The sequence below is a fragment of the Nostoc sp. CCY 9925 genome, assembly GCF_963920935.1.
GTDB lineage: Bacteria > Cyanobacteriota > Cyanobacteriia > Cyanobacteriales > Nostocaceae > Nostoc.
Genome location: NZ_CAWUDO010000001.1, coordinates 171243 through 228913, shown reverse-complemented (window position 1 = coordinate 228913; position 57671 = coordinate 171243). Strand labels below are relative to the sequence as shown.

General features: G+C 42.6%; 49 protein-coding genes and 1 pseudogene (1 of these 50 only partly in view). 20 read left to right on the top strand and 30 right to left on the bottom strand.

The window, feature by feature from the left end; translation table 11 throughout:
• Positions 1 to 588 carry the end of a DUF3370 domain-containing protein gene (locus tag ACM0OY_RS00975; RefSeq protein WP_414567030.1) on the top strand. The gene continues 831 nt to the left of window position 1, outside the view, so 588 of the gene's 1419 nt are visible here — the last part of the coding sequence; its start codon lies beyond the left edge, outside the window; it ends in the stop codon at positions 586 to 588.
• Positions 589 to 625: 37 nt separating this feature from the next.
• On the opposite strand, the gene ACM0OY_RS00970 is transcribed toward ACM0OY_RS00975, so the two are convergent.
• The 4 genes from ACM0OY_RS00970 to ACM0OY_RS00955 all read right to left on the bottom strand — a co-directional run bounded on the left by ACM0OY_RS00970 (position 626) and on the right by ACM0OY_RS00955 (position 5064).
• On the bottom strand, positions 626 to 931 hold the full coding sequence (locus tag ACM0OY_RS00970) for a DUF4090 family protein (RefSeq protein WP_414567029.1): 306 nt from the start codon (positions 929 to 931) through the stop codon (positions 626 to 628).
• Between the two features lie 82 nt (positions 932 to 1013).
• Entirely contained in the window at positions 1014 to 1268 is a 255-nt protein-coding gene (locus tag ACM0OY_RS00965; RefSeq protein WP_414567028.1) for a hypothetical protein, read from the bottom strand.
• 352 nt (positions 1269 to 1620) lie between these two features.
• Positions 1621 to 4725 (bottom strand): phosphoenolpyruvate carboxylase, encoded by a 3105-nt coding sequence (locus ACM0OY_RS00960; protein WP_414567027.1) that lies wholly within the window; start codon positions 4723 to 4725, stop codon positions 1621 to 1623.
• Positions 4726 to 4827: 102 nt separating this feature from the next.
• Entirely contained in the window at positions 4828 to 5064 is a 237-nt protein-coding gene (locus ACM0OY_RS00955) for a hypothetical protein (RefSeq protein ID WP_414567026.1), read from the bottom strand.
• Between the two features lie 450 nt (positions 5065 to 5514).
• Between ACM0OY_RS00955 and ACM0OY_RS00950 the strand changes: the two genes are divergently transcribed.
• The 4 genes from ACM0OY_RS00950 (at position 5515) to ACM0OY_RS00935 (ending at position 12722) form a co-directional block, all read left to right on the top strand.
• The gene (locus ACM0OY_RS00950) at positions 5515 to 8496 is read left to right on the top strand and encodes a DUF1574 family protein (protein WP_414567025.1); all 2982 of its coding nucleotides are present in this window, start codon (positions 5515 to 5517) and stop codon (positions 8494 to 8496) included.
• Positions 8497 to 8607: 111 nt separating this feature from the next.
• Positions 8608 to 10107 (top strand): MBOAT family O-acyltransferase, encoded by a 1500-nt coding sequence (locus tag ACM0OY_RS00945; protein WP_414567024.1) that lies wholly within the window; start codon positions 8608 to 8610, stop codon positions 10105 to 10107.
• Between the two features lie 473 nt (positions 10108 to 10580).
• Positions 10581 to 11663, top strand: a complete 1083-nt coding sequence (psbA, locus tag ACM0OY_RS00940) for a photosystem II q(b) protein (protein WP_414567023.1) — start codon at positions 10581 to 10583, stop codon at positions 11661 to 11663.
• A gap of 78 nt (positions 11664 to 11741) precedes the next feature.
• A complete protein-coding gene (locus ACM0OY_RS00935; RefSeq protein WP_414567022.1) occupies positions 11742 to 12722 on the top strand; it encodes a magnesium transporter CorA family protein in 981 nt (326 codons plus the stop codon).
• A 17-nt stretch (positions 12723 to 12739) separates the two neighbouring features.
• On the opposite strand, the gene ureC is transcribed toward ACM0OY_RS00935, so the two are convergent.
• The 8 genes from ureC to ACM0OY_RS00895 are packed head-to-tail and all read right to left on the bottom strand — an operon-like array spanning position 12740 to position 19170.
• Positions 12740 to 14455 (bottom strand): urease subunit alpha, encoded by a 1716-nt coding sequence (gene ureC, locus ACM0OY_RS00930; RefSeq protein ID WP_414567021.1) that lies wholly within the window; start codon positions 14453 to 14455, stop codon positions 12740 to 12742.
• A 9-nt stretch (positions 14456 to 14464) separates the two neighbouring features.
• Positions 14465 to 15001 carry a DUF1349 domain-containing protein gene (locus tag ACM0OY_RS00925; RefSeq protein WP_414567020.1) on the bottom strand — a complete coding sequence of 179 codons (537 nt, stop codon included), beginning with the start codon at positions 14999 to 15001 and terminating at the stop codon, positions 14465 to 14467.
• Positions 15002 to 15009: 8 nt separating this feature from the next.
• Positions 15010 to 15315: an urease subunit beta gene (locus ACM0OY_RS00920; protein ID WP_414567019.1), complete on the bottom strand. Its 306-nt coding sequence runs from the start codon at positions 15313 to 15315 to the stop codon at positions 15010 to 15012.
• Positions 15316 to 15332: 17 nt separating this feature from the next.
• Positions 15333 to 15989 carry a DUF4276 family protein gene (locus ACM0OY_RS00915; protein ID WP_414567018.1) on the bottom strand — a complete coding sequence of 219 codons (657 nt, stop codon included), beginning with the start codon at positions 15987 to 15989 and terminating at the stop codon, positions 15333 to 15335.
• A complete protein-coding gene (locus tag ACM0OY_RS00910; RefSeq protein WP_414567017.1) occupies positions 15986 to 17167 on the bottom strand; it encodes an AAA family ATPase in 1182 nt (393 codons plus the stop codon). The genes ACM0OY_RS00915 and ACM0OY_RS00910 overlap by 4 nt, the downstream gene beginning before the upstream one ends.
• 56 nt (positions 17168 to 17223) lie before the next feature.
• Positions 17224 to 17526, bottom strand: a complete 303-nt coding sequence (gene ureA / locus ACM0OY_RS00905) for an urease subunit gamma (RefSeq protein WP_414567016.1) — start codon at positions 17524 to 17526, stop codon at positions 17224 to 17226.
• A gap of 21 nt (positions 17527 to 17547) precedes the next feature.
• The gene (locus ACM0OY_RS00900; protein ID WP_414567015.1) at positions 17548 to 18387 is read right to left on the bottom strand and encodes an urease accessory protein UreD; all 840 of its coding nucleotides are present in this window, start codon (positions 18385 to 18387) and stop codon (positions 17548 to 17550) included.
• On the bottom strand, positions 18388 to 19170 hold the full coding sequence (locus ACM0OY_RS00895; RefSeq protein WP_414567014.1) for a class I SAM-dependent methyltransferase: 783 nt from the start codon (positions 19168 to 19170) through the stop codon (positions 18388 to 18390).
• Positions 19171 to 19242: 72 nt separating this feature from the next.
• Between ACM0OY_RS00895 and ACM0OY_RS00890 the strand changes: the two genes are divergently transcribed.
• The gene (locus tag ACM0OY_RS00890; protein WP_414567013.1) at positions 19243 to 20127 is read left to right on the top strand and encodes a ParA family protein; all 885 of its coding nucleotides are present in this window, start codon (positions 19243 to 19245) and stop codon (positions 20125 to 20127) included.
• On the top strand, positions 20127 to 20546 hold the full coding sequence (locus ACM0OY_RS00885) for a hypothetical protein (RefSeq protein WP_414567012.1): 420 nt from the start codon (positions 20127 to 20129) through the stop codon (positions 20544 to 20546). The genes ACM0OY_RS00890 and ACM0OY_RS00885 overlap by 1 nt, the downstream gene beginning before the upstream one ends.
• Before the next feature lie 27 nt (positions 20547 to 20573).
• On the opposite strand, the gene ACM0OY_RS00880 is transcribed toward ACM0OY_RS00885, so the two are convergent.
• The 3 genes from ACM0OY_RS00880 to groES form a co-directional block, all read right to left on the bottom strand.
• Entirely contained in the window at positions 20574 to 21386 is an 813-nt protein-coding gene (locus ACM0OY_RS00880; protein ID WP_414567011.1) for an Rpn family recombination-promoting nuclease/putative transposase, read from the bottom strand.
• An 86-nt stretch (positions 21387 to 21472) separates the two neighbouring features.
• Positions 21473 to 23107: a chaperonin GroEL gene (groL, locus tag ACM0OY_RS00875; protein ID WP_414567010.1), complete on the bottom strand. Its 1635-nt coding sequence runs from the start codon at positions 23105 to 23107 to the stop codon at positions 21473 to 21475.
• A 117-nt stretch (positions 23108 to 23224) separates the two neighbouring features.
• The gene (gene groES, locus ACM0OY_RS00870) at positions 23225 to 23536 is read right to left on the bottom strand and encodes a co-chaperone GroES (protein WP_073640427.1); all 312 of its coding nucleotides are present in this window, start codon (positions 23534 to 23536) and stop codon (positions 23225 to 23227) included.
• Positions 23537 to 23915: 379 nt separating this feature from the next.
• Here groES and ACM0OY_RS00865 point away from each other — a divergent pair, with 379 nt between their 5' ends.
• Together ACM0OY_RS00865 and ACM0OY_RS00860 are read left to right on the top strand one after the other, a co-directional pair.
• On the top strand, positions 23916 to 24245 hold the full coding sequence (locus ACM0OY_RS00865) for a hypothetical protein (protein ID WP_414567009.1): 330 nt from the start codon (positions 23916 to 23918) through the stop codon (positions 24243 to 24245).
• A gap of 474 nt (positions 24246 to 24719) precedes the next feature.
• Complete coding sequence (locus ACM0OY_RS00860) at positions 24720 to 25397, top strand: response regulator transcription factor (protein WP_012407592.1); 678 nt, start codon at positions 24720 to 24722, stop codon at positions 25395 to 25397.
• A gap of 151 nt (positions 25398 to 25548) precedes the next feature.
• Here ACM0OY_RS00860 and asnS read toward each other — a convergent pair whose 3' ends face one another.
• Positions 25549 to 26940 carry an asparagine--tRNA ligase gene (gene asnS / locus ACM0OY_RS00855; protein WP_414567008.1) on the bottom strand — a complete coding sequence of 464 codons (1392 nt, stop codon included), beginning with the start codon at positions 26938 to 26940 and terminating at the stop codon, positions 25549 to 25551.
• Between the two features lie 81 nt (positions 26941 to 27021).
• Positions 27022 to 27384, bottom strand: a complete 363-nt coding sequence (locus tag ACM0OY_RS00850) for a hypothetical protein (protein WP_414567007.1) — start codon at positions 27382 to 27384, stop codon at positions 27022 to 27024.
• A gap of 312 nt (positions 27385 to 27696) precedes the next feature.
• On the opposite strand from ACM0OY_RS00850, the gene ACM0OY_RS00845 reads away from it, so the two are divergent.
• Complete coding sequence (locus ACM0OY_RS00845) at positions 27697 to 27993, top strand: DUF6439 family protein (protein ID WP_414567006.1); 297 nt, start codon at positions 27697 to 27699, stop codon at positions 27991 to 27993.
• A gap of 51 nt (positions 27994 to 28044) precedes the next feature.
• Here the strand turns inward: ACM0OY_RS00845 and ACM0OY_RS00840 are convergent, their stop codons facing one another.
• Positions 28045 to 28494, bottom strand: coding sequence for an ATP-binding protein (locus ACM0OY_RS00840; protein ID WP_414567005.1), 450 nt, complete (start codon positions 28492 to 28494; stop codon positions 28045 to 28047).
• Between the two features lie 380 nt (positions 28495 to 28874).
• Entirely contained in the window at positions 28875 to 30290 is a 1416-nt protein-coding gene (gene rlmD, locus ACM0OY_RS00835; protein ID WP_414567004.1) for a 23S rRNA (uracil(1939)-C(5))-methyltransferase RlmD, read from the bottom strand.
• A gap of 191 nt (positions 30291 to 30481) precedes the next feature.
• On the opposite strand from rlmD, the gene ACM0OY_RS00830 reads away from it, so the two are divergent.
• Positions 30482 to 30967: an allophycocyanin gene (locus tag ACM0OY_RS00830; protein ID WP_414567003.1), complete on the top strand. Its 486-nt coding sequence runs from the start codon at positions 30482 to 30484 to the stop codon at positions 30965 to 30967.
• 556 nt (positions 30968 to 31523) lie between these two features.
• Here ACM0OY_RS00830 and ACM0OY_RS00825 read toward each other — a convergent pair.
• Complete coding sequence (locus ACM0OY_RS00825) at positions 31524 to 33641, bottom strand: beta strand repeat-containing protein (protein WP_414567002.1); 2118 nt, start codon at positions 33639 to 33641, stop codon at positions 31524 to 31526.
• Between the two features lie 525 nt (positions 33642 to 34166).
• Between ACM0OY_RS00825 and purL the strand changes: the two genes are divergently transcribed.
• The 3 genes and pseudogenes from purL to ACM0OY_RS00810 all read left to right on the top strand — a co-directional run bounded on the left by purL (position 34167) and on the right by ACM0OY_RS00810 (position 39322).
• A complete protein-coding gene (gene purL, locus ACM0OY_RS00820) occupies positions 34167 to 36584 on the top strand; it encodes a phosphoribosylformylglycinamidine synthase subunit PurL (RefSeq protein WP_414567001.1) in 2418 nt (805 codons plus the stop codon).
• A gap of 395 nt (positions 36585 to 36979) precedes the next feature.
• Positions 36980 to 38485, top strand: a complete 1506-nt coding sequence (gene purF / locus ACM0OY_RS00815) for an amidophosphoribosyltransferase (protein WP_414567000.1) — start codon at positions 36980 to 36982, stop codon at positions 38483 to 38485.
• Between the two features lie 112 nt (positions 38486 to 38597).
• Positions 38598 to 39322: pseudogene (locus ACM0OY_RS00810) on the top strand (Uma2 family endonuclease).
• 77 nt (positions 39323 to 39399) lie between these two features.
• Here ACM0OY_RS00810 and ACM0OY_RS00805 read toward each other — a convergent pair.
• The 3 genes from ACM0OY_RS00805 to ACM0OY_RS00795 all read right to left on the bottom strand — a co-directional run bounded on the left by ACM0OY_RS00805 (position 39400) and on the right by ACM0OY_RS00795 (position 41453).
• Positions 39400 to 39681 (bottom strand): hypothetical protein, encoded by a 282-nt coding sequence (locus ACM0OY_RS00805; RefSeq protein ID WP_414566999.1) that lies wholly within the window; start codon positions 39679 to 39681, stop codon positions 39400 to 39402.
• Positions 39682 to 39742: 61 nt separating this feature from the next.
• A complete protein-coding gene (locus ACM0OY_RS00800; protein WP_414566998.1) occupies positions 39743 to 40792 on the bottom strand; it encodes an ABC transporter permease in 1050 nt (349 codons plus the stop codon).
• Between the two features lie 142 nt (positions 40793 to 40934).
• Complete coding sequence (locus ACM0OY_RS00795; protein ID WP_190955965.1) at positions 40935 to 41453, bottom strand: adenine phosphoribosyltransferase; 519 nt, start codon at positions 41451 to 41453, stop codon at positions 40935 to 40937.
• Between the two features lie 489 nt (positions 41454 to 41942).
• Here ACM0OY_RS00795 and ACM0OY_RS00790 point away from each other — a divergent pair, with 489 nt between their 5' ends.
• Together ACM0OY_RS00790 and ACM0OY_RS00785 are read left to right on the top strand one after the other, a co-directional pair.
• Positions 41943 to 42569, top strand: a complete 627-nt coding sequence (locus tag ACM0OY_RS00790; protein ID WP_414566997.1) for a DUF3038 domain-containing protein — start codon at positions 41943 to 41945, stop codon at positions 42567 to 42569.
• Complete coding sequence (locus tag ACM0OY_RS00785) at positions 42566 to 44017, top strand: DUF4335 domain-containing protein (protein ID WP_414566996.1); 1452 nt, start codon at positions 42566 to 42568, stop codon at positions 44015 to 44017. The genes ACM0OY_RS00790 and ACM0OY_RS00785 overlap by 4 nt, the downstream gene beginning before the upstream one ends.
• 63 nt (positions 44018 to 44080) lie before the next feature.
• Here the strand turns inward: ACM0OY_RS00785 and ACM0OY_RS00780 are convergent, their stop codons facing one another.
• From ACM0OY_RS00780 to ACM0OY_RS00765, 4 genes are all read right to left on the bottom strand, one after another.
• Positions 44081 to 46351 (bottom strand): transglycosylase domain-containing protein, encoded by a 2271-nt coding sequence (locus ACM0OY_RS00780; protein ID WP_414566995.1) that lies wholly within the window; start codon positions 46349 to 46351, stop codon positions 44081 to 44083.
• Positions 46352 to 46711: 360 nt separating this feature from the next.
• Positions 46712 to 47449 (bottom strand): hypothetical protein, encoded by a 738-nt coding sequence (locus tag ACM0OY_RS00775; RefSeq protein ID WP_414566994.1) that lies wholly within the window; start codon positions 47447 to 47449, stop codon positions 46712 to 46714.
• A gap of 198 nt (positions 47450 to 47647) precedes the next feature.
• On the bottom strand, positions 47648 to 48124 hold the full coding sequence (gene lspA / locus ACM0OY_RS00770; RefSeq protein WP_414566993.1) for a signal peptidase II: 477 nt from the start codon (positions 48122 to 48124) through the stop codon (positions 47648 to 47650).
• Between the two features lie 148 nt (positions 48125 to 48272).
• Positions 48273 to 48860 carry a biotin transporter BioY gene (locus ACM0OY_RS00765; RefSeq protein ID WP_414566992.1) on the bottom strand — a complete coding sequence of 196 codons (588 nt, stop codon included), beginning with the start codon at positions 48858 to 48860 and terminating at the stop codon, positions 48273 to 48275.
• A 461-nt stretch (positions 48861 to 49321) separates the two neighbouring features.
• On the opposite strand from ACM0OY_RS00765, the gene ACM0OY_RS00760 reads away from it, so the two are divergent.
• The 4 genes from ACM0OY_RS00760 (at position 49322) to pstB (ending at position 53332) form a co-directional block, all read left to right on the top strand.
• Complete coding sequence (locus ACM0OY_RS00760; RefSeq protein WP_414566991.1) at positions 49322 to 50398, top strand: PstS family phosphate ABC transporter substrate-binding protein; 1077 nt, start codon at positions 49322 to 49324, stop codon at positions 50396 to 50398.
• Between the two features lie 219 nt (positions 50399 to 50617).
• Positions 50618 to 51559 (top strand): phosphate ABC transporter permease subunit PstC, encoded by a 942-nt coding sequence (pstC, locus tag ACM0OY_RS00755; RefSeq protein ID WP_414566990.1) that lies wholly within the window; start codon positions 50618 to 50620, stop codon positions 51557 to 51559.
• Positions 51556 to 52488 (top strand): phosphate ABC transporter permease PstA, encoded by a 933-nt coding sequence (gene pstA / locus ACM0OY_RS00750; RefSeq protein WP_414566989.1) that lies wholly within the window; start codon positions 51556 to 51558, stop codon positions 52486 to 52488. Before pstC ends, pstA begins: the two co-directional genes overlap by 4 nt.
• A 40-nt stretch (positions 52489 to 52528) precedes the next feature.
• Positions 52529 to 53332, top strand: a complete 804-nt coding sequence (gene pstB, locus ACM0OY_RS00745) for a phosphate ABC transporter ATP-binding protein PstB (protein ID WP_414566988.1) — start codon at positions 52529 to 52531, stop codon at positions 53330 to 53332.
• 624 nt (positions 53333 to 53956) lie between these two features.
• On the opposite strand, the gene ACM0OY_RS00740 is transcribed toward pstB, so the two are convergent.
• The 3 genes from ACM0OY_RS00740 to ACM0OY_RS00730 form a co-directional block, all read right to left on the bottom strand.
• Positions 53957 to 54640, bottom strand: coding sequence for a Crp/Fnr family transcriptional regulator (locus ACM0OY_RS00740; RefSeq protein WP_414566987.1), 684 nt, complete (start codon positions 54638 to 54640; stop codon positions 53957 to 53959).
• Between the two features lie 201 nt (positions 54641 to 54841).
• Positions 54842 to 56065: a pilus assembly protein PilB gene (locus ACM0OY_RS00735; protein ID WP_414566986.1), complete on the bottom strand. Its 1224-nt coding sequence runs from the start codon at positions 56063 to 56065 to the stop codon at positions 54842 to 54844.
• Between the two features lie 269 nt (positions 56066 to 56334).
• The gene (locus tag ACM0OY_RS00730) at positions 56335 to 57522 is read right to left on the bottom strand and encodes a HetZ-related protein 2 (RefSeq protein WP_414566985.1); all 1188 of its coding nucleotides are present in this window, start codon (positions 57520 to 57522) and stop codon (positions 56335 to 56337) included.
• Positions 57523 to 57671: the final 149 nt, after the last annotated feature.

The window sequence follows — 57671 nt, the reverse complement described above, 5'->3', positions numbered from 1 at the left end:
GGCGCACTGATTTATGGGCGTGTAGCTGGTGTTTCCCAAGGTTCCCAATGGCAAGCAAAACTCGTGGATAATCCCCAAACCACAAATCTGACAATTCCCCAGCGTGGCAAAGCTATTTCTTATCCTATAGTTACACTGCGGGGTGGTCGATTGGGTACTGAACAAATCCAAACAGCCAAGATGCTGGTACGGTATCCCGATACAGCATACGAAGCACACGGTAATTACGGGGTGGAATACAAGCTTACTTTACCTTTAAGCAATAACACTGCTCAAAACCAAACTGTCGCTGTTACTTTAGAAACACCTTTAAAAGAAGATAAATTATCCCAAGGTGGTTTACGTTTCCGCAAACCATCCCTAGATTTTCCTTTTTTCCGTGGTACAGTGCGGGTACGTTATTTCGATGACCAAGGTCAACAAAAAATCCGCTACGTGCATTTGTGGCACAGAACTGGGCAGGTATTAGAACCATTACTGCAACTTACACTTCCACCCTCTACTAAACGGATAGTAAACGTAGATGTGATTTATCCGCCTGATTCAACGCCACCGCACGTGTTGAGTGTGAGAACTTTGGAAAAGTGAGGGAGATGAAGGGATAACTCCTAACTCCTAACTTTACTTATTTGCCGCCGTAATAAAAGGCAATTTCTTTTTCTTTCAGGGGTGCGAAATCGGCATCAACAAGCAACTGGTCAAGTTCAGCTTGGGGGATGTGTTTAGCACCGATGCGGACAATGCGCGATCGCATAGTATTAGATACACCACTACGCTGTCTATTGCCCTCTAGCCCCATGACTTTGCGATAAAGTTCTAATTTGGCAGGTGGAATCGGAGAACCGTCAAAATCAATTCCCCGTGCGATCGCTTCATCAACAGCATCCGCACCTGTAGTCGTTTGATTACCTGGGTTAGTTTCAGTAGTCATGGTGATTTGCTCTTCTTCGCTATGGGTAGATTTTACCAGTCTTGCTGACACCAACACTGCTTGAGAGAAATTTATCCATTACTTAATTATGAGTTTCCCGCGTTACTAAACCACCAACAAACGTACCTAAAACTGTACCTGTCCATAGTCCTGTTGTGCTACCTTGCCACATTCCTCCTAGTGTCGCCCCAGTGTTGCATATTATCTTCAAACCCCAATATTGGTTTTGGCACTTCTGGTTATGCAACATGGTGGTGATTTGTGCGCTACTATAAGCACCAAAAAAACCTGAGGACAATGCTAAAAATGTGCAAATTAAAATTTTGTTTTTAGTCATTAGGTATAGGGGATTGGGGATAAGTCTTTGATACTCGTTAATGAGCCAGTTTTTTTAATCTTTAATACGGATTTCGAGATCCAACACTACCAGCGAATTATAGTGGTATCACAACGAACAATCAAACTGATGAACAAAATTGACCAAGTAATTCCAGCCTTCTAGATACAATCAAAAGGGAACGATCAAAGGTAGAAAATGACTAGCAAAGAATTATTAATCCAGGAAAGGGAATAGGCAATAGGCAATAGGGTTGAAAGTGTTTTTTCTGTCAGGCTTTTACGGTCGGGATTATGTCGTAAACTATGCTTCAACTGTTATACTCCCTCATCCCCCAATGCCCAATGCCCAATCAACCTGTATTTCTCATACCCGCAGCAATACCATTAATGGTTAACAATGCCCCTCGCAGTAATTCACCTTTGCTATAACGAGAGTGAATTACTCCAGAAGTAGCAGTAGTATTCAAGGACTGGCGTAAACGCTTCAGCAAAGAAACTTGGATAAATCCCAAAGGTACAATTGTGCCATTGCGTAACTGTACAGACCTTTGCAATATCGGATCGCCATCTAAAAGTCGATTGTGATTGGTGATTTTTAACACCAAACTTCTTGTCAGATAAAACTCACTTGCAATTTGATCGAAAACCTTAACAAAGCGCTCTTTATCTTCTGGTTTTGACAATTCTTGAACGTAGTGCTGTGCCATTTGCATGTCTACTTTTGCCAAGGTCATTTCTGCTTTGGAAATCACCATTTTGAAGAAAGGCCACTTAATGTAAAAATAGCGCAGCAATTTTAAGTGTTCTTCTGGTTCTGCGTTCAAGAATTCTTGCAAAGCAGTGCCGACACCATACCAAGAAGGTAGTAAAAAGCGAGTTTGTGTCCAGCTAAATACCCAAGGAATAGCTCGCAAACTGCTTAAGTCTTTTTTGCCAGATGGACGCCGCGCTGGACGAGAACTAATTTGCAGTTGGCTGATTTCTTCAATTGGGGTTACTTGGTGGAAAAAGTCGATAAAATCAGGTTGCTCGTAAATTAGGGCACGATAATGTTGACGTGATCGCGCTGCTAGTTCTTCCATAATCTCATTCCAAGGTTCGATATCATCAAACCCTGTTCGCAGCAAACTAGCTTGAATCACAGCGGTGGTGATTGTTTCCATGTGATATAAAGCTAAGTCCAACAAGGAATATTTAGAAGCCAAAACTTCGCCTTGTTCGGTAATCTTAATCCGCCCATTGATGCTGTGACCCGGTTGAGCCAAAATTGCTTCGTAAGCCGGCCCGCCTCCTCGTCCCACAGAACCGCCGCGTCCGTGAAAAATCCGCAAATTCACGCCGTACTCTTCTGCTATTTTTTGCAGCGATTTTTGAGCTTTATGAATTTCCCAGTTGCTACTTAAAAAACCAGAGTCTTTGTTGCTGTCAGAATACCCCAGCATGACTTCTTGCAGATTAGTGGTGATTGCCGAGGAGCCAGCTATGTGTACAGGTTCTTTGACTTGAGCGGACTGGTGTTGCTGGGTAGACTCAGTACTGGGTAATTGTTGCTCACCACTGTTGTAGCCGCCGGCTAACAAAGCGCGATACAAAGGAAGTTCAAATAATTCTCGCATGACGCTTCTGGAACGTTGCAAGTCCTCTACTGTTTCAAATAGGGGGACAACTTGAATGGTTCCCACAGCGATCGCAGGGTCAAAAAGTCTGGCTTCTTTGGCTAAGAGCAACACTTCCAGGACGTCGCTGACTTGGCGGCACATGCTGATAATGTAAGTTTGACAGATGTTGACGCCAAATTCTTGTTGCAGCGATCGCACGATGCGAAAGGTTTCAATCACATCGTTGGTTTTTTCGGAAAATGGCAATTCTGCTGGAATTAATGGGCGGCGGGTTTGTAGTTCCGAAGTTAGCCAAGCAACTCTTTCTGCCTCAGAGAGTTCATCGTAAGCTTGGGGTAGTACTTGTAGGTACTCTAAAATCTCATTGAGTGCATCAGAGTGGCGTGATGATTCTTGGCGGATATCTAGCTGTGTCAAGTTAAAGCCGAAAATTTCCACCTGACAGATTAGATCTTCTAACGCTCTACAGCTTAAACCTGTTTCTGTCAAGTTGCGTTCAATTAACCGCAGTTCTGCTAAAAAATCGGCTCCGGAACGATATAAGGGACTGTCTTGATTTTTTGGCGTTTCCCGATTGTATAAGGCTAAATTGCGATCGCGGGTATTTTCCAGTCGTTTGAGGACATAAGCGAGTTTGAGCCGATAAGGTTCTTGTCGATAACGCAACGCTAGGGCGTCATATACCTCACTCAACTGGGACTGATCTAATTCTAGAGATTCCAGCAGGTCTGGTAAGACATCACTCCAGTGCATCGACACACTCAATAATTCAATCAGTTGTTTGACTGACTGGATATATCTTCCCAGCACCATTTTGCGCTGATAGCAAGCTGTCTGCCAGGTAATTTCTGGTGTGACTGATGGGTTACCATCTCTGTCTGAACCTACCCAAGAACCAAACGAGCAGAAATTCTTACTCGGCGGTTCTAGCCAAGGAAAAGTATTCGCTAGTGTATATTTGAACCGTTTATAGAGTTGCGGAATACCATCAAATAAAACTTCTTGGAAGTAGTGTAGAGCGTAATCAACTTCATCCAGCACTGTGGGTTTGAACTGGTGGAGTTCGTCTGTGCGCCACCACAAACGGATTTCTTCGAGTAATTGTTCGCGGATATCTACTGCTTCCCAAGGATGTCCCACTCCTGTGCTACCAAAGCCATTTTCCAAGACATCGAGTTTTTGCAACAGTTGTACTACTTGTCGCTGCTTATCGCGGATGGTATGACGCACAATTTCTGTTGGGTGCGCTGTGAAGACTAAGCGGACATCCAACTGGGAAATTAGACGTTGAATTTGCTGGGGTGGGACATTCAGTTTAAATAAATGGGGAAATAAAGCCGCAAAAGTACCTTTTAACTTGACTTGGGCTTTTTGAACATAATTCTTTGCCAGCAACTGTGCTGCCAGTCCCCCAGTAACAGGCGCGTCATCTTCTCCTTGATTGGACGAATAATTAGCATTTGATGGCGTTTCCGGCTCTGTTGCTTCGCTTTCTGCCTCATAGCGGCTCAATTGCTGCCGTTGCTCGTATTCCTGCTCTATGATGTTAATCAACTGAAAATACAGAGCAAAAGCACGAGCCGCGCGGATTGCTTCATTGATGTTCAGTTGTTCAATCAACTTGACAGCTGAAGAGGCTTGGTCATTTGTTGTTTGTCCTTCTGGCGAACACAAATCCCGCAATTGCCGCAACAGATCTACCATGTTTTGGCCGCATTCTTGCCTCAGAACTGACTCCCACAATTCTTCCACTACTTGTAGCCGATGACGCAAAAATAATTCCGACACCGGGTATATATCCGCAGTTTGCGATGAAGAGTATAAAAGGGAACTCATATTCTTGATTGTTGTAAAGCCAATTACTGTTTACACTTTTAGGTTTTGCACTCGACGCTCACGATGTTCTTCCTGAGCAGATAATTGTTCGATGTATATTTTCTAAGTTTGTTTAGTTTCGTTATCGTCTGGGAAGTCAAGAATGGGTAAGCGATCGCCTCGAAATAATTCTTCACTCGCTTCCCCCATAGCTTCTAGTGCCTTTACTGTAGCTTTTTCTGTAATCAGCAGCAGTACCATAGACGCTGTACCTATTTGTAAGAGGAATGATTGGGGAATGCTAAAAAAATCCAGATTGGATGGGGGGTTATCTGAGGGTTTTTGGTTGGCTGCTGTCATTGCTAATTCTTTGGTTGTGGAAAAATCAGTCAAAAGGAATCAGAAGTTAGGAGTTAGAAGTTAGGAGTTTTGAGTTTGGATTACTTCACATATCGAGAGAAGGAGTTTAAATTGGATAAGATTTGTTGGTTTAGCCTACAAAGAGCGTTAGCTCAACTGGAGGTGATTCTGTCTCTAAAAGACAATTTATCAGCTAGTCACATAAAATTATTCTGACTCGTGACTTCTGACTCCTAACTTCTGATTTGTGACTCCCTGCGAGTAAAATAAACGCAAAACTCAACATTAGCCAGACTTGCAACCGTACAAGACTATCTTTGCCGATTTTGCAAGCTCCAAAGGTAACAAAATTGTTAAAAAAAAACGTCAAACTGTGATAGACCTATGGTTCTAGTTTACAAGTGCAGGCACTATCCCCCAACAATCGCTGACTGTTAAAGTTAATTTCCCATGAAAACAGTATTACCAGATCGCCAGCAATCCTTAGTGCAATGGATCAGCCAAGCAACAGGGATTAACACTTTCGGGGTGAAAATCCGATTACGGGGAAATGACCTTCATATTCTTTGTGAGGGGACAGAATGTCCGCAGCGTTGGCGTACCCTGTCTGATTTGCTGCAAGCACTACAGCAAACAGATTTGGATAGCCTCACAAGCAACGAACAACCCTCAATATATCAAGTATTTGTCTATGGTCGAAGAAAAGGGGAACCACGCCCCAAATGGTGCCATCGAGTTTATTTGAATCAAATCCAAAAGCATGTAGAGCAGGTGCAGCAAGCTTTACTAGCAGACTCCGAAACATCAAAACAACCAGCTGGGGCGCTGATTGTCTCTAATGAAAGTTTGGCACGCCAAGGTAACCCAGATGCCATTGCTCGCTATCTGAGTGAAACTTTGAGTACGTTGGGTGTGTCAGTACAAGCAAAGATTAAGCTATATAAGCCCAAGAATTCTCAAGTTGAAGAAAATCGTCTGTGGATATTCTGCCACTCTAGCTATAGTCCTGACGCATCGTTGCTGGCGGAACCAATAGCCCAAAAGTTGCGTTATCTCAGGCTTTCTGGCTATCCAGATGCGGTAATAGTTTCTCAAGTAAGCGGTGAAACTGCACCTGATTGGCTGCTGCGGGTGGATTTAACGCCACCAGAGGTAATGCTCAAGGAGTGGGCACGTTGGGGAGATTTGCAAGCGATCGCCAGATTACTAACTGAGGTATTGTCAGGGTTAAAAGTTGCTGTCCAAGCTTCTCTCAAAGAATCGACGCTGCATATTTTTTGTACACCAGCTTATGACCCCTTAGGAACCGCCCCAATCCCAGATAAAACAGCGTGCTTGGAGGTAATTGTACCCCAGCTAGAAGCGATCGCTCCCCAAGGCATTCTTGGTGCCACAATATATGGACAAAAAGCAGGGGACAAACAACCTGCTTGGATTGATTGGCTAGCTTTACCTGCTGCGGAGCATTCTGTTTTTGCTACATCGGCACTGGATTTGGCCAATACTGGCGATGAACCAGCGATCGTTTTTTTACTAGAACGCTTACTCAATCCTGACTTGGATTGGCGTTTGCTCACAGGTGGAATTCGCGTACTTTTGCTGAATAAAGGCGATTTATTGCACATTATGTGTGATGCGCCTGTTTGTCCAGGACGAACACAAGTAGCAAACAAAGTTACACAATTTATTCGCCAGTTAAAAATTCCCGGTATTAAAGGAGTGCGCGTCTACGGAAGGCGTGCAGGGAATAAGGAACCTTTTTGGCATCATGGCATCGATTTAGAACATCGCCAACGTTTAGTACCAGAAGCAACCCCAGAATTTGCTGCTACTTCTCAATACGTTAACGATTTGGTAACTGCTGAAACTAGCGAACCAATTTTGCGCCCAGACTTAACCACAGAAGAAGTTCAAAGTTTTGTTACAGAAGTAGCCCTCGATTGGCTAGCAACGGCGAATGCAGCAGTCAAAAAATTCCTGTTGGTAACTCAGCTATTTACAGAAAGCCATCAGTCCGCAGAGCTAAACCCTGATGCTCAAGGAGTTAAAATTGCTTTGGTTTGGGGGACACTGGGATTATTGCTCACCCTTCAAAGTGATTGGGTGTTGGGTCAAATCATCACACGCACTACGCCAAGTTCTCCAACTGTCATTAGTGAGCAAAAAGCATCCTTGACATCTGGGAAAAATCCCAATGAGAAAAAGACATTTTTTGCTAGCACTGGCAAAACCAAATCTTCTCCAAACCAAAGTACTGTATTCAATGCTTCTCAATTCACCCAAGGTGATGATACACAAAGCGGGAATTTAGCAGCCGCGCCACTGAAAGAAAAGGCAACCGCCACTGCTATTCTTTTAGCAGCGCGATCGCAAATGCCAAGTTTCAATGTTAGGCAATTAGACGAGCAACTAGCCCTATACAAACAACGCCTCGCTAGAACCGGTAGTCCGCCGGATATATTAATCATTGGTTCCTCCCGCGCCCTTAGAGGAGTAGACCCAGCAGCACTTTCTAAAGCTTTGGCAACTCAGGGTTATCCAAATATTGATGTGTTCAACTTTGGAATTAATGGTGCAACAGCACAAGTTGTAAACTTTGTGATCCGCCAGGTTTTAGAACCATCAGAACTGCCGAAATTAATTCTTTGGGCAGATGGCGCCCGTGCTTTCAATAGCGGACGCGAGGATATTACCTTTAAATCGATAGCTGCATCAACTGGATATAAACAAGCTTTGCAGAAAGCATCTACAACTGGAACTAGCAGTGATTTGTCCGAAAATCCCAAACAAGAAAAGACAAAAGAAGAAAAGCAAGAAACTAACAGTTATCAAGCTGTCAATGATTGGTTAAATCATGCTCTAGCATCTGTTTCTGGTAGCTATCAAAACCGCGAGCAAATTAAAAGTCTAGTGCAAAAACAACTGCTTCAATTTGGTCAAAACCAGACAGTTACATCGCCAAAACAGCTAACAGACGGTAACTTAGAAGATACTTCACAGCAAGCAGTTGACTTTGATGGATTTCTACCTTTGTCTATTCGCTTTAATCCTGCTAGATACTATCAAAAACATTCTAGAGTTCCAGGCAATTATGACAACGATTACAAATCTTTCCAAGTAGGAGGAGAGCAAGATAACGCCTTCCAAGAAGTGCTTCAATTTACCCAATCTCAGAAAATTTCTTTAGTCTTTATCAACATGCCTCTGACAGCAGATTATTTAGATCCAGTGCGTAAAAAATATGAACAAGAATTCCAACAAAATATGTTGCGTTTAGCAACTAATCCCAATTTTATTTATCGTGATTTAAGCCAACAGTGGCTCAAAGTAAATGACTACTTTTCCGACCCCAGCCACCTCAATCGCTTTGGCGCCTACGAAGTGTCGAAAAAGTTAGCTACTGACCCAATGATTCCTTGGCCAGCAAAGTAAGGAGATGGAGAGATGGCTTCGCCAAGGGGAAGGGGAAAGGAAAGATCCCTCCTTTTCCCTACCTGGAGGGTTTTGACTAATGACTAATGACTAATGACTAATGACTAAAAAATGAACTTTATATCAATTTTCTATGGGCTTTTCTTGTTGAGTGTACTGGGAATTTACTGGTCTTTAGGACAGCATAAATGGCGATTGTGGACACTGCTAATTGCCAGTTTAGTTTTCTATGCATCTTTGCATATCCAGTACATCCCATTGCTATTAGCATTGACTTTTATTAATTTTCGCTTGGGAATAGAAATTGGCAAGAATACATCACTAGGAAAACATTCTCTTGACTGGCGAATTTCTAATGAAGAATGGCGATTTATCGAAAATGACTGGAATCTACGTCGTCTAAAGCTTCTGTGGCTAGGTATAGTTCTCAACGTATTACTTTTATTTGGTTTTAAGTATACTATCCCTTTGTATAAGTTTGTTTTTCACATACAAGCAAACTCAACAGAGAACTCTTTTAAATTAATTGCACCCTTGGGGATTTCATTTTTCACCTTTGAGTGTATTGCTTATTTAATAGATGTCTATCGTGGTGCCCCTGCTACGGATAAGTTTCTAAAATTTGCTTCGTACAAATTATTTTTTGTCAAACTGATTTCTGGACCAATTACGCGCTACCACAACTTCGCAAATCAATTTAATACTCTACATTTACCTACTACTAATAGAGTGGCAGAAGGATTATGGTTAATTGCTAGAGGTGCAGTTAAAAAAGGTATTTTGGCAGACCATCTGGGAGTTTTTGTCGATTTATGTTTTGGCAATCTACAGCGGGCAGGTAGTACGGATCTCTGGTTAGCTACATTTGCCTACGGCTTGCAGTTATATCTAGATTTCAATGGTTACGTGGACATTGCCCGTGGTAGTGCTTTACTTTTCGGCTTGGTTTTGCCTGAAAATTTTGATTTTCCTTATTTCAGCACTAGTATTGCGGAATTTTGGCGGCGCTGGCACATGACTTTGGGCGATTGGCTACGTAACTATATTTATTTTCCTTTAGGTGGCTCACGTCAGGGTTTGACTCGCACTTGTGGGAATTTATTTATTGTGATGCTAATTGCTGGTATCTGGCACGGTGCTTCTTTAGGTTATGTAGTGTGGGGGATACTTCACGGATTAGCATTGGTGGTTCATCGACTTACAGACGTAATTAGCGATCGCTTTGAAAAACTAGAACATTTCTGGCAAAATCCTCTAGGTGTATTTATAGCTTGGCTGTTGACCCAATTGATGGTTTTTACTTCTTGGATTTGGTTCCGCTTACCTAACCTCCAAGACTCTTTTCTAGTAACTCGCCACCTTTGGGGTTATCCAGCCGACGCCCAGTTTGCCCAAAAAGTCTATGTGGAAGCTTTAAATATGAGCCAATACCAACTCGCTTGGGTGTTGGCAATTTTAGCTACTTTCATGGCTATAGTCTATGCCTTTAACAGGATGTTGAAGTTAGAGTTCAACTGGCCTGTAAAGCTGGTTTTCGTGCCCTTATGCTTCTACGCAGTTTGGTTATTAGCTCCTGAAGGTAGCTTGCCATATATATATTTTGATTTTTAATCTACTTTATTAATCTACTTTCTTGGTCAACAGGCGAGTGTAGTTAATAGCAATTTATGAGGTAGACGATAGGGTAGCACAGCTAGCTGTGCTACCGTAATAATTTTTCGTATTCTATGCAATTGGAAACCCCTATAAATTATGAGTTCTACACTCTTACAAGATGTTTTTTATTAGAGAGTTTTAAGTCTCTTTGTAAACAAATGTAAAGATAAATAACTAGGCGATCAAATAACCAAAATTGATTAGGTGTTTAAATTGCTTAAAATCCGACAAATCAAGGCTTTTGATGCTTTTTATGACTGCTATCAATCAAAGAAAAACTTTACCTTTCCGTAAGTTTATTCAACAAAGATGTTACAGAATATTAAGCTAAATATCTCACCAAAGTAAATTCATGTAGACTTATTTCAACAGGCGAAAAATAAAGTTTGTCTGTCTCATATTTAACAAAACAAAGCACTCATAAAACAATGACCACAACCTTACAACGGCGTTCCAACGCTAACGTATGGGATCGCTTTTGCGAGTGGATCACCAGCACTGACAACCGCATTTATGTTGGTTGGTTTGGTGTACTGATGGTTCCTACCCTGTTAGCCGCTACCGTTTGCTTCACAATCGCTTTCATCGCTGCTCCTCCTGTGGACATCGATGGTATCCGCGAACCTGTTGCAGGCTCTTTGATCTACGGAAACAACATCATCTCTGGTGCAGTTGTTCCTTCTTCTAACGCTATCGGTTTGCACTTCTACCCAATTTGGGAAGCTGCTTCCTTAGATGAGTGGTTGTACAACGGCGGTCCTTACCAGTTGGTAATTTTCCACTTCTTGCTCGGTTGCGCTTGCTACATGGGCCGTCAGTGGGAACTTTCTTACCGCTTAGGTATGCGTCCTTGGATCTGCGTAGCTTACAGCGCACCTCTAGCTTCTGCTACCGCAGTATTCTTGATCTACCCAATCGGTCAAGGTTCTTTCTCTGATGGTATGCCTCTGGGTATCTCTGGAACCTTCAACTTCATGATTGTGTTCCAAGCAGAACACAACATATTGATGCACCCCTTCCACATGTTAGGTGTGGCTGGTGTATTCGGCGGTTCTTTGTTCTCCGCAATGCACGGTTCTCTAGTAACCTCTTCTTTGGTTCGTGAGACCACCGAAACCGAATCTCAAAACTACGGTTACAGATTCGGTCAAGAAGAAGAAACCTACAACATCGTTGCAGCCCACGGCTACTTCGGTCGTTTGATCTTCCAATACGCTTCTTTCAACAACAGCCGTTCCTTGCACTTCTTCCTAGCTGCTTGGCCTGTTGTTGGTATCTGGTTCACCGCTTTGGGTGTCAGCACAATGGCTTTCAACCTGAACGGTTTCAACTTCAACCAATCCATCATTGATTCTCAAGGTCGCGTTATCAGCACTTGGGCAGACGTAATCAACCGCGCTAACTTGGGTATGGAAGTAATGCACGAGCGTAACGCTCACAACTTCCCCTTAGACTTGGCTGCTAGTGATGTTGCTCCTGTAGCTTTGACTGCTCCTGCTATCAACGGCTAATACTTCAGTAATAGCTGAATAAAAAGCGTCCCTGAAAAGGGGGCGCTTTTTTGTTGGAATTGCGATCTTAAAACCCACATGCTAATTCTTCTTACCTTTTCTCAGAATCAGGTAGATTTATTCTCCAGTAGGGATGTTGATACGGTACTTCAAAAAATTGATAGTTCTCAGAATATTTGGTTGCGCTGTGTTAATTTTCGCGATCGCGCTGGAACTGGCAGAATTCTCAATCACTTTCAACTTAATCCATCTCGTGTGAACATGGTTTTCAACCATACGCCTACAGGAATGGATGAAGATACAGAAGATTGTTTATTTGACAACTATGAAATTTTAACTCATCAACTAAAAAATCGGGAGTTTGAGGTAGCGCGTGGCAGTATTTTGCTGGGAAGGAATTTTATTATCACCTTTGAAATCACTGAAGTCAAAATATTTACTGTACTAACTAACAATCTTCAAAAGCGAAATATAGACCTGCAAAAATGGGGAATTGACTATCTCTTATATCTGATTTTTAAAGATATTTTAAATAATTACCATACTGTATTTGAATATATTTCTAGACAACTTGATGATTTAGAAGATGAGGTTTTAGGAAATTTTGGTGATGAATCAACGTACCATAAAATTGCTAGCATGAGGCAATCTACTCGTTTTGGGCGTCGTAATTTCCAAAGCATTAAGTCACTTTTAATGATGATGAATTACGAAGATTTCCAATGGATTTCAGAGCCAGTGAAGACATTATTCAATGAAGAATTTGTTCATCATATCGATAATCTCTGGCAAGAGTATCAAAGTCTGAGAGTCTGGATGTCAGAATTGATGGAAATTCAACGCGATAATATTGCCAGTGAAACTAGTGAACGAATTAACCGCCTAACTATGCTATCGGCGGTATTTTTACCAATCACCTTCATTGCTGGTGTTTATGGTATGAACTTCAAGTATATGCCGGAATTAGAGCAACCTCTAGGTTATCCTGCTGCGATCGCCGTCATGGCCTCAATTGTGATTGGTAGTATTGTTTATGCTAAACAACAACGTTGGTTGTAGCCTCCATTAGTCATCAACTAAAACAAAAAGTATCTCTGGGTCATTGGTAAAACTGTTGCAGGTTCACAAATTAGCAACTTGCCATCTGCCCTGACTTCGTAAGTTTCTGGGTCAACTTCAATTTGGGGTAGCGCATCGTTAAGCTTCATATCCTGCTTACGCAATTGGCGTGTTCCAGAAACTGCAACTGCTGTTTTTCGTAAACCTAGCTGGGTAGGAATTTCCCTTTCTAAAGCAGCCTGGGAAACAAAAGTTAATGATGTGGCGTTCTTAGCACCTGCAAAACTACCAAACATCGGCCGCATATGCACTGGTTGGGGTGTAGGAATACTAGCGTTAGCATCGCCCATTTGCGACCATGCAATCATTCCGCCTTTAATGACTATTTCCGGCTTGACGCCAAAAAATGCTGGACGCCATAAGCACAAATCTGCTAATTTTCCCTCTTCCACTGAACCCACATATTCAGCAATTCCGTGAGCGATCGCTGGATTTATAGTATATTTAGCAACATATCTTTTTGCACGAAAATTATCTGCTGCTTGCTCAGTTCCTTGTGGATTAAGAATTCCTCTTTGCAGCTTCATTTTGTGAGATGTCTGCCAGGTGCGAATTATTACTTCGCCTACTCTACCCATTGCCTGGGAATCAGAAGAAATCATGCTGAATGCGCCTAAGTCGTGCAAAATGTCTTCAGCAGCAATGGTTTCTCGCCGGATGCGGGACTCAGCAAAGGCGACATCTTCGGCGATCGCCGGATCGAGATGATGGCATACCATCAACATATCCAGGTGTTCATCTAAGGTGTTGAGGGTGTAAGGACGCGTGGGGTTGGTGGAAGACGGTAAAACGTTGGCTTGACTGCAAACTTTGATGATATCTGGTGCGTGTCCGCCGCCTGCGCCTTCGGTGTGGTAGGTGTGGATGACACGATTTTTAAAAGCGGCGATGGTATCTTCCACAAACCCGGCCTCATTCAGCGTATCAGTATGAATAGCGACTTGGACATCATATTCATCAGCAACACTGAGGCAATTATCAATTGCTGCGGGGGTAGTTCCCCAATCTTCATGTAGTTTTAACCCCATTGCACCGGCAGCTACTTGTTCTACAAGTCCTTGGGGTTGACTGGCGTTACCTTTACCCAAAAACCCTAAGTTGACAGGAAAAGCATCAGCGGCTTGCAACATCCGGTAAATATTCCAAGGGCCTGGGGTGCAAGTAGTGGCATTTGTACCTGTAGCGGGGCCAGTACCGCCGCCAATCATGGTGGTAATACCAGAAGCGATCGCCACTTCAATTTGTTGAGGACAAATAAAATGAATATGGGCATCAATACCGCCAGCAGTAAGAATCATTCCTTCTCCTGCTAAGGCTTCAGTTCCCGGCCCAATAATAATATCTATATTATTTTGAATATAAGGATTACCAGCTTTACCTATTTTGAAAATCTTACCATCTTTAATTCCGATATCTGCTTTAACAATACCCCACCAATCGAGGATTAAAGCATTAGTAATTACTAAATCTACAGCACCATCGGCATTAGAAATCGGGGATTGTCCCATGCCATCTCTAATCACTTTACCGCCGCCAAATTTCACTTCATCGCCGTAAGTGGTGAAATCTTGTTCAACTTCGATAAATAATTCTGTGTCTGCAAGTCGGATGCGATCGCCTACTGTTGGACCATATGTTTCAGCGTAAGCACGGCGGGACATTCTGTAACTCATAACTACTCCTTACAAACTGCGAATTTGAAAATTTTCAAACCTCATCTGAAAACCATTTCCTTCAGGAGAGGCACACATCACACCGACACTTAATGTTTCCACTGGAGTCAAATAAGCAAGTCGCAGCATTGTATACTCAGTTCCATTCAAAGAGTGTTCCACCTCTATTGCTGTGCCACGTCGAGTTACACGTATCCAAATTGCAGAAGGATTTTGCGGCACTGGAATAACAGACCAATCTGAGTAATTGCGTGTCACTACTGCGCTAATTTGTTGCACGCCATTAACAAATTCAATCCCACATTTTAACCAATTGAATTCATCTGAACGTACCATCAAGCCGGCTTGATCGTATAAATCCTGATACTGTCCGCTGAGTTTAACTTCTGCAATCAAGTCACCTTGAATCTTTTGATAAAAAAAGTGACCGTTATCTCTTATAAAACCGTAGTGAGTTTCCCGCCAGAAATCTGTTTTTGCCCCAGAAGTGACAGCGATCGCTTCATCTTTTACTTCCCAAACAGGCGGTTCATTGTACCATTCCATTTGCATAATTACAGAGAGCCGTTAATTTTACTGTTTAAACCGTAAACTTGGCGGCTACCAACCACAGGCACTAATGTTATTTCTTTTTCATCGCCTGGTTCAAAGCGAACTGCGGTGCCTGCCGGGATATCGACGCGCATTCCTCGCGCTTGTTCTCTGTCAAAAATTAAGGCAGCGTTAACTTCATAAAAGTGAAAATGAGAACCGACTTGTATGGGGCGATCGCCAGTATTTGACACTTGCAATTTAATAGTAGGACGCCCAGCATTTAGTTCAATTTCACCTTCTGGTGTAATAATTTCTCCAGGAATCATAATTTATTTTTCCTAATTTAAAGATTTTCTAAAAACTCTACAAATGGTCGAAATGCTTGAGGACATTGTTCTGCAATGTTTTGATATGTAGCAATTCCTAATATTCTTTGTGCATCTACAGTCTCTTTATATTTATTGCCATATTTTATAAAGATTTCCTCTACAATGTTTTTAGGTGGAACATTATGATTTTGATCTTCAACTGGTATCGTCCATCTTACACTAAGAGAATTAACACCGAGCACGCTTCTTAATTCGGATTCAGCAGCCAAAATTAATGCTTCCAAATCATGTTTAAAGCAAAAAACTCTCAAACGTTCTCTTAATCGATTATCAGTAATTTGTTTAGACTGTAATACTTGATTAAAATTATCTAAAATACCATTTTCTAACTCTTGAATAGTTTCATGGTCAAATCCTATATTTCTAGGATATAAGTCTGGCATTATTACTACAATTGTCGTCAGATTATTACGTAAAATATTTACTGCTTTGATTGGTGTTTTTGTCAGCAAATCTTTCTTCGCATTTCCTCCTCTATCATTGTTACTTCCTTTAACAGGAAAAAATTCGATTCTGATACCCTGTTGTAATTTTTCCTCAATCAAATGTGATAATAATGCTTCCATTGCATACTTATCAGATGTACCTTCTACATAAATCTCAACTTTCATGGAAGTCGCTCTAATTCATCACTACGATGTAACTGTTCTATTTCATCTGGACCAAAATCATCAAGTATATCTATTAAAACTTGAGAGTTGCCAGGTTTAATAAACTTCGCTTCTCCATTTTCTTTTCTGAGTACAGCAATTTGAGATATATTAAATTGAGTTAAGAAATAAGAAGCATGAGTAGCCAATAAAATTTGAGTCCGTTCAGAAGCTTTTTCAAACAACGCAGCAAGAACAGGTAGTGTACGAGGATGGACACCTTGATCTGGTTCGTCAATACAAATTAAAGACGGTGGATTTGGTTGCACGCAGAGACAAATCCAACAAATTAAACGCAAAATACCATCAGATAAATCAGCAAGGCTGAGTTCTTGATCGATTCCTGATTCCTGCCAAAAAGCTATCACTTCTCCTGGGCCACCACGCGCTTTTACTGTCAAACCTTTAAAACCAGGAACCACAGAACGCAAGTGTTGTTGTAATTCATCAAATGCTGATTTATGTTCAGTAAACAAGTAATGTAAAATTGAACTTACATTACCTGCATCTTCACGTAAAACAGGTTCTTGCTCGATCGGAACTGATTTACGAATTTTATAATTTGCTATATTAAATGAACTATAAAACTTCCAATCACGAATATACTCGCGTAAGTTATATAAAGCCTCTAATGATGGATTTGTCATTGCGCTTAGAGCAAGCTGATTAGGTCGCTTGAGCGCAATTTCTTGCTGTGAAAATTTTTTGGTATCAGGGTCTTGAACAACACCTTTGTTACCTTGAATATCCATATATATATATGGATTAGTGTATTTATCACTAAAAGGTTTAGATGATTCTACACGCTCATAGGAAACTTGAGTTCGACCAACAGGCCCCATCAGTTCCCCTAAATATCTAATACCAACTGGACGGCCTGTATCAACTTCTATATCCCATTGAAACTTAGCCGGCCCTGGAATATGAAAAATCTGTTGACCAATAGAATCAGGAACTATTTCTGCTGGTATATCTTGAGATAAGCTTTCTCGTAAAAATCTCAAGAATTCAAACAAACTAGATTTTCCAGCGCCATTAGCACCAACAATAATCTCTAGTGGCTGTAATGATGCTTCAAAATTTCTAAAAGGTCGATAACCTTGAATTTTGAGTGATGTTAATCGATATGGTGGTACCATCTCGCTACCTCTATTTTTCTTAATATTCTCTTTTTCCTATATTAAGTGCTTTTTGATTAACGAATTGGATTATGTACAGTTACTAACTTTGTGCCATCAGGAAAAGTTGCTTCTACCTGCACTTCATCTACCATTTCTGGTATTCCTTCCATCACATCATCCCGCATTAATAGAGTTGTGCCATAACTCATTAATTCAGCTACAGTTTGCCCATCTCTTGCACCTTCTAAAATAGCAGCAGAAATATAGGCCACTGCTTCAGGATAATTCAGTTTCAAACCTCTTTCTTTACGTCTTTCTGCTAATAAAGCAGCAGTAAAAATTAATAGCTTATCTTTTTCCTGCGGCGTCAATTGCATTCTTCTCTCCCTCTTGGCGGTTCAAACCTGCCACACTCTTGGTATACAGTTAGCACGATTTAAAAAAGAAACTCGCAGCAACTCCCAAACATCAATAAACCAGTTTCTCACCTCAGATGTAGAATCACCGCGATATCGACACAATAATCCATGTTGTAATCGGCTAACACCTGTTTCATTAACACCATTGCCTAAGATTCGCATTTTTTCCACCATTTCTGGCGAAACTGCACCACCAAGCCAAATTAGACTACCTGTGATTGGTTTTCCAGCCAAGCCGTGGGGACTGTGGAAAATTTCTTCGCTAGCTGGTAAGCATTGCCGATCAATCCACAAGGGAACACCTTGTTGCCAAATTTCAGTATGCGATCGCCATTCTCCCTTATCGAATTTTTCTCCTCTAGCACTGCGGCCAAAGCGGGTAATTTCCCAGCCTAAAAAGCTAGCCCCGGTTGCTAATTCTACCCGTAAATCTTGCTGATAAATCGCACCGTTAAATAAAATTGTTTCTTGGGGTAACCATTCCAAACAAGCACCAGCGTCAACTTGTATCTGCGTGTTTTGTCTAGCTTGTAAACCATTGCTGCGATATATCTTACTAGCAGCTGCTGTAGTGATTAAAGCGTGTGTATGGGGTTCGAGGTGGATATTAGAGGATAAGCGATCGCCCCCCACAACTCCCCCAGCCGTGTGTAAAATTACGCTATGACAGACTTTTTGCCCTTCTGGATAAAATGGGCGCTGCACCTTCAAGGGTGCTTGTTGGCGATCATAAATTAATTGCGTTGTGTTTTGGCGATCGGCGTAAACTAAATTCAGTTTGCCATGCCAACCTTCTGTAGTTTGTGAGTTACAAGTCATTTATTTAATTGCTTCGCCAAGATGTACGCTAGTGCGATATACCAAGTACACAAAACCATTTTCATCATAAAAACGCTGATATAATTCTTGAAAATTATTAATAAATTTGTTGTCTGCTAAAACTTCATTCGGTAGATAAGAAACGCTTTTTGCGCGTCCAATAAATCCAGTTAAATCTAACTGTTGTCTATAACTAAAAGTATATTCGCGGATGTTGATAAAATAAGGAGTTGCTAATAGTGGCTCTACTGACTGCATCCTTGATTCTGCTGGATGACTGTTAGATGCTTCGCGGACTATTCGACTATATTCTGCGGTTAAAGCATCTTCTTTATCGCGGTTATTCCACACTAGCGCTAACCGTCCTGATGGTTTTAAAATGCGGTGAAATTCTGATAATGCTGGTTCTGGATTAAACCAATGGAAAGCTTGAAAACAAGTAACTAAATCAACAGATTTATCCCCAAGTTTAGTAAATTCTGCTGTTCCATCACGAAACTCTACTAAAGGGTGTGGTTCGGCGGCTTCTTTCATAGCTGCGTTTGGTTCTATGGCAATGACATTAACTCCTCTTTCGGCTAATAATCTGGAACTAATTCCTGTACCCGCACCAATATCTGCTGCTAAAATTTGTGATTTTTTATCTAATTCTTCCAAAATAATATCAATTGCATCTGCGGGGTAGCTTGGTCGGTATTTTACATAATCTTCTGCTCTATCGGAAAATCTTTTGAGTGGGTTTAGGGTATGTAAGGGAGTTGTTTCAGAATGACTTTGGCTCATAGATTTGTAGACAAAAGAAAAAATTAACCTGTTACTTGGGCATATTTCCAGGGAAACATAGAACTGTAGCCCATGAAATATGTCAGTCTACCAGAAATTATGACAGCTAAAGTGATCAGTATTTGCAACCTCAAGGGTGGAGTTGGCAAAACTACCATCGTCATGGCATTAGCGGAATATTTAGCAGGAGATACCATGTATGGTAAGCGAGTGCTGGTTATTGACCTCGATCCTCAAAGTAATTTGACTAGTGCTTTAATGTCTGAAGAGGTTTGGGAAAAGGAATTTAATAATAAAGGGTTGACGTTGCCTTTCTTATTTAAAAACCCTGAATATTTTTTAGAGGATGCTAAAAAAGAGAAGTTTATAGCTAAAAACAACATTTCAAATGTGAGAAATAGGAATTCTTTTTCTCACCTACATCTTATACCCAGCAGTCCAAGGCTATTTGACATTCAGGATGATTTACCACCAGGTTATTATTCTTGTAATTTAAAACCTGTTGAGCTTATTCGTGCAATCCTTAAACCTTTATTGAATAATTATGATTATATTTTAATAGACTGTGCTCCAAATATTAACACAGTAGTTAGAAGTGCATTTTTAGCTAGTAATGCTTGTATAATCCCTTGTGTACCAAATCGAATGTCAATTCATGGATTAGATTTATTACTTGAACACATTGATAAGTTTAATAGAGATTATGTACATAACTTAAAAGCAGTAGGAACATTAATTTCGCGTTATAACCGAACTATAGCCCAAACGGAACAGTTAAACTCTCTTCTTGTCAACCCTTTTTATCCACCAGTTTTTGAAACTAAAATTTTGGAAAGAGCCAAAATTGCAGAAGGTTTAGAATTGGGTAATTATTTGACCTATAGACAAAAATATGATGATTCTCACGAATCGATGATGAAGTTAGCTCAAGAATTTATTCATAAAGTAGGTAGATAATGGAAGCATCACAAATTGCAAAGTTATTAAGAGCGATCGCAGAAGTTATAGAATCCGAGCCTAAATTTGCCAAGGCTGTAGAAAAATGTCTAACTAACAGTTTAAATTCTCAAAGAAGTAAAGATTCATCCGAGGCAACGCCAAAGGAGTCAGACACTAGTAAAACTCTAGAAAATGGCGATATTATCCTCAATGAATGTCGCCAAGTTTTACGCGAAGAGGGTGAAGAAAAGTTGAGGCTTTACTTAACTAAGCTAGGAGAACAGGTTAGAGAATTATTGAAACATGGTCAACTTGACCCAAAACGCTCTATACGTCGCCGAAAAGATTTGAATAGTATTATTGAGCATATTATTCAAAAATTGCAAGCTCAAGATAAAAGCGGAAAACTACTTGCAGCCTCAATCTCGAAAACATGATGTATCTTGAAAAGTAAATCGTTTTTATTAATTCCTCTCTTGCTGTTCTACCCAAACTGCCAAATCAGCAACTTCCGAAAAATCAAGCAGTTCTTCTGCCAAGTCTTCTAACTGTTCAGCAGACAAATTACGAATCTGCTCAACTAATGATTCATCAATATCACCAAAACGCCGTTTAAGCTGACGGCTAATCAATTTAAAGGCTTCTTTCTGAACGATATCTTGATAAATTACAGATTCTTTCATAATATCCTCCCGTAAAAATTGACGAACTAAATTCTTGTCAAATCGCAAACCTGCCAGAATTTCTACACAACCTGCAATATTTTGTCGCTCCTCTCTATCTGGAATTGTAGCGACTTGTTCAGCCACTTGTGCCAGTAAAGCTGGTGGCGAGTTTGTTCGTGTCAAACTTGCTAGAGGTAACAGTGCAGGATTTTCCAAAAATAGCTCTGAATCTTGTTCCCATAGGCGAACCACCCGATACTGGTGAATCGTTGTCTCGTCTCGATATTCTTCTGCGAAAGCCACCTCGTTACTAGTTTCCTGTAAAAAGATTAATACCTGAGTTACAGGACATCTGTATTGACGTTTTAATCTCACAGAATAATCAAGCATTCGGAAATTCAGCGGTGGGTTAGATTTCGCTAAAGTTTGAAATTCAATATGCAAAATTTGGTTAGCTGCTTGCAAAAATGTCACAGAATCCGCACGAATTGGTTCAAGTGTGAGTTCAGTTTTTAATACTTCAATTTTTTGGACTTCCACCCCCAGCAACCAACGGACAAACTCACCTGGGTACTGTTCAGCTAAATATTTACAAGCGTTATCGTAACTCACCTCTTCCTCCTTTCTGCGTGACACAAAAAAAATAGCTGCCTCCTTTGCGGAGGCAGCTATTTTTACAAACAGGAGACTATTAAGTATTAGTAATCGAAGTCGCCACCAGCACCAGCACCAGCAGCAGGAGCGCCGTCTTTAGGTTCAGGCTTGTCAACTATAATACATTCGGTTGTCAACACCATACCAGCGATGGAAGCAGCGTTTTGCAGAGCAGAACGAGTTACTTTCGCAGGGTCAACAATACCAGCAGCTAACAAATCGACGAATTCGTTGGTTGCAGCATTATAGCCAACGCTGAATTCCTTCTCTTTGACGCGCTCAGCAATCACAGCACCATTTTGACCAGCGTTTTCTGCAATTCTCTTCAGAGGCGCAGGTAAAGCACGAACGACAATCAACGCACCAATCAACTCTTCGCCTGTGAGGTTGCTGTTCGCCCAAGTTTCTAAATCAGGAGCGAGGTGAGCGAGGGTTGTACCACCGCCAGGAACGATACCTTCTTCCACAGCAGCTTTAGTAGCGTTGATAGCATCTTCTAGGCGCAGTTTCTTGTCTTTCATTTCGGTTTCGGTGGCTGCACCCACTTTTACCACGGCGACACCGCCAGAAAGTTTAGCAAGACGTTCTTGCAGTTTTTCTTTGTCGTAGGAAGATTCGGTTTCTTCGATTTGACGACGAATTTGTTCTACACGAGCCTTAACCGCAACTTCGTTACCTTCAGCAACAATTGTGGTGTTGTCCTTGGTAATGGTGATACGGCGAGCTTTACCCAGGCTATCTAACTTGGTATTATCTAGCTTCAAACCAGCATCTTCAGTGACTAGTTGACCGCCAGTCAACACGGCAATATCTTCTAGCATAGCTTTGCGGCGATCGCCAAAGCCAGGAGCCTTGACAGCAGCAACGTTGAGTACACCGCGCAAACGGTTTACCACTAAGGTTGCTAAAGCTTCTTTTTCGATATCTTCAGCAATAATCACCAAAGGACGGCCAGCACGAGCTACTTGCTCTAATACTGGTACAAGGTCTTGCACTAAAGCAATTTTCTTATCGGTCAGCAGCAGGAAAGGCTCATCGAAAACTGCTTCCATCCGTTCAGCGTCGGTGGCAAAATAAGGAGAGATGTAGCCTTTATCAAAGCGCATCCCTTCAGTAATTTCCAACTCGGTGAACATAGATTTCCCTTCTTCTAGGGAAATTACGCCTTCCTTGCCCACCTTATCCATAGCTTGGGCAATCATCTGACCGACTTCTTCGTCATTACCAGCCGAGATTGCACCAACTTGGGCAATAGCTTTGGAATCTTCCACCGGACGGGCATGTTCCGCAATTTTGTCTACCAGGAAGCTGGTAGCTTTGTCAATACCACGCTTCAACAAAATCGCGTTAGCACCAGCGGCAACGTTCCGTAAGCCTTCTTTGACAATCGCATGAGCTAAAACGGTAGCAGTGGTGGTGCCATCGCCCGCAGCATCGTTGGTCTTAGAAGCAGCTTGACGAATCAGAGCTACACCAGTATTCTCAATGTGGTCTTCTAATTCGATTTCTTTGGCGATGGTTACACCGTCATTAACGATTTGCGGTGCGCCAAATTTCTTTTCTAGGACTACGTTACGACCTTTGGGGCCAAGGGTAACAGCTACAGCCTCAGCCAGGATATCAATGCCTCGCTCAAGAGCGCGACGGGCGTTTTCGTTGTAGATAATGCGCTTTGCCATAGGTATCTAAATTCAAGGAGTAAGTCAATTTTTTTCAATTGGGCATTGGGTAAACAGGGCAAACAGGGCATTGGGAAAACTCTTTCCTATTCCCCATTCCCTATTCCCTACTCCCCACTAGATAACGACTGCTAAAATATCTTTTTCAGAAAGCAGTACATATTCTTCAGTACCAAGTTTGATGTCAGTACCAGCGTACTTAGAGTACAGGACTTTATCACCAACTTTAATTTCCAACTCTTGACGGCTACCGTCGTCGTTACGCTTGCCAGGGCCAAGGGCGACTACTTCCCCTACCTGTGGCTTTTCCTTAGCGGTATCGGGCAAATACAGACCACCTGCGGTCTTTTCCTCAGAGGCGCTCACTTTCACGAAAACGCGATCGCCCAAAGGTTTTACTGTAGAAACGGTTAGAGATATTGCTGCCATATGATTTTCTCCAGAGTTAGCACTCTCAACTCCTGAGTGCTAATCTACCCAAAAGCGGCATCCAATGGCAAGAATTTCTTAAGTACGGGTTCCCGAACTAGAATCTCTTCGGTGTACTTAAGTATAAATGCTTAATTATTTTTATCCTTCGGGTTCTGTTGCGGAAGTTACGAATATTTCTATAGGGACTGGCGATTTGGGATTAGGGACTGGGGACTGGAAGGGATGAGCAGAGGGTAAGTTGCACTAAGCCTTTCCCTTATGCTTCCCGCCCCTTCCAATTCCCAATCCCCAGTCCCCAATCCCCAGTACCCATCTCAGTAAACTTTATTTGCAAAGCTTGGAAATTGTTATAGAACTGTAATCAGGGAGCCGCTCTATGAGTAACAATAAGGTGATCCAGAAAAGCCATCAAATCCCAAAAACCACCAAGTCTGTTGAACATAAAGCCCTGAGTAATTGTGTAGAAAGTTTAGGACTGGCAAAAATTCAGCAACATATTTTTATTTGTGCTGAACAAACAACTCCTGACTCCTGCTCAAAACCAGCTAGTCTGGGATCTTGGGAGTACTTAAAAAAGCGAATTCAAGAGTTAAAACTCGACAAGGGGCAAGCAAGTCATCCCATTTGCGTCTTTACAACTAAAGCCAATTGCTTGCAGGTTTGTTGTTCTGGACTCATAATGGTGGTCTACCCTGATGGGATCTAGTATCGCCAAGCAAACTCGGAAGTTATTGAGCGGATCGTTCAAGAACACTTAATAGGCAAAATGGCGGTTGAAGAATATGCATTTTTAACCCATTCTTTGCCAGAAACTTCCCTAGTTTCTTGTGAACATCTCATAGAGGCTTAACAGCCGAAGGATATGTTATGGCAGTAAGCTTTAAGAAAGTGCGGGTTGGTTTTGAGGTAGGGTCATCTTTAAGCCAATACTTAACTAGTTAAGTCAGAAGGATTATTATTTTATCAGTGTTTTTTTAGCCCGCCCCTTTCAAAGCGATATATAATAGCGCATTATAGATACTACTGCTATACGTATCCTTGCTGGACTTTTGCTATCGAGCTAGTAGTCTCTTGAAAGTGCTCGGCATTTTTGAGACTTGAGACAGCAAAGGCAAGTTAAGTAGGCAAAAGGACAACATCTCACATAACCCACCATAGAGGATAAATATTCAAGACCTTGATGGACCGAAGCGCGACAAGTGCCACTGCTATGAAAGAGCCCAGCATGAAAGATCACAAACGACTTCTATTGATTGATGATGACCCTAACCTCATCTTGCTGGTGAAGGATTACTTAGAATTCCGGGGATATGAAGTCATCACCGCTGAAAATGGACGCGAAGCTCTGGAAATTTTAGAGCAAGATGTTCCAGACATGATTATCTGCGATGTGATGATGCCGGAAATGGACGGATATACTTTTGTGGAACAAGTCCGGCAAAACGAACGCACCAGCTGGATTCCAGTTCTTTTCCTTTCAGCAAAAGGGCAAAGTGCAGACCGAGTTAAAGGTCTGAACAAAGGTGCTGATGTTTATATGGTCAAGCCTTTTGAACCAGAAGAACTCGTAGCCCAAGTTGAGTCCTCACTGAAACAAACTATCCGTTGGAAAGAACACCAAGCAAAAGGAGGCGAAAACGGTTCCCGTATCCAAGTTCCCTTTGATGTGCAGTTAACCCCAACCGAACTGAAAGTAGTCCAGTTTGTAGCTAGGGGTTTAGCTAACCGAGAAATTGCTGAAGAACTTAACGTTAGTCAGCGTACAGTTGAAAGCCATGTGTCCAATATGTTGGGCAAAACCAATCTCCACAACCGCACTGAACTAGCGCGGTGGGCGATTGAAAATCAAATGGCATAGCCGATTTTAGATTTTGGATTTTGGATTGATAATCTAAAATCCAAAATCCGAAATTTTTACAAAAATTACAGCAAAAACCACTAGTAAGACCCTGAAATTTTTTTGAATTTAAGGGTTTTGCTTGTTTTACGAAAATTACATCAGGCTGGTACTAAAACTCGGCACTTTGCGGTGTACGCGGAAAGGGAATTACATCACGAATATTTGCCATTCCGGTGATGAATTGCACGAGTCTTTCAAAACCCAAACCAAAGCCAGCGTGAGGAACGGTACCATAACGACGCAAATCGAGATACCACCATAAATCTTCTGGCTTCATTCCTTGCGCTATTACCCGACGTTCTAAGACTTCTAGGCGTTCTTCCCGCTGGGAACCACCAATAATTTCACCAATTTTCGGGGCGAGAATATCCATTGCGCGGACGGTTTTTTCATCGTCGTTTAAGCGCATATAAAAAGCTTTAATTTTTGCGGGATAATCTGTGACGATTACTGGCTTTTTAAATAATTGTTCAGCTAGATAACGTTCGTGTTCTGATTGTAAATCTAAGCCCCAGCTTACAGGATATTCAAATTTGACATCGGCTTTTTCTAAAAGTGCGATCGCTTCTGTGTAATTTAGGCGTTCAAATTCATTGTTAATAATATTATCAGCTGTTGCCAACACAGAATTATCAATGCGCTGATTGAAAAATTCCATATCTTCTGGGCAAGTTTCTAACACATATTTAAAAATATGTTTGAGAAAAGCCTCAGCTAAATCCATATCGCCTTCTAAATCACAAAAAGCCATTTCTGGCTCAACCATCCAAAATTCTGCTAAGTGACGCGAAGTATTGGAATTTTCTGCACGGAAGGTAGGGCCAAATGTGTAGACGTTACTAAACGCCATCGCCATGATTTCGGCTTCTAACTGACCGCTAACTGTTAAATATGTAGGTTTAGCAAAAAAGTCTTGGCTGTAATCTACTGCTTGATTATCTGTGCGGGGAATATTTTTTAAATCCAAACTAGTAACGTTAAAAAGTTCACCCGCGCCTTCACAATCGCTAGCAGTGATAATGGGCGTATGTACCCACAAAAAACCTCTTTCTTGAAAGAATTGGTGAATAGCTGTCGAACAAGCATTTCTCACCCGGAAAACTGCACCAAAAGAATTAGTACGCGATCGCAAATGTCCAATTGTTCGCAGAAACTCAAAGGAATGACGTTTCTTTTGCAGAGGATATGTATCGGGATCAGCTTCTCCGTGGACTGTTATGGATTCTGCTTTCAACTCAATCCTCTGTCCTTTACCCAAAGAAGCCACCAATACCCCAGCCACCTCAACAGCAGCACCAGTATTCAGCTTTTTCAAGATAGGTTCGTAATCTGGCAAATCCTGATTGATGACGACTTGCAAATTAGCTAGCGATGAGCCGTCATTAACTTCGATAAAAGCAAATCCTTTGGACTCGCGTTTTGTCCTCACCCAGCCTTGAACTTGGAGAGACTCATCAGGTTGACCACTTCGCAATATTTCTGCAATTCGTCGATTTACCATATTATGCAACTTATATTTCGTCAATTTAGGGACTAAAGATATTAAAAAATGCTAACTCACTAACCCAATCCCAAATTGGGTTTACCCAGCATAAGACTTTAATATCCAGCCTATGATAACGCCCATTCCACCAAAGCGGACGGCCTGCCAGAAAGGTTTTTTGAGACTACGCCAAGAAAATAACTGACTTTCTAAATTGAGTTCTAGCATTTCCAACTGCTGTTTGATTTGTCGTAACTCTGCTTTAATTTCTGGTGTCTGGGATTTATGGCGCTTTAATCGATCCTGACGTTGCTGCGATTGAGCCTTTTGCTGACGATCGCGCTGTACTTGATTGTAACGTTCTCTCAAGGATAAGAGCGATCGCTCTACTTCCTCAATTTCTTGTGATAAATCTGGTTCCGGATTTTCCCCTGGCGGTTGTGATTGTTGAGACGGCTTCATTTACAAGTAGTAAACTAAGATTAAAAGTCAATTGTCATTTCTCATTGGACATTTGTCATTAGTGAATAAACAAAGGATAAATGACTAAGCACAAAATCTCTTAGGAGGTTTGAGACCATTAAACGCCAATTCGTTTCAGCCGCCAGATCTAACACAGTGGCTCAACGGCAGTTCCTTTAAGCGGGGGAAAATACGAACTTGTGATGGTTGGAAACCTCTCTGCGAGACGCTCCGCGAACGCAAGAGAGTTCTCTTTGGCAACGAACTGCCTCAACTTTGTAAAATAGGACAATTGATAAAGGACTTTAAATTATGTCTCAATCTGCACAGCTACCGAAAAACAGTCAACTGAATGAACTTAGTACTTTAGAACTAGCCCAAGCCCTAATGCAAAGACTGAGTATCTCTCCTGAAGATTGGCATCGCCTCAAGTCTAACCGCAATTCCCGGGCCACTGAACAACTAGCAGCAGCTCTTGTTTATCTTTTAAACAATCAACCACAAGAAGCTCAAGCCAGACTAGAACAAGCGCTTGGTTGGCTAGATCGCTCTATTTCTGCTCCTCCCTGTCCAACTCATGGAAATAAGGGAGTAGGGAGTGGGGAGTAGAGAATAGGGAATGGTTTCCCCAGTCCCCACTCACCATTCCCCACTCCCCTATTAACGTCGCAGAGATAGTCCCCGGCGGTTTTCCATTTGTTTACAAAGCCTCAATTCTGTACCCTTGCGATTCCACTCGACCTGATCGAAAATTTGATGGAGAAGGCATAGACCACGACCACTTTCTGCTTCATCTGGTGGCAGATAGTCTGTTGGTTCTTCATCAATAATAGGTGAGGGAGTAAAGCCGCTACCCTGGTCTGAAATTATCCACCAATATTGATTATCTATTAAGGAAAAACGTACTACAACTCTTTTACTCGGGTCGAGATTATTGCCATGTTTAGCTGCATTTACTAGGGCTTCTTGAAGTCCTAAACGCAGTTCCGATTGTAATTTTGCTGGAATTTCTGCCAACAATAAATCTAATATTGGACAAAGATAGAGGGTTGAGGCAAAACTAATTGTGCCCCAATAACGTCCAACAGGACGGAGCGAAATAGTAATCACAAGAGAAACCCCATAGCTTTCAGTTAGCTAGACATCAGTTTGGTGTCACAGGCACCCTGATAAAAATTGAGGTGGTCATGCTGCCTTCAAACTTGCGTCTTTAAAACTAAATTTTGAAAATGCTAGGGAGCATTGACTCTATAAATAAGTTGGAATTGCTCGGATATATAACGGCTGTAATAAATTTGATAAAAGAGTGAGCAACTTAGAAAAGTGCTATGAATTTTATTGAGTATTGGCATACTCTAGTCAATTGCCGATTTGTAATTTAGACAATTCCATTCATACTTTTATGAGTCGATGCAACTTTAATTTCTTTAAACAAAATGAATTTCTATTTTTAGCTTAATTCGATTTTAGCATTGTTAGTATGCACTAGACTACAAATTTGAAATTTCAATTTTTTTAAAGGAATCAGCATCCTTATCCAAATTTGATAGCACAAGAAAGGCGGCAGCTTCCACATGAGCAGTTTGGGGAAAAAAATCAGCAGGTTGCACCCGTGCGATCTTATATTGCCCATCTTGACAGAGTAATTTCAGGTCGCGGGCGAGGGTAGCTACTTTACAGCTGACGTAAACAATCCGAGATGGTTTCAATTGCCGTAAAGTGTCGATTACAGCGCGATCGCACCCTTTACGGGGTGGATCGAGAATTACGACTTCTGGTATTGTGCCCATTTTTGGCAGCAATTTCTCAACTGGTCCGACTTGGAATGTCACATTATGAATTTCATTGCGCTGGGCATTCAAAAAAGCTTGTTCTACGGCTGCTGGTTGCACTTCTAAACCTGTGGCTTGACGTACTTGTTTGGCGAGGGGCAAAGTTAAAGTGCCGATACCACAGTAGGCATCAACTAAAGATTCATGCCCTTGAAGGTTAAGTTCTGACTGAATTACCTCCAATAGTGCCTCTGCTGTTTCTGTATAAACTTGGAAAAATGTATCTGGGCGCACTTGAAATTCCAGTCCAGCAAATTTTTCACGCAGGTGGGGTACTCCAGCGATGCAACGGGTTTCTAATCCAAAGATAGCATTTGTGCGATCGCCATTGCGATTGAGGCATACTCCCATTAACTGCGGATAACGCTTTAACCATTCCTGGGCTTGGGTTTCAATTTCTGGTAAATTCCAGTCCTTGACCACCAAAGTCAGCAACATTTCGCCAGTGTGGCGGCCGATGCGTAAACTCAGATGGCGGATTTGCCCAAGGTGGCGATGTTCGTCGTAAATTTGCCAACCCCGCTGTTGGATATCCTGCTTAACTTCGGCAAGCATGGGATTTAAACGCGGGTCTTGGACTGGACATTGATTTAAGTTAATTAATTGGTGGCTACCTTTTTGGTAGTAACCAGCTTGTACTTGTCCTGTTGCAGATGTGCCTAGAGGATAAGTAGATTTATTTCGATAGCCCAAGGCATAACCAGCAGCAAGTACTGGATCTACTAGTGGTTGGATAAAACCGCCAATGCGCTCCATTGCTTGGATAACTTGATTTTGCTTAGCTGCTAGCTGGTAATCATAATTAATGTGCTGCCACTGGCAACCACCACACTTGTCAGCCACAATACAAGCAGGGCGGATGCGATGGGGAGATGGTTGCAATAGCTCCTGGAGCTTAGCGTGAGCATATTTAGGTTTAACATGTACTAAACGGACAATAGCGCGATCGCCTGGTACAGTATCCGGGACAAACACTACACGTTCATTAGCGCGTCCCACACCATCGCCAGTGTCACTCAGGTCAGCGATGGTTACTTCAATTAATTCACCTTGTTGCCAAATTATTTTAGTCATTAGTCATTAGTCATTTGTTATTGGGCATTGGGAGTGCTGAGTTAGGAGCAAAGCCAGAAACTCTGAAGCTTCGCTTAAGAATTATTCTCTTTATCTCTCCATCTCTTGCTCCCCACTCCTAACTTCCTCTTCACTTGTGTACCTCAGACTCGCTAAACTAGCAGATAATATTTAAGGTGATTTCAATCATCATGACTGTAATTAGCCAAGTTATTCTCAAAGCTGACGACGAACTGCGTTATCCCAGCAGTGGCGAACTGAAAAATATCAAAGACTTTTTGGAAACCGGTGTACAACGGACGCGCATTGCTGCTACCTTAGCTGAAAATGAAAAAAAGATAGTCCAGGAAGCAACCAAACAACTTTGGCAAAAGCGTCCTGACTTTATCTCTCCCGGTGGTAATGCTTACGGAGAACGTCAACGCTCTCTATGTATCCGTGATTTTGGCTGGTACTTACGCCTAATTACTTATGGTGTACTTGCTGGCGACAAAGAGCCAATTGAAAAAATCGGTTTGATTGGTGTACGCGAAATGTACAATTCATTGGGCGTTCCCGTACCTGGAATGGTAGAAGCTATCAATTCCCTCAAAACAGCCGCTCTTGGCTTACTGAGTGCTGAAGATGCCCCTGAAGCTGCACCATACTTTGATTACATCATTCAAGCGATGTCTTAATACAAAGTCTGTGCTGATTCTAAGAGATACTTTTGCTCTACTAGAGTGAGTGTAAAATTTTAGCACTCCATAGGCATAAGATTACCAATTTGATCTTAACTTCCCCACATTTGGTAGTGGCTGTGGCTAAATCTCTGTCAAGTTACCAACCAGTTGTGGGGAAATTTTATTTGGGCATGGGGAGATAAGGAGACGCTGGGACACGGGGAATAAACAATGCCCATGACTAAAATGACAAAAAACCGACAGTCTTTGATAAAGGCTGTCGGTAATTAGTGTGTTCCCTATTAATGACTCGGCTAGAGTTCAGTTGTCCTTAATTATGCCTAGCTGGCGATCGCAATGAGACGATCCTAATCATGTATAAGTGTGATTGTCGTCACTCGATTGTTACTACTAAGCTGCATATACCCAAGAAATCACTGAATTATAGTCAATCTATGCAATTTTGCAGCTAAGAGTATATACGCTAGTAGATAATTTTTCAGCTTCAGAGCAAATCACGCCAATTAGACTAACTAGCGGGTGAAACATCAGATATAACGAATTCACAAACTCATGCCCCATTTACCAAAGTATTGTAAGAGAAAGAGCTATCTGCAAAGATAAAATTATCAAAGCCAGTGGTAGACAAGCTAATGGAGCTTCCATTGTTGTTGAAACTGATGTTGGCAGTTTTCAGAGTATTACCAGAAATAACACTAGATACAACCACTTGAGAGCGATTGAAAGCTTTCAAATCCAAGGTGTCAAAACCATCGCCGCCATCAACAGTTGCAGCACCGAAGCCTTTGAAGTAGTCATTCCCAGCACCCAGAGCAATCTTGATGCCGCCATCGATAGTAACTTTTTGTTGAACTCCATCTAGGATACTGGTGGCGATAACTTTGTCATTGCCATTGCCAGTGTTAATGGTTCCTTTTCCGTAAATGCCGTAGGCAGTACCACCAATGGTTGCTGTAGCCTGTCCGGTAAGCTCGTCAGAATCATTGCCAGTATCGATGGTTCCATCGTTGAAGATGCCATAAGCGATGGAGTTGTTTCCAGAACTGTTGCCATAACCAGTAATCGTGTCCTTGCCCAACCCTGTGGTAATGATGCCCTCTTTAGTATTCTGGATGCCAGTTCCAGTACCAGCGTTACCGCTAGAAATCTCGCTCTCGCCGCTGATGCCACCAGTACCTGTACCGATGATTGTGTCTTCTCCTTCTTTGGTATTCAGTTCGCCACTGTTGGTGATACCAGTCCCATTACCGCCATTACCAGTGAAGAGGCCATTGCCAGAGTTGCCGCCAGTACCAGTACCAGTTATCGCGTCTTTTCCGTCCTCTGTATTTAAAGCGCCACTGTTGGTGATGCCTGTGCCACTACCACCATTGCCGCTGTCGATGATATTGCCACCAGAGTTGCCGCCAGTACCAGTACCAGCGATCGTATCTTTTTTGCACCCTGTATTTAAACTGCCACTGTTGTTGATGCCAGTCCCAGTACCGCCGTTGCCACTACCCTCGGTGCCCTCACCGCCGCTTGTACCGCCTGTACCGATGCCTACGATTGCGTCTTCTCCATCGTCAGTGTGCAGTTTGTAACTGTTGGTGATGCCGATTCCAACTCCACCATCCCTGCCTCGGCTGTCGTCGGTATCGCCACCCTTGCCGCCATCACCAGTACCAGCGATCATGTCTTTTCCGTTTCCTGCATTTAGAATGCCATTGTTAGCAATGCCTGTCCCTGTTCCACCACCTTTACCATCCTCCTTCTGTGCGACATCACCGCCATTGCCGCCAGTAGCAATACCACTAATCGTGTCTTCTCCATCCCCTGCATTAAAAGTGCCACTGTTAGCGATGCCTATCCCAGCACCACCGTTTCCGCCCGTGTTCCCGCGGCTACCGCCCATGCCGCCAGTGCCTTTCCCGATAATCGTGTCGCTTCCCTTCCCTGCATTAAAACTGCTACTCTTAGCGATGTCGATCCCAGTACCACTAGCACCCAAACCGTTGACGAAGCCAGTAGTGCCAGTGCCACCAGTACCAGTGCCAATAATCGTGTCGTTTCCGTCTCCTGCATTAAAACTGCCACTGTTAGCGATGCCTGTTCCGGTTCCACCATTGCTGCCGTCGCCATCGAACTTGACGCGATCGCCGCCGTTACCGCCAGTACCGATACCAGTAATTGTGTCATCTCCGTACCCGGTATTGAGTTTGCCAGTATTGCTGATGCCGATTCCAGTACTGCCGACGCCGGCAATGCCCTGAATCTCGGCGGTGCCACCTTTACCGCCAGTACCGGTGCCAGTAATTGTGTCATTTCCGTACCCTGCATTTAGACTGCCACTGTTAAAGATGCCAATCCCATCTCCACCGTCGCTGCGCTTACCGCTGTTAGCGTTACTGCCATTACCGCCACTACCAGTGCCAGTAATGCTATCTTGTCCATTTTCTGCATTCAGATGACCACGGTTGGCAATGCCAGTTCCATCGCCGCCCTGGTTATTAGCGTCGATGCTGCCAGCCGCTGTGCCCTTAATAGTGTCATTACCTGAGCGTGTAGCAATTAAACCTCCAGTTAAAATATCAATACCTATTGCTGGAGATGCATTTAACTGTTCCCCAGTTAAAGTGTCAGAAACAGGGCTGCCAATGAAATTGGGTGGAACCGTAAGTCTAGGCACGATCTAAATCCTCTTAATTAAGTTAGTAAGGTCAGTTTGCTCATTGAAATGAGCAGTCTCTCAACAAATCCCCCTAATCCTTTCTCCAAAAGCTATTTACTGATTGAGCCTGCTGTTGTGGCAGTCACTTAAGCTCAATCAAGTTCCAACAAATTAATCAGATTCCGGGGGATTAAACCCGTATTCGCAGGTGCGTAGGCGTAGCCCCCCGCAGGTATCGCGTCCTATGAATTTTCTCTACCTTCAATTAATGGCTCGTCTTACAGGCTGATAGCATTTCCAGATTATGGAAATCACCTACGCAAGTTACAGGAAAATAAAATTTTAAGGCTTTATAATTAACAGTATAATTACTAATATTTCAGTATTTATTACAATATAATTTAGACGTATTACAAATATTTGTTAAGTAAATTTATGTATTCAGTTAATCTTTAGTATCTAGCTATGAACGATTTTAGAACTACACCTACAGGGCAAGTAAATCGATAGAATAATGCTCTGTACAATTGGTGCATTATTTCCATGACTGCCACATCTCCTGCTCCCTTTTCCCCCGAAGAAATCGCCGCCGAAGGTATCAAGCCAGAAGAATACGCAGAAATTGTCCGTCGTTTAGGGCGTCATCCAAACAAAGCCGAACTGGGAATGTTTGGGGTAATGTGGTCAGAGCATTGCTGTTATAAAAATTCTCGACCTTTACTCAAGCAGTTTCCTACAGAAGGTCGCCGCATTCTTGTGGGGCCTGGTGAAAATGCTGGTGTTGTAGATTTGGGTGACGGACTGCAACTAGCCTTTAAGATAGAATCTCACAACCACCCCTCAGCAGTCGAACCCTTTCAAGGAGCGGCAACAGGAGTAGGAGGTATTCTCAGAGATATCTTTACAATGGGTGCGCGTCCCGTGGCCATCTTAAACTCGCTGCGCTTTGGCTCCCTAGAAGATGCCAAAACTCAAAGGTTGTTTACTGGTGTAGTATCAGGAATCTCTCATTATGGTAACTGTGTGGGAGTACCCACGGTTGGCGGCGAAGTTTACTTTGACGCTGCTTACTCTGGTAATCCTCTAGTGAATGTGATGGCGCTGGGATTAATGGAAACGCCAGAAATCGTTAAATCTGGGGCATCTGGTTTAGGTAACCCTGTGTTGTATGTTGGTTCTACCACCGGACGCGACGGTATGGGAGGCGCGAGTTTTGCCAGTGCAGAATTGACACAACAGTCAATGGATGATCGTCCTGCTGTGCAAGTAGGCGACCCGTTTTTGGAAAAGTCGTTAATTGAAGCTTGTCTGGAAGCTTTTAAAACAGGTGCAGTTGTCGCCGCGCAGGATATGGGAGCAGCAGGAATCACCTGTTCTACTTCAGAGATGGCGGCAAAAGGTGGTGTGGGAATTGAACTGGATTTAGATAAAATTCCGGTGCGGGAGCTAGGGATGGTTCCCTATGAATACTTGCTTTCAGAATCTCAAGAACGGATGCTCTTTGTTGCCCACAAAGGGCGCGAACAAGAGTTAATAGACATTTTTCACCGTTGGGGACTTCAGGCTGTTGTTGCTGGTACAGTGATTGCTCAACCCATAGTACGGATTCTCTACCAAGGTAAAGTAGCAGCAGAAATTCCCGCTGAAGCTTTGGCGGAAAATACCCCGCTTTATCAACGGGAATTGTTGGCAGAACCACCAGAATATGCGCGTAAAGCTTGGGAATGGACTGCTGATTCTTTGCCTACTTGTACAATTGCTGGAATCGAACTCCAAGGACGCCTGCAAAGTTGGAATGATATTCTCTTAACTTTGCTTGATACACCGACGATCGCTTCTAAAAGCTGGGTATATCGTCAGTATGACCATCAAGTACAAAACAATACCGTGATTCTACCAGGTGGAGCCGATGCGGCTGTTATACGTTTGCGCCCACTGGAAGAAATCCCCAATCTCAAATCCCAAATCCCAAATCTCAAATTGGGAGTTGCGGCTACAGTTGATTGCAATTCTCGTTATGTTTATCTCGATCCCTATGAAGGAGCTAAAGCAGTTGTGGCAGAAGCCGCACGCAATCTGAGTTGTGTGGGTGCAGAACCTCTGGCAGTAACAGATAACCTCAATTTTGGCTCTCCAGAAAAACCAATTGGTTACTGGCAATTAGCAGAAGCTTGTCGCGGTTTAGCAGAAGGTTGCCGAGAATTGGCAACACCAGTTACAGGTGGAAATGTCTCTTTGTACAATGAAACCCTCGATTCCCAAGGCACTCCCCAACCAATTTATCCCACTCCTGTTGTGGGTATGGTGGGTTTGATTCCCGATATCACAAAAATTTGCGGTCAAGCTTGGCAAACAGCAGGCGATGTAATTTATCTTCTGGGATTGCCCTTAGCATCCCAACTCAGTTTGGGAGCATCTGAGTATTTAGCCACAATCCACGGTACTGTTGCCGGAAAACCGCCACAAATAGATTTTGACTTGGAACGTCGCGTGCAAAAAGTTTGTCGTGATGGAATTCGTAATGGTTGGGTACGTTCTGCCCACGATTGTGCTGAAGGAGGAATAGCGATCGCATTAGCAGAATGTTGCATCTCTGGCAACCTCGGCGCCCAAATCAATTTAGAAATAGCACCAGATCAATCAAATCACGGCAGTTGCTCCACTTGGGGAGACCCCAAGACCGCACTACCTCGCCTAGACGAAGTGCTGTTTGCTGAAGGTGGTAGTCGAATTTTAGTTTCCATAGCACCAGGACAACAAGAAGTCTGGGAATCATACTTACAGGAACATCTGGGTCAACAGTGGCAAAAACTTGGTATAGTCGGTAATTTCGAGGCGGGTTTGGGGGTTTTAACCACTGACAATCAGACCTTAATCAAAGTTAATATTGAACATATGAGCGATCGTTATTCTCAGGCGATCGTCAGGCGTCTCGCCATCCATACCACTACTCCTAGTTGAAACAGTTAGGAGTGAAATTAGAAAAGTTAGGAGTTGAGAGTCAGGAGTTAAGAATCAAAAACCTAACTTTTAACTTCTAACACCTCACTTATCAGTCCTGACTCGTAAATTATTAACCTTTGTGAACATAATTACGGTACTGTTTTAATGGATGGTTAAAGATTTATTAAGAATTCTGCGACTATCTATCGACATAATCCCAGTGACTCGACTACCAAATTTTAGATTTTAGATTTTGGATTGGGAGTACTTTTTCTAGTTCATGTATCATTCAGTCTTTAGCAGGTTAAACAAATTTCAAATTGTCAAGCCGCATTCCTTCTAGGGTGCGGTCAATCCAAAATCGTAAATCTAAAATCCAAAATTGATTGACCCCCACCAGGAGCAAAGCTAGCATGACTTCGATTCATTCTGTCACTTCGGATGAATACCCCAACCAGACCAACAACCCAATGAATAGTTATGAAAATCATGCCGACAAGCCAGAAGAAGCTTGCGGTGTTTTCGGTATTTACGCACCAGGAGAAAACGTTGCTAAACTAAGCTACTTTGGATTGTATGCCCTCCAGCATCGGGGTCAAGAATCAGCTGGTATTGCCACCTTTGAGGGTACGAAAGTCCACCTACATAAAGATATGGGCTTGGTGTCTCAAGTATTCAACGAATCGATCTTGGAACAGTTACCTGGTAGCCTTGCTGTTGGTCACACTCGTTATTCGACTACAGGTTCAAGCCGCAAAGTTAATGCTCAACCTGCTGTCATTGAAACCCGCTTAGGTTCACTAGCTTTAGCACATAATGGTAATTTAGTCAACACAGTGCAATTGCGCCAAGAGTTGCTGGAGAACAAATGCAACTTAATCACGACAACAGACTCAGAAATGATTGCTTTTGCGATCGCCCAAGCCATTAACGCGGGTGCAGATTGGCTAGAAGGTGCAATTGAGGCCTTTCATCGTTGCCAAGGAGCCTTTAGTTTAGTTATTGGCACTCCCAGTGGCATTATGGGTGTGCGCGACCCCAATGGCATTCGTCCTCTGGTAATTGGTACTTTGGCTGGTAATCCCATCCGTTACGTTTTAGCTTCAGAAACTTGTGGTTTAGACATCATCGGAGCCGAATACTTGCGGGATGTGGAACCTGGTGAATTAGTTTGGATTACCGAAGAAGGTTTGGCTTCCTATCACTGGAGTCAACAGCCCCAACGGAAATTGTGTATCTTTGAGATGATTTATTTTGCCCGTCCTGATAGCGTCATGCACAACGAGAGTTTGTACAGCTACCGGATGCGATTAGGGCGGCAACTAGCAAAAGAATCTGCTGTAGATGCCGATATTGTGTTTGGTGTTCCTGATTCTGGCATCCCTGCTGCCATTGGATTTTCTCAAGCTTCTGGTGTCATGTACATGGAAGGACTGATTAAAAATCGCTACGTCGGGCGAACCTTTATTCAACCAACCCAAACCATGCGCGAATCAGGTCTCCGCATGAAACTCAATCCCCTGAAAGATGTGCTGTTTGGGAAAAGAGTGATCATCGTAGATGACTCAATTGTGCGTGGTACTACCAGTCGTAAACTGGTTAAAACTTTGCGTGAGGCGGGTGCAATAGAAGTACATATGCGAATTTCTTCTCCACCAGTTACTCACCCTTGCTTCTATGGTATCGATACTGATTCTCAAGATCAGCTAATTGCTGCCACCAAATCAGTAGAAGAAATTGCCAAGCAACTGGAAGTAGATAGCCTCGCTTATCTCAGCTGGGAGGGAATGCTAACAGCGACAGGAGAAGACACCAATAGTTTTTGTTCTGCCTGCTTTACTGGAAATTATCCAGTAGCCATTCCTGAGCAAGTGAAGCGTTCTAAGTTGATTTTGGAAAAAGAAAAAGTAGTAGTGTAGGGACTGGGGACTGGGACTGGGGACTGGGGAGATGGCAAGAGAATTTGACCCCACCCAATGTCCCATGCCCAGTCTGGCTAAAATAGTTGAATACCTTAACAAATAATGATTTATGAACCAGCCCATATCTGAGAGAGTGCGCTGGACTACCGCCGACTTAGAATTGTTTCCAGATAACGGAAACCGCTATGAGATTATCGACGGAGAATTGTTTGTGACTAGAGCTCGTCATTGGAATCATCAAAAAGCCTGTGCGAGAATTATTGCTCCTTTAGATACCTGGTCACAAGCCACTTCATTGGGACAGGTTGTACCTGCTCCAGGAGTAATTTTTGGGGAGAATGATAATGTGATTCCTGATGTAGTCTCAATACTGCTCGGTTTGTGCATTTTTAACTCGGCATTGGATTTGGGGAAAAGGTTAATGGTTCGACAAGCTCACCAACCGGGTAAAGGTTAAAGGTTTTTTCTTTCCCCCTTTCCCCTTCCCCTTTTCCCCTTAACCGACAAGTATTGGATGTAGTCTGGGTTAGTAATGAAAGATTGCCGTTACTTTTAGACGAGGCAGGGCATTTGACTTGTGCGCCAGAACTGGTAGTAGAGGTGCTGTCTGCTGGTATTGAAAACGAAAAGCGGGATAGGGAATTTAAATTAAAGCTTTACTCAGCAAGAGGTGTCAGGGAATATTGGATTGTGGATTGGTACAAACAACAAGTGGAAGTTTATCGGCGCGAGCAAGGGAGTTTAAAGTTAGCTGCGACATTGTTCAATGCTGATGAACTAAATTCACCGATGTTGCCTCATTTTACTTGTCCGATCGCCTCTTTATTTACTTAAGATATTCCTTTTTTGTGAGATTAAGCGTCCAAAGGTTTTGAATAAGCTGCTTTTTCTCAAGATGACAAAACTAGTTTTCAACTATGTTGTAAAAACTCAACTTTAGGCAATAACGGGTCAGTTACAATGCCTACGCCACTAAAACCCCAGCGTTTGAGCAAACTTCCCAACTGTGTACCGGGAATCGATTCTATCGCAAAACGATTTGCCACTTCTGCTGCATGGGTGTTGAGATAACTAAGAGCATCAAAGTTTTCCCGAAACAATAATAAATAACCTGATGCATCGGCATTGGGACGAGCTGTCAGGTAACGACCATCACTTTTTGAACGCACCAGGTAATAAACTTCGGACAACATGGAAGGGGTGGAGTAGGGGGTGGGGAGTGGGGGACGCGGGGACGCGGAGAATAACAAATGACTAATTCAGATTTTCTAAACGAATACGTGGATCGGCAGCTTTAAGCATTATGTCAGCAATTAAGTTACCGACAATTAGCAAAACTGCACTCATGACTAAACTGGCCATAACCAAATACAAATCTTGGGACATTACAGCTTGTAAAGTCAATCTTCCCAAACCAGGCCAGTTGAAGAACTGTTCGGCAATGAACGCCCCACTTAATAAACTAGCTAACTCGAAGCCCAATAGAGTAATTAAAGGGTTTATAGCGTTGCGGAGAGCGTGAACATATATTACGCGGTTTTCTGGCAGTCCTTTAGCACGAGCAGTTTGAATGTAATCTTGACGCAGAACATCTAACAATTCGCCGCGAGTGATGCGTTGTAAACCAGCAAAACTAGTAATTGAGAGGGCGATGGTGGGTAAAATCATGTGCCAGCCAATATCGAGGATTTTGCCAAACCAATTCAGTTCCGAGTGATTGATGCTAGTCATACCACCTACTGGGAATAACGGCGAGGTGATTTGAGCGAAGAAAAGCAGCACTAATACGGTGATGAAACTGGGAAATCCTTGTCCAGCGTAGCTAACGACTTGTAAAACACGGTCAGCCCAACGATTTTGCTTGATGGCAGCGATGATGCCCAAGGGAATGGCGATCGCCCAAGTTATAATCAAAGAAGCGATCGCTAACAGCAATGTTGCTGGTACTCGTTCCCATAACAGTGATACTACTGGGCGTTTATAAGAAAAACTCGGGCCAAAGTCGCCTTTCGATACAATATTCCACAACCAAAGCCAATATTGTTCCACCCAGGACTTATTTAAGCCCCAAAATTCCCGTAAGGCCTTAATTTGGTCTCTAGATTTTTTGGGATCTGCTTCTAATTGGGTGACAAAATCTCCCGGAGCAAGTTGCATAACCAGAAACGACAGCGCCGACGCCAAAAACAAAGTCAACAATGCTTGCAACAGCCGCTTCATTACGTATATAAAAGTTTCACTTGTGACTAGCCTAATCAGCCAATCCCAACCCGTTGCTAAAGAAATTTTTGCCGTAGATGTCATAACATTTTGTTTAGTTGTTGGTTGTCAGTTACTCCCATCCTTCATGGCCACTGACCAAAGAAGCACGGGAGCAGAGAGAGTGGGGGCGTGGCGAATAACTAATGACAAATGACCAATGACAAATGACAACTGACTAATGACATTAATATTCAACCAAAGAAATAATCGGCACATTTGGCAAATGTCTGCGTCCTTCTAAATCTCGTAGCTCGATAATAAACCCAAACCCTACTAGTTCGCAGCCAATCTTCTGCACCAAGTTTGCTGTTGCACTTGCAGTTCCACCAGTGGCAATCAAATCGTCCACAATCAAAACTCGGCTACCCTCGTGTAAAGCATCTTGATGTACTTCTAGGCAGTCTGTACCATACTCTAGTTGATACTCAATTGAGTGAACTGCTGATGGTAACTTACCTCTTTTGCGGACGGGAATAAAACCAGCTCCTAGTTTATAAGCCAGAGGTGAGCCAAAAATGAATCCCCTCGACTCCATACCAATGACATAATCCACTGTCATCTCAGCTTCTATGCATTTTTGTGTTAAAAAGTCAATAGTATAGCGCAGTCCCTCTGGATCGCGCAGCAGAGTAGTAATATCCCGAAATAAAATGCCAGGTTTGGGGAAATCTGGGATGTCACGAATCAGAGACTTCAAATCCATAAAATGGGGTTAAGGAGATGGGAAATAGGGATTGGGGACGAGGTATTAGCAAAAGTTAGGAGTCGAAAGTGAGGAGTTAGGAATTTAAATTCCTAACTATCTCACTCACCAGTGATGCACTGACTTGTACTGAGCGCAGTCGAAGTAGCTTGTCGAAATGTCCCCAGCCCCCAGTCCCCAATTCCAGATACGTGAAAAATCGTACACTATAATGTCATACGCTGGGCACAGAGGCTAAAGCTTGACCTTGATTGACGATAAGTAGAATCTAAATCAAGCTAGAAAAGGTATAGCACTAATAAATGAGGTGAATTAACTGATGTTTTAAATTTTTGAATTCAATATAGGGAATCCTTTGAGTAGAAAGAGTTAAGTAATGTATATATCAGGTAGTCATAACTACTGCCACAAGTCTAATGTTCAAGTCTTGGCTACTTATCTTAAATTTGTTTTACCTAGTCTGTTACAAGCGCACAAGGTATTTATAGAATGAATGTTTCTGCAAGTTTAACGCCGTTGAAAAGCCCAACTCAAGATTCACTGCCGATGATTCTGGACACTTTACCAGATCCTGCGATCGCCGGACAAACATGTCCTCGAAGAACCCGGTTGCAAATTGACCTTATTCTACTCGCTATTGAAGCTTTAGAGCTTGGTGGTTCTGAAGCAATCTTGGCTTTTGCTCAAGAGTTGGATCTTAAAGGAATTGTCAAAGATCGAGTGAATTTATGGCGGATGCGTAGCTCTAACCCATTACGCAGAGCGCACATCCGCCGGCCGCTAACTATTATGGAAGCCAAAGCTTTGGTAGTTATTGCTTGTTACATAGCGCGGCGTTTAACTGTTGTCATTCGGCAGTTATTAATGATATGTCAACAGATGGAAGAAAAGCAGATTCCCCTAGAACAGAATTTGCGGCTATCGAATTACCTAGAGCGGTTTAAAGCCCATTTTAAGAGCCGGATGAATGCTCGACGTTCTGGTGTACTGGCATTAAGTTCTGATGAAAAATTAGACCAGCTCGCGATAAATTTGTTAGGGCAATTACTATTTTGTACTGGTACGGCTGGAATGCAGCGGTTCTGGATTAGTCTGTTTGATGGTGAAGTGGAATGAATATTCAACGTAAGTACAGTTTGCCTAATTGTACACTGCTTTTAGAAGGCTTAAGTGATATCACTAGGGCTGCACACTTCCAAGAACTGCGCCCGGAATTATCTATATTGGTAAATGCAGAATGTTATTTATCTGGATATAATCAACCCCTAACCGGAGGGCGGGAGTTTTTTGAAAGTTTGGTGAGGGCGGTTAGTGGCTATGCCCAAGAATTTTTAAGTAATGTACCTAATCCGCAAGCCCACAACCATGAGTCAGAATTAGTAGAGTTTCAAAAAATAGACAGCAACCGACATCGGTTAATTGTACATTCAGAAGGCGCACCAGAGGGTTTTGAGTCTGTGCCAAGCCATTCTAAACGTCCGCCTATTGAAATAGATTTGAGTACGGTGCAGTTGTTTGATTTGGTGGAAGCAGTAGATCAGTTTTTTGCTGATACCCAAACTTTACCAGAACTTTCCCTAGAACTACAGCCAGTTACCAGACGCTACGGCGGTGCTAGTCAAGCTTTGATCAAGCAGGCTGTTCCGGCTGCTGTGGGAGTATCAAGTTTAGCAGTAGCAGCGATCGCTTTTAACTTGATTCCACCTCCACAAATCCGTCCACCACAGCCTCAGCCAGATGGGCAAACTACCTCGACAACTAAGAACCTCAACCCTTCACCATTAATCGATCCAACTCCAGCGTCGGCTGCAACACCAATAGCTACTGCAACTCCCACACCAACGCCTACAACTAGCCCCAGCCCAACAATTAAAGATCTAGAAGCACTTATAAATACGGTTTCTGAAATTACCGATCCATCCCAACTGCGTGCATTAAATCGCCAAGTGTATAATCAAATTCATCCAGCTTGGAATAATCGCTCAGGATTGCAACAGGATTTGATCTATCGTATTGGTGTAGCTGCGGATGGAGCGATCGTTGGTTATAAAGCGGTCAATCAAGAAGCAAATCAAGGAGTAGGGCAAACTCCTCTACCTAACCTACTTTACAATCCTGCTAACCGCGCTCCCATTTCCAATGAACCGATCGCTCAATTCCGAGTAGTATTTACTACAGGAGGTGTACTACAAGTCAGCCCTTGGCGGGGATATGCTAGAACGCCAGAGGTGGTAGGTACAAAAATTACTGACTCTAATATAGTCAAAGGTTTAAATCAAAAACTTTATAATACAGTCCGCCAAGCTTGGAGTGGCAAGCCCACATTTACGCGAGATTTAAAATATCGGGTAGCGGTCAACAAAGACGGTGTAATTGCTGACTATGAACCACTCAACCAAGTTGCCTTTGACTATTTCCGCGAAACACCCCTTCCGCAGATGTTTAACGCTATCTATGGCTCTAATGCAGCACCCCCCAATAACAAAGAACCTCTTGCCCACTTTCAAGTGATATTCAAACCTAGTGGCAAATTGGAAATCACTCCTTGGCAGGGATATCAGTAATTGGGGACTAGGGCATTGGGCATTGGGCATGGGGAAATTAAGTTACTATTGCCTATTGCCCATTCACCTTGTAATCCGCCGCATATAATTTCCCCATAACTGAGCTGCTTGAGCGCTGCTTCCAGATGTGGGGGAATTGTTGTCGTTTCCCAGCCAAACACCAGTTACAAGTCGCCGACTGGGAATAAAACCTATAAACCATAAGTCAACGTTTTTATCAGTAGTGCCTGTTTTGCCAGCTTCCCCCAGCCCAATCGAGGCACTACGACCAGTACCTCTGGTGACTACACCACGCATTAAACTAGTCATTTCATCAGCGACACCATTTGGCAAAACTCTTTTGTTGGCGTCTGGATCTTGGTCAAAGGAGTAGATGACACGGCAAGTTTTTAGATCGTTGCGATCGCGGCAATCACCACTGTCTAGAATCCGACTAATAGCATGGGGAGGATTCCACACGCCGCGATTGCCAATAGCACCAAAAGCACCAGTCATTTCCAAAACATTAACCACGCTTTGACCTAGTACCAACCCAGGAACCGGATCGAGGGAGGATTTTACCCCCAAACGCTGGGCCATAGCCACCACTTTATCCAAGCCAACTTCTCTGGCAACTCGCAAAGCAATGGGATTTTCCGAAAGAGCCAACCCAGTGGCAATATCGAAACTAGTGTCTGCACCAGCACGACAGGGTTTGTAAGTAAAGCCTTGCCAAGTTAAAGGAGCGCAAGAATAACTTTTTGATTCTGAAATCCCCTGTTGGATGGCAGCGGTGTAAGCAAAGATTTTAAAGGTGGAACCCGGTTGTCTTTTAGCTTGAGTTGCACGATTGAACTGACTTTTTTTGTAATCAGTTCCTCCTACCATTGCCAGGATACTACCGGTACTGGAGTCAAGGGTAACCACTGCCCCTTGAGAAAACCTAAAACTTGCACCAGCGCTATTTACTGAATTACGCAATGCGGCTTCTGCTTGGCTTTGGATGGCTGGATCGAGCTTGGTTTCGATAATATAGTTGCCTTCTCTTGCTGCTCCCTCCCCCAAGATTGATTCCAACTCAGAGAAAACATAATTGTAAAAGTAAGGAGCGATGGTTTTAGCTTGCTGTTCGCAAACTTTTGGACTTACTTGAACAGTGGAGCGTCTGGCTCGATTGGCGTCTTCTGCTTTGATTTTGCCCATCTCTAGCAGCCGCTTAATCACACGATTGCGGTATTCAGCAGTTTCTAGCTTATTTGGTCCATCCCCACAAAAATCAAAAGCGTTGGGGGCTGGTAAAATTCCCACCAATGTTGCAGCTTCCGCCAAACTTAAATCTTTAGCTGGCTTTTCAAAATAATACCTGGCTGCATCTTCAAATCCAGAGGTATCGCCACCTAAGAAAACCCGATTTAAGTACATCAGCAAAATGTCATCTTTGCTGTAAAACGTTTCTAGCTTCAGGGCGACAATTGCCTCCCGCAATTTACGTCCCAGGGTGTCCTGTCTGCCTACATAATCGCGGAACAAGCTGCGGGCGACTTGTTGGGTAACGGTGCTGGCTCCTTGTTGGACATCTCCGCTGCGGCTATTAATCAACACGGCTCGCAAAATTCCCAACGGGTCAACCCCAAAATGCCAATAATAACGGCTATCTTCAGAAGCGACCACGGCAGCAGGCAAATAAGGACCAAATTCGTCTAATCGCTTCATGTCCACGTGAGAGGTAGTCCGAGGCTCTCTCAAGGGAGTGGCTCCATCACGAGCATAAACAACTACTGGAGCGCGTGTAGCTGTGGGTAAGGGTCTGACTGAAAATTTTAGCCATTCGACGCCAATCACTAAGGCGAACAGGGCACTGACACCGCCGATGCCATAACCTGTCCAAGTTGCAGCTTTGATATACCAAGGTGGCGGGTCAACGTATTGCAATCGTACAGAAGCGGCGAGTTCTGGTGGTCCCAAGGTGAGAATGTCGCCATGACGCAATTCCAGGGAATTGACACGACGCTTGCCACGATAAATGCCATTGGTGGAGTTTTCATCTTTGATGATGAAAACTGGTGTGCGCTGAGTCGAATTACGCGATAACGACAGGTGAATTTGGCTGACAACAGGGTTACGGATGACGATATCGCAGGATTTGGAGCTACGACCGAGAACATAGCGATCGCCCAACAGTGGATATACCTCTGCTTTATCCGCCCCCGCATCCTGCACCCAGAGTTCCGGCACTTTGGCATTAGGCTTGAGCGCCAATTTGGAAAAATCGACCCTAGCTTGAATTGTGTGTACTGCTTGAGTCAGTTGACCTAGTAACGTTTGTGGCTTGTGAGGGGGTTGGGGAGAACTCATCGGCTATTCACATCACACTTTTTAGTGAAGAATCGGGCGAACTACAACTTAGATGCTAATCTTCCATCATTTTACTCATAAGCCAAAGCATAAATTGGCTAGATGATTTTTTAGATTCATTTTATACCTAAATACTTTACATAAGTAGAAAAAGGTTGTAATTTTTATTGCTCTTTTGGCAACAGATAATTTTGTTTCTCTATTCTCAGATGCATATTTGGTCTACTTTTCCTATTTGAATAACTAGAAGCAACACTCATAAGTTTGTATTTATAGACACTTTAGATTGCTAAACAACAGATTTAATTTTTACTAGTTTTACATATCAACATATTTTGAAACAAACCTAAATATCCTCTTTTAGGAAGATTTTCTAAATTCTATTGTCTGTTTTAATAGTGCGAGTGTTCCGTTGAGGTTAATTTCAGAAATGTTGGGAAAATCTCTGACCCTGATTGGCACAGCTCTATCTTTGGCACTTACCACTAATATTGCTGTAGCTGAATCCAGTAAATCCCCCATAGCCCAATCCAGTAGCGACTCCTCCACTAGTTCACCAACGGAAATCAAGATGTCGCCAGAAGGTATGAAGATTCTGTGCGAGTATTTTCCGCTTAACTCCCGCTGTAGCGGTGGTACAGCAGTCACGCCTGCTGCTCCTGGTAGCACTACAGTTCCAGCAGAAACCACGCCATCAGAAACCACAACTCCTGACAGCACAACCACACCAGAAAACGTCACCCCATCCGGTTCTGGCACTCCTGATGGCACTACCACAACTCCAGCGCCAGGCGCTACCCCTTCTGACTCTGGCGCTCCTAGCAATATAACTCCAGCACCAGGCAGTGTTACCCCTTCTGACTCTGGCGCTCCTAGCAATATAACTCCAGCACCAGGAAGCAATACTCCTTCTGAGTCTGGCGCTCCTAGCAATTTAGCTCCAATACCAGGAAGTGGTACCCCTTCTGACTCTGGCACTCCCACCAATGTAGTTCCAACACCAGAAAGTGGCACTCCTTCTGATTCTGGCGCTTCTGAACCAACTCCTAGCTCTCCTAGTTCAGTTCCAGGCTCTACCTCGCCAAATACTCCTGCCACAGGCAACTAAATTTAGATCTGCATACTAATTTGCCATTGGCGATCGCTGGAGATCTTGACAACTTACATCAGTTATAGTGTCTGGTGTAAGTTAGAAACTTAAATAACTCAAACCCAGAAATCATGTTTTCATATATATGACTGAGAAAGGGTTTGAACTATCGATAGCCTGGGATGAATCATCCCAGGCTTAATAGTTTAATCCGGCCTGCCAGTTGAAGTTGGTGTTTTTTGCAAGGAAGCAATTAGCAGGCAAACGATACCGATACTAATAAATGAATCTGCCACATTAAATACAGCAAAGTTGATCAGCCGAAAATCTAGAAAATCAACGACATAGCCTAAAACAAAGCGATCGATGCCATTGCCCATAGCTCCACCTAAAATTAAGCCATAGCCTAGCTGATCCCACAGATTTAACGTTGGACTAAACAACGCCAGTGCTATCAAAACTAAACTCACTCCTAAAGATAACCAGCGCAACCATTCTACTTTCCCGCTTAACAGACTAAAAGCTGCACCAGTGTTAGTCACGTAAGTCAAGTGAAATATCCCAGGTAAGAGGGGTACTGTTTGCTCCAAGCTGAAGGTTTGCACCACCCAGTATTTTGTTATTTGGTCTAAGAAAAAAGCTATGAAGGCAGAAATCCAGAAAAGGCGATTTTTTAAACGCATGGCAAATTAGTCATTGGGCATTGGTCATTGGGCACTTCTACTGAGCGACTTGTGCTGAGCGGAGCCGTTGGCGCAGCCGAAGTAGCGCAGTCGAAGTAGCAAAGTCGAGGTAAGCCGGAGTATTGGGCATTGAACAAAGGACTAATGACTAATAAAACATTAAGTGACGCAATACATATGCTATTACAGTGACGGCACAGACTACAGTTAGTTGGCCTGGCAGTGCAAACCAAGAGTATCTGAGAATTGCTTCCATCAAAGGTAAATTTTCTGTGCCTTTCCACTGAAAAAGATAACTAATAATCAAATAAGTAATACCGCATAGGTGGAGAGTTAACAACCCACAGATGCAACTAAAAGCCAGGGTTTCTAATCGGGGTCTAGCCTTAAAGGCAAACAAACCACAAATCCAAGCTCCAGGAATAAAGCCCAGCAAATAGCCAAACTGAGATAGCTTAACATAACCAATACCACCACCATCGGCAAATACTGGCAATAAGGTTAACCCCATGACTAAGTAGGCAATTTGTGAGAGCGCACCAGCATTTTTACCACCCAAACAACCTACAAGGAGTACTGCGCCAATTTGAAAAGTTACACCTAAAGAAAAAGTCTGAATTCCGTGCTGACTCCAACTCCAAGGTGAAGTGATGCCATAAGCTTCTAGGAAGGTGCCACCCATTGTCAGGAGTAAGCCAATCATAGACCAGAGTAATTGGTTGGAAGCAGCAAACATTTATCAGGCAACCAAGGAAAGGCAAAAGGGAAAACCAATAGCAACCAGTATAAACATTAATATATGAACTTTCCCACCTTGGTTTGCCTGTAGACCTTTGCAGAACTAAAAAACTATGTAGGGGTTCTAATCTCTCGGTAGAATACCTGAGTTTAAACCTGCATCTTGATTGATATTTGATTACTAATATATGACCTAAATTAATTTAAAAATGTGCAGATTCCAAAAAGTATTTTTAGCGTACCCAAATTATCTGTATTTAGTTTATTCCCGAGAATATAGTAGTATAATTTAAATCATATTTTAGATTATTACTGATGTAAAAATGTGCCTTTACTGACTTTAATTTTTAGTTTTTTGAGTATGTATTAGGATTGACTTAACCGGTTGTTAACTTTTCTGTCACTCTTAAATGCTAATGTTCATACTGTTAATCCATAGCATCATCTATAAAGATCCTTATGTTCTCTTCAAAGGTGCGGTTGGTTGCTCCCCTAGTTGCTTTGGCAATTGGTATTAGCTCTTGCGGCGGCGAAAACAATCAGGTTTCTAACAACTCTAGCCCAGGATCTGAAGGCGGCGCTACCCCAGCCACCAATACAGCAACCGGATCGAATTTATCTGGAACAGTCAAGGTGGATGGTTCTAGTACCGTCTATCCTATTTCTGAGGCGATGGCAGAAGAGTTTCAAAAGGCGAATCCTGGTGTCAAAGTGACTGTAGCTTCTTCTGGTACAGGCGGCGGTTTCAAAAAGTTTTGCGCGGGTGAAACTGATATTTCTAATGCTTCCCGCCCCATTAAGCCAGAGGAAGTAGAACTCTGTAAAAAAGGCAATATCGAGTACATTGAACTGCCGATCGCTTACGATGGTCTCTCAGTGGTGGTTAGCCCCCAAAATAACTTTGCTGATTGCCTCAAAGTTGATGAATTAAAGAAAATGTGGGAGACATCCGCTCAAGGCAAAGTCACCCAATGGAACCAGATTAACCCGAAATTCCCTGCGGAAAAAATCGGTTTGTACGGCCCTGGTACTGATTCGGGTACTTACGACTATTTCACCCAAGCAATTGTAGGTAAAGAAGGGGAAAGCCGCGGAGACTACACTGCTAGTGAAGATGACAATACGCTGGTACAAGGTGTGAGCGCTGACAAAGGCGGATTGGCGTTCTTTGGCTATGCCTATTACGAAAATAACAAAGACAAATTAAAGCTGGTTGCCATTGATGGTGGTAAAGGTTGTGTTCAACCCAGTCCCCAAACTATCGGTGATGGTACTTATCAGCCGCTTTCTCGCCCAGAATTTATCTATGTCAAAAAAACTGTGGCGACGCGTCCTGATGTCAAGGCTTTTGTTGATTTCAATTATGCTCCAGCTAACCAAAAGCTAGTTACAGAAGTGGGTTATGTGCCTTTACCCAGCGATCTACTCCCTGAAGTTCAAACACGCTTCAATAATGGGAAGGTAGGTTCAGTTTTTGAGGGTAAAGGTTCTCAAGTGGGTGTCACTCTCAAAGAACTTCTCAAAAAAGAAAAGTAACAGATAGCCCTGATGACTCTTTTGATCCTCTAAGCACAATTGAAGACTCAGCCCTGGTAGCTGGAAGTAGCTATCGTTCATACTCAGAGTAAGCAAATTTGATTTAAGCCTTACTTGTGTTGAAAGTTCAGCTAAATTTCCAGCACAAGGGCAATTTTTCCAAAATAGCATTATGTTTTTACATGCAAAGGAAGTTTGAATTTATGAGGTTGTCCCCTAATGACTTCCAATCCGTTATCTAATCAACCAAATAATTCCAACTTATGGCAGCCCAATCGGGCTTTGAGTAAGCGGATTGAATTTGGCGTCAAAAGCTTGTTTGCCTTGTTTGCGTTTGTCTCCGTAGCAACGACAATCGGTATTGTTTTAACATTGATTTTTGAGACAGTATCATTTTTTCAAGAAGTTTCCATCTGGCGGTTTTTAACAGACACACAATGGACACCATTGTTTGCCAATAAGCAGTTTGGAATCATGGTGCTAATTAGCGCCACATTGTTGATATCTGTAATTGCGATCGCAGTAGCGTTACCACTGGGATTACTAGCAGCTATCTGCTTGAGTGAGTATGCTCCACCGAAGCTTCGCAAATGGCTCAAGCCAGCCCTAGAAATTTTGGCAGGGGTGCCCACCGTTGTTTTTGGTTACTTTGCACTGTTGACAGTTACACCCTTCCTACAAACATTCATTCCTGGTATGCAGGGATTTAATGCTTTGAGTGCGGGTTTAATTTTGGGAGTTTCAATTGTTCCTCTGGTAGCTTCTCTAAGTGAAGACGCTCTTTATTCCGTTCCGCGTAGTTTGCGAGAAGGTGCTTATGCACTAGGTTCAACTAAAAGGGAAACAATTATTTCCGTAGTATTACCAGCAGCTTTATCTGGGATAGTAGCTTCTTTCATATTGGCGATTTCCCGCGCTATCGGTGAAACAATGATTGTGACGATAGCGGCTGGTCAAAATCCTCAATTGGGCTTGAATCCGCTAGTGCCAATTCAGACAATGACAGCCTACATTGTTCAAGTCAGTAAAGGAGATACACCAGCAGGTTCGCTGGCATATAAAACTATTTTTTCAGTGGGCATGACATTATTTATCATGACCTTAGCTCTGAATATTTTTAGTTACTGGTTTGTTCGCCGCTTCCGGGAGAAATACGAATGACAAAGAGTAATATTCACTCTAAAAATCAATTTGACTCTGGCGCAAATCGGAACTTCGATCTGTCTATCGATAAGCGCTACAATCTTGACAAAATTTTTGCGATCGCCACTTGGGCTGCAACTTTATTTGCACTGGTGGTGTTAGCTGTTTTGCTGATTGATATTTTAGCTGACGGTCTTGGGCGTTTGAATTGGTCTTTTCTGACCAGTTTTTCCTCTCGTCGTGCCTCCTCTTCCGGGATCTTAGCTCCCTTAGTCGGCACTATCTGGCTATTGGTGATAACGGCTTTAATCTCATTTCCCTTAGGAGTAGGCGCAGGCATTTTCTTAGAAGAGTATGCTGAAGATAACTGGTTTACTCAGTTAATTGAAATCAACATTGCAAACTTAGCAGCGGTGCCATCCATTATTTATGGCTTGTTGGGTTTGCAAATTTTTGTCAGGGTGATGGAACCAATTACTCAAGGACGTAGTGTGCTAGCTGGTGCTTTAACCTTGAGCTTATTGATTCTACCAATCATCATCATTACTACTCGTGAAGCCTTGCGTGCTGTTCCCGATAGCTTGCGGCAGGCTGGTTTTGCCCTTGGTGCAAATAGATGGCAAATCATTCGAGAACAAATATTCCCCATTGCTTTGCCAGGTATCCTGACTGGTACAATTTTGGCACTTTCAAGAGCGATCGGCGAAACAGCTCCGTTGATTGTAATTGGGGCTGTTGGTTTCATTACTTTCTTGCCCGATCTTTCTTTAAAAGGCTTGCAAAGTTCTTTCACAGCATTACCAATTCAAATTTTTGACTGGGTTTCTCGTCCTCAAACCGATTTTCACGAGAATGCTGCTGCTGGCATTATCGTTTTGATGATCGTGCTGCTTTTGATGAATTCATCAGCTATATATTTACGCAATAAATTCCAGCAGTCTCGCTAAATAAGTCAAGCACGTTTTCAGTATTTCTCTGAATTTTTTTATGGTATTAAACTCAACAACTGCTACATCTGAGACTATATTGCAAGCTGAACAATTATCTGTTTTCTATGGTAATTTCAAAGCAGTTCGTGATGTTAATTTAAACGTTGGTAAAAACAAAATCACAGCCTTTATTGGTCCTTCTGGATGTGGTAAAAGCACTGTACTAAGATGTTTTAATCGCTTAAATGACTTGATTCCCGGCGCACACATTGAGGGAAGAATTACCTTTGGTGAAACTGATATTTATGACAAGAGGATTGATACAGTAGAATTGCGCCGTCGGATTGGTATGGTGTTTCAAAAGCCGAACCCTTTCCCGAAATCAATTTATGAAAATATCGCCTTTGGAGCTAGGATTAACGGTTATCGAGGTGATATGGATGAATTAGTAGAACGGAGTCTGCGACAAGCTGCTTTATGGGATGAAGTTAAGCATAAACTCAAACAAAGTGGTCTATCTATATCTGGTGGACAACAGCAGCGCTTGTGTATTGCTCGTGCCTTAGCAATTCAACCAGAGGTTCTCCTAATGGATGAACCCTGCTCAGCCCTTGACCCAATTTCAACTTTGCGAGTTGAAGAATTACTTCAAGAACTGAAGTCTCAATACACCATTATCATCGTCACCCACAATATGCAGCAGGCTGCACGGGTGTCGGATATGACAGCGTTTTTTAATGCCCAGGCAACGGAAAGTGGCTCAAAAATGGGCTATCTAGTAGAATATGATTTGACAGAGCAGATTTTCAACAATCCTAAGCAAGAATATACGCGAGATTACGTCAGCGGCAGATTCGGATAAATATTTTTACTGTTGATTTGAAAATATAGTTTACGATACTAACTTCGCGTGCAAAATTCAACCACGCTGGTAGTTTATGACACTCCCCACGGCTATAAGCTGGGGATTTTTGGTTCATGGGGTAGGGGACTTCCAAATAAAAATAATAATCAATCGCTTTAGTGGGCAGTTCTTGAGCAGGGGAAGCAGAATCAGTCGTATTAGATGCAGGAATTGAGTAATTTAATTTTTGGATGTCCCTACAAAAGGAATTTATCCTCAGCAAGCATCTTCACTGTGGGGCACACGGTTGCAACTCCCCGAAGGAAAACTACCTACTATACTCACGCAGTAAGTTATAGGACTTACGCAAAAACTCTCTGAAACTCTTATTTCTTTGTGTTCTTTGTGTCCTTTGTGGTTCGTTTTTTCATAATTTTGCGTAAGTCCTGAGTTAGAATTGCTCAGATTTATCCGTAGGGTAGTTGAGAAAAATAAGTTTTATTTGGGTAATAAACTAAAAACATCTAAATTGCATAATCAGATTAAATCAAACTTTTGTAGGGTGGCTATCTTGCCTGCCCTAGTTATGTAACTTAAATGTAGAACAACTTACTACTAGAGAATGGGTAATAAATAAAGCAATTACACTCTACCTGCCAAGTTCATCAACTGTTTGAAGTTTACAAGATAAGTAATGTTGTTGGTGCTGTCAATTTTAATCCACCCTTTCTCATGCAGCTTTTCCATGATTTTGGTGGTTTCTTCAACGCCGATTTCTGTCACCTCTGCTAAATCTTTAAAGGGAATGTTAAAAATTTCTCTTCCTTGGTTTGATTCCTGACCATAGCTTTCGCCTAGAGTCACTAAGGTATGAGCGAGTTTGACCGCTGGTGGTGAAGACCGCATTTGCAAGCGCAGGTTAATTTGCCGTAGTCGCCGCACCATCAATTGCAACATTCGGTGATGTAATTGCGGGTCTTTAAACAATATTTGAATAAACCGTTCTCTGGAGATGCTAAGTAACTTCACAGGTGAAAGGGAAATGACATCAGTTGAGCGGGGAGATTCATCTAAAATTGCCATTTCTCCAAAAAAATCTCCACGGCCAAAAATTGCCAGAGCTACTGAATCTTCCCCGACGGTACGTCGGACTTTCACCCAACCAGAAACCACGAGATAAACGGCATTACCCCAAGCATCTTCCATGAGAACAGCTCGCCCACCTGGGTATTCATGTTCAATTGCAACGTTGAGCAGCCATTCCAAAGTCTGTGGGTTGGCTGTACTCATCAAGGGGAAAAGTTCACTAAAAACCTCTGTTTGCATGAAATATTTGCAATAATATGGATTTAAAAGCGAAAAATTAACTTGGCTACTATAAGTTTCTTTCAACCGTAATCTTACGTAGAATACAGACGTAAGATTTATATTTATTTGTTCTAAGCTTCTTAGATCGGTCGGTTCAGAGTTCGATTACAACATAACAATTATGTATTGCGATCGAAATCAGCGGTTTCACTGATAGAGTTATGATTTGCTGTTTGTCAGTGGATTGGTGTCTAGTGCTAGTCTTTTGAGTTGTTGATCTAAACTTTTCACTAGTTGATTCAGGGTAACTAAAGCCTCTAATTGCTCAGAGTCAAGGTCGCGATTGAGAAAAAGTCGTTCTTGTAGTTCATGCAACTTGAAGCTTAGTTGCTGAGAAATTCCTAAGGCATCCCGACTTAAACGGGTCAACTGTTGTTGCTGATAAAACTTTAATGCTGCTCCCCGCAAAACTTGGAGTGTGGCTTCTTCGCCATACATTCCTGGCATAACTCGCAAGCGTAATAACAAACGGGTTTTTTGATACAAACATTCTTTCTCTACCTGTTTTGGTTCTGCAACCTTGATAATAGGCAGAGAAGCAAACCGCTTTAACTCATTAAGTACTCCTTGGAAAACAGAGAGCGGCACTTTGTCTAATACAGACTGCAACACTCCATTGTCACTCCATAGTATCCTGCCTTCATAAGGTTGTCTTTCTAGATACAACCGACCAATTCCCCCTGCCAAAATTCGCCCTAGTAATTCTTCTAGTAATCTCTTAGGTGGTAGTGTTGCCAGCACTTCTACAGGACTAAACAGTCCGGGAACTTCCACTGGCAGAATAGATAGATTTTCTACTAATGCGGCTTTGGAAGTATCCCCTTGTTGACCTATATTGCCGGAGGTCAAAAAGGTAGAAATTTGAGGGGGATTATCTGGATTTGGAAAATCTATCCCCTGCGAAGAATGCTCATTAGTCTGTGTTTCAGGTGCTATGAATTTTGGTAGGTCGTATGATTCAGAGTAAGTATCACCAGAGGCAATAAACCTGTCAACAATGGTAACTGTTATTTGCTCATGTCCTTGTTGAGCATCTAGTTGGGACGTATTCTTGTGGTTGAGGTAGGCTGAAAGTATTCTGCGGTGAGCGTCAGCTGCGATCGCCTCAGTTATGAGTGTGGAATTCATATAAGACGCAATCCGACCAACATAATCTAGTGCCTCAGCATCTTGTGGATGAACCATACCTAGCAAGAGCTTGTTGTCTTTTAATCCAATAGGCAAAATTTGATGGTAAAGACAAGCTTCAAAGGACAAAAAACTATCCATTAGCTGGAATATTTGCTCGCGTTCGCCTTCTTGCTCCCACTTACTTTGTGTAGCAGTTGGCGTCTGTTGCCTATTGGCTGTGCTATTTGTGAGTTCGCCCTCTGAAGACAACATAGATTTTATTACTTGGTATTTTCTTATATAATATTTTCCTTCTAGTCTAGTAGGTAGTTAGTAAAGATACTTTGTTGGATTGTTAAAAATTCAATTATCTATTACATAAGTAGACGTAAGTAGAAGATAAATTTTCGATTAAGCATTACGGAAAATACCGGGGATTGGGTATGTAAAAAATACAGGGAGTAAAGGGGAAAGACTTACTACAACCTCCCCTCTGCTCCCCTGCTTCCTCATCTGGCCTATCCCCGCGTCTACACTACGAGTTAATCTTGAGTTCTTAAAGCTTGGGCTGCAAGATAGACTTTTGTCCATTCACCTAGCACTTGATGGGTTTTGAGTTTTAATTCTTGGGCTATCTCTTCTATTGATTTCCCTGCTCTCCGCAAATCTAGGATCTGCCGCGCCAGAGGGGTGAGTTTTTCATAAAGTTGCTGCCATTGGTTTTGTGTTAGCCCTAAGTTATGTTCTTCCAAGGAAATTGAGAGCCAACTATCTACGAGTTCTGGTTTCCCTTTGAGGGCAAAGACACGCACAGCGTGGTAACTAATTTTTTCTCGCAGTCGGTATACTTCTCTAGTCGGCTTATCCAGTCTTTTGGCAATTTCTTCTTGGGATTTACCTTGGAGATACAATCGTAGCCACTCCACTGCCTCCGTTCCCAGATTTTCTTGTAAATAATTTTCAAATTCTCTTTGTACGGACTGACGTAGCGCCTGTTGTTCTTCTTGTTGTTGTGCTTCTTGATATTCTGCGATCGCCTGACTATCGACTAAGTTCACTCGATTGTCACTGTCGTCTGTGAGAACTTCTTCTGAGACTAATCTAACCAAATCACGGCTAGGTACTTGGGTTAAGCCGCCACGCTGAGTACGACGCAAGTAATTTACAAAACGGTAAGCCAATAGGGGTTGATTGCGTACTGGTCGCAAACAATATTCTTCTACACTGGCAAACAGCAAAGCATCCGCTAATCGTCGATCGCTTGTATATTTGGCAATGTCAACCATTTGCTGTTGCATGTAGGTGTCGTTTTGCAATAATTCTTGTAGTACTTCTTGCAACACATCTATGACACTGCGCTGGCGATCGCGACTAAGGGCAACCCAAGTCTGAATTTTATTCCGTAATGTTGCTAAACTTCCCAGTCGGGTTATCAAGTTGCGATAAGCACGTTCTCGCCCCAGCCCTAAGTAGCGTTGACGTAAAATCCTCCAGCGATATTCCATTGCTTGCTTAGCAATGTCAAGTTCTTTCGGGTTAAACAGATCAAACCGTTTTGAGTCCGATCCCAGCAGCCAGAGGATAATACTTTGTCTAGTAGCTTCACTTTGTTCTGGACATTCTACAGCTAAGCGCTTTTGCCAATCTAAAGCCAGTTTTTCTAAATCCTTTGTCATAGCGAGATTGCGCTCCTCGAAACTCAATTTTGAAGTTTGCATCACAACCCCCATTTATCCCACCTAACCTAATTGTTTAACTGGCAGTTGCCCCAGATTTCATGAAACTCATGAAAACATCTCAGTGATTCCACTTTTATTACGTCTAAATTCACTAACTTTATGCAGAAATTTCTCTGTTGATGTTTTACTTAGATATTCAA

What these genes read in the sequence shown, in the direction of transcription:
- ACM0OY_RS00970 (WP_414567029.1), bottom strand. Translation starts at nt 931, where the DNA reads ATGACTACTGAAACTAACCCAGGTAATCAAACGACTACAGGTGCGGAT.
- ACM0OY_RS00965 (WP_414567028.1), bottom strand. Translation starts at nt 1,268, where the DNA reads ATGACTAAAAACAAAATTTTAATTTGCACATTTTTAGCATTGTCCTCA.
- ACM0OY_RS00960 (WP_414567027.1), bottom strand. Translation starts at nt 4,725, where the DNA reads ATGAGTTCCCTTTTATACTCTTCATCGCAAACTGCGGATATATACCCG.
- ACM0OY_RS00955 (WP_414567026.1), bottom strand. Translation starts at nt 5,064, where the DNA reads ATGACAGCAGCCAACCAAAAACCCTCAGATAACCCCCCATCCAATCTG.
- ACM0OY_RS00950 (WP_414567025.1), top strand. Translation starts at nt 5,515, where the DNA reads ATGAAAACAGTATTACCAGATCGCCAGCAATCCTTAGTGCAATGGATC.
- ACM0OY_RS00945 (WP_414567024.1), top strand. Translation starts at nt 8,608, where the DNA reads ATGAACTTTATATCAATTTTCTATGGGCTTTTCTTGTTGAGTGTACTG.
- psbA (WP_414567023.1), top strand. Translation starts at nt 10,581, where the DNA reads ATGACCACAACCTTACAACGGCGTTCCAACGCTAACGTATGGGATCGC.
- ACM0OY_RS00935 (WP_414567022.1), top strand. Translation starts at nt 11,742, where the DNA reads ATGCTAATTCTTCTTACCTTTTCTCAGAATCAGGTAGATTTATTCTCC.
- ureC (WP_414567021.1), bottom strand. Translation starts at nt 14,455, where the DNA reads ATGAGTTACAGAATGTCCCGCCGTGCTTACGCTGAAACATATGGTCCA.
- ACM0OY_RS00925 (WP_414567020.1), bottom strand. Translation starts at nt 15,001, where the DNA reads ATGGAATGGTACAATGAACCGCCTGTTTGGGAAGTAAAAGATGAAGCG.
- ACM0OY_RS00920 (WP_414567019.1), bottom strand. Translation starts at nt 15,315, where the DNA reads ATGATTCCTGGAGAAATTATTACACCAGAAGGTGAAATTGAACTAAAT.
- ACM0OY_RS00915 (WP_414567018.1), bottom strand. Translation starts at nt 15,989, where the DNA reads ATGAAAGTTGAGATTTATGTAGAAGGTACATCTGATAAGTATGCAATG.
- ACM0OY_RS00910 (WP_414567017.1), bottom strand. Translation starts at nt 17,167, where the DNA reads ATGGTACCACCATATCGATTAACATCACTCAAAATTCAAGGTTATCGA.
- ureA (WP_414567016.1), bottom strand. Translation starts at nt 17,526, where the DNA reads ATGCAATTGACGCCGCAGGAAAAAGATAAGCTATTAATTTTTACTGCT.
- ACM0OY_RS00900 (WP_414567015.1), bottom strand. Translation starts at nt 18,387, where the DNA reads ATGACTTGTAACTCACAAACTACAGAAGGTTGGCATGGCAAACTGAAT.
- ACM0OY_RS00895 (WP_414567014.1), bottom strand. Translation starts at nt 19,170, where the DNA reads ATGAGCCAAAGTCATTCTGAAACAACTCCCTTACATACCCTAAACCCA.
- ACM0OY_RS00890 (WP_414567013.1), top strand. Translation starts at nt 19,243, where the DNA reads ATGAAATATGTCAGTCTACCAGAAATTATGACAGCTAAAGTGATCAGT.
- ACM0OY_RS00885 (WP_414567012.1), top strand. Translation starts at nt 20,127, where the DNA reads ATGGAAGCATCACAAATTGCAAAGTTATTAAGAGCGATCGCAGAAGTT.
- groL (WP_414567010.1), bottom strand. Translation starts at nt 23,107, where the DNA reads ATGGCAAAGCGCATTATCTACAACGAAAACGCCCGTCGCGCTCTTGAG.
- groES (WP_073640427.1), bottom strand. Translation starts at nt 23,536, where the DNA reads ATGGCAGCAATATCTCTAACCGTTTCTACAGTAAAACCTTTGGGCGAT.
- ACM0OY_RS00865 (WP_414567009.1), top strand. Translation starts at nt 23,916, where the DNA reads ATGAGTAACAATAAGGTGATCCAGAAAAGCCATCAAATCCCAAAAACC.
- ACM0OY_RS00860 (WP_012407592.1), top strand. Translation starts at nt 24,720, where the DNA reads ATGGACCGAAGCGCGACAAGTGCCACTGCTATGAAAGAGCCCAGCATG.
- asnS (WP_414567008.1), bottom strand. Translation starts at nt 26,940, where the DNA reads ATGGTAAATCGACGAATTGCAGAAATATTGCGAAGTGGTCAACCTGAT.
- ACM0OY_RS00850 (WP_414567007.1), bottom strand. Translation starts at nt 27,384, where the DNA reads ATGAAGCCGTCTCAACAATCACAACCGCCAGGGGAAAATCCGGAACCA.
- ACM0OY_RS00845 (WP_414567006.1), top strand. Translation starts at nt 27,697, where the DNA reads ATGTCTCAATCTGCACAGCTACCGAAAAACAGTCAACTGAATGAACTT.
- rlmD (WP_414567004.1), bottom strand. Translation starts at nt 30,290, where the DNA reads ATGACTAAAATAATTTGGCAACAAGGTGAATTAATTGAAGTAACCATC.
- ACM0OY_RS00830 (WP_414567003.1), top strand. Translation starts at nt 30,482, where the DNA reads ATGACTGTAATTAGCCAAGTTATTCTCAAAGCTGACGACGAACTGCGT.
- purL (WP_414567001.1), top strand. Translation starts at nt 34,167, where the DNA reads ATGACTGCCACATCTCCTGCTCCCTTTTCCCCCGAAGAAATCGCCGCC.
- purF (WP_414567000.1), top strand. Translation starts at nt 36,980, where the DNA reads ATGACTTCGATTCATTCTGTCACTTCGGATGAATACCCCAACCAGACC.
- ACM0OY_RS00805 (WP_414566999.1), bottom strand. Translation starts at nt 39,681, where the DNA reads ATGTTGTCCGAAGTTTATTACCTGGTGCGTTCAAAAAGTGATGGTCGT.
- ACM0OY_RS00800 (WP_414566998.1), bottom strand. Translation starts at nt 40,792, where the DNA reads ATGACATCTACGGCAAAAATTTCTTTAGCAACGGGTTGGGATTGGCTG.
- ACM0OY_RS00795 (WP_190955965.1), bottom strand. Translation starts at nt 41,453, where the DNA reads ATGGATTTGAAGTCTCTGATTCGTGACATCCCAGATTTCCCCAAACCT.
- ACM0OY_RS00790 (WP_414566997.1), top strand. Translation starts at nt 41,943, where the DNA reads ATGAATGTTTCTGCAAGTTTAACGCCGTTGAAAAGCCCAACTCAAGAT.
- ACM0OY_RS00785 (WP_414566996.1), top strand. Translation starts at nt 42,566, where the DNA reads ATGAATATTCAACGTAAGTACAGTTTGCCTAATTGTACACTGCTTTTA.
- ACM0OY_RS00780 (WP_414566995.1), bottom strand. Translation starts at nt 46,351, where the DNA reads ATGAGTTCTCCCCAACCCCCTCACAAGCCACAAACGTTACTAGGTCAA.
- lspA (WP_414566993.1), bottom strand. Translation starts at nt 48,124, where the DNA reads ATGCGTTTAAAAAATCGCCTTTTCTGGATTTCTGCCTTCATAGCTTTT.
- ACM0OY_RS00765 (WP_414566992.1), bottom strand. Translation starts at nt 48,860, where the DNA reads ATGTTTGCTGCTTCCAACCAATTACTCTGGTCTATGATTGGCTTACTC.
- ACM0OY_RS00760 (WP_414566991.1), top strand. Translation starts at nt 49,322, where the DNA reads ATGTTCTCTTCAAAGGTGCGGTTGGTTGCTCCCCTAGTTGCTTTGGCA.
- pstC (WP_414566990.1), top strand. Translation starts at nt 50,618, where the DNA reads ATGACTTCCAATCCGTTATCTAATCAACCAAATAATTCCAACTTATGG.
- pstA (WP_414566989.1), top strand. Translation starts at nt 51,556, where the DNA reads ATGACAAAGAGTAATATTCACTCTAAAAATCAATTTGACTCTGGCGCA.
- pstB (WP_414566988.1), top strand. Translation starts at nt 52,529, where the DNA reads ATGGTATTAAACTCAACAACTGCTACATCTGAGACTATATTGCAAGCT.
- ACM0OY_RS00740 (WP_414566987.1), bottom strand. Translation starts at nt 54,640, where the DNA reads ATGCAAACAGAGGTTTTTAGTGAACTTTTCCCCTTGATGAGTACAGCC.
- ACM0OY_RS00735 (WP_414566986.1), bottom strand. Translation starts at nt 56,065, where the DNA reads ATGTTGTCTTCAGAGGGCGAACTCACAAATAGCACAGCCAATAGGCAA.
- ACM0OY_RS00730 (WP_414566985.1), bottom strand. Translation starts at nt 57,522, where the DNA reads ATGGGGGTTGTGATGCAAACTTCAAAATTGAGTTTCGAGGAGCGCAAT.